The following is a 55,316-nucleotide window of genomic DNA, read 5'->3' as shown; positions in this document are numbered from 1 at the left end:
CTCGCGCAGGCGCAGCGGCGCCAGGTGGTCGATCGCGGCGCGGAAGCCCGTCGCCCAGAGGATGACGTCGGCGTCGACGCGGCGGCCGTCGTCCCATTCGACGCCGGTCGGTGTGATCCGGTCGAACATCGGCAGCCGGTCGAGCACCCCGTCGGCCCGCGCCTGCCGGATCGCGTCGTTCACGGGCAATCCCGTCACCGAGACCACGCTCCGCGGCGGCAGGCCCTGGCGTACGCGCTCCTCGACCATGGCGACGGCCGAGCGCCCCCAGTCCTCGTCGAAGGGACCCTCGCGGAACACCGGCTCGCTCCGGGTGACCCAGGTGGTAGCCGCCGCGTACGGGGCGATCTCCATGAGGTGCTGCGTACCGGAGGCGCCGCCGCCCACGACGATCACCCGCTGACCCTCGAACGCCTCGGGCCCGGGATAGATCGCCGTGTGCAACTGCCGCCCGCGGAAGGTGTCCTGGCCCGGGTAGCGCGGCCAGAACGGCCGGTCCCAGGTGCCCGTCGCGTTGATCAGCGCGCGCGTCGACCAGGTGCCCGCCGAGGTCTCGACGAGGAGCCGTCCCTCGTCCCCCTCGCGGACCTTGTGCACGTCGACGGGGCGCCGCACCCGCAGGTCGAAGCGGCGCTCGTACTCCTCGAAGTACTCCCCGATGACCTCCGACGACGGGCGCGCGGGGTCCGCGTCCGTGAGTTCCATGCCGGGGAGCGCGTGCATGCCGTGCACCTTGGCGTACGTCAGTGAGGGCCACCGGAACTGCCAGGCGCCGCCGGGCCGGGGCGCGTGGTCGAGGACCACGAAGTCCCGGTCCGGCTCCAAGCCGACCCGTCGCAGGTGGTAGGCGCTGGACAGGCCCGCCTGTCCGGCGCCGATGACGACCACGTCCACGTCCTGTACCGCCGTCGTGGCGGCTGCGTCTCGTACCCCGATGTCGTTCACGCTTCTACTAACTCCATCGGGGTCCGAGATCTTCCCGCCGCGAAAGGACCGTGACGGGCTTCTCAGCGCCCGCCCGCCACCAGCAGCGGAGCGCCGCCCGGAGCGGAGGCCGGACGGCCGTTCGCCGCGGGCACGCCGGTCAGCGGTGACGCCGGGATCCGCGGCAGCAGACCGCGCGCGGCCAGGTCGGGGATGACGCCCTCGCCGAACCAGTACGCCTCCTCCAGATGCGGATAGCCGGACAGCACGAAGTGCTCGACGCCGAGCGCGTGGTACTCCTCGATGCGGTCGGCGACGTCGGCGTGGCTGCCGACCAGGGCGGTGCCCGCGCCGCCGCGGACGAGGCCGACGCCGGCCCACAGGTTGGGCGAGATCTCCAGCTTGTCGCGGGAGCCGCCGTGCAGCGCGAGCATCCGCTGCTGGCCCACCGACTCGCTGCGCCCGAGCGCCTCCTGTGCGGCGGCGATGGTGTCCGGATCGAGGTCGTCGAGGAGCCGGTTCGCGGTCGCCCAGGCCTCGGCGGACGAGTCGCGGGAGATGGTGTGCAGACGGATACCGAAGCGGACCGTGCGCCCCTCCTTCTCGGCGAGCTCCCGTATCCAGTCGATCTTCTGCTTGACCTGCTCCGGCGGCTCGCCCCACGTCAGATAGACGTCCGTGTGCCGCGCAGCCACGGGCCCGGCCGCCGCCGAGGAACCGCCGAAGAAGATCTCGGGCAGCGGGTCAGGCGGCAGCGCGGTGAGTCCGCCCTCGACCTGGTAGTGCTCGCCGTCGAAGTCGTACGGCTTACCGCTCCACACGCCCCGTACGACCGAGAGGAACTCATCGGTGCGGGCGTAGCGGCGGTCGTGGTCCAAGTGGTCGCCGAAGCGGCGCTGTTCGGTCGAGTCGCCGCCGGTGACCACGTTGAGCAGCAGCCGCCCGCGCGTGATGCGCTGATATGTCGCCGCCATCTGCGCGGCGAGGACGGGGGAGATGACGCCGGGCCGGAATGCCACCAGGAACTTGAGCCGCTCCGTGTGCTGGGCGAGCGCGACCGTCGTCAGCCAGGCGTCCTCGCACCACGTGCCGGTCGGCGTGAGCACCGCCTCGAAGCCCAACTGCTCGGCGGCCTTGGCGATCTGGGCCAGGTACTCGATGTCGGGGGCGCGCACGCCGCTCACCGGAGTGACCCGGGAGCGCGTGATGCCGCCGTCGGTGTAGGCGTGCCGGTCGACGAGGGTGCGGCCGTCGCCGCCGGTCGGCAGGAACCAGTGGAGGTGGACGGTCATGGGTCAGGACTCCTTGCTGTCCGCGTTGCTGTCGGCCTTGCCGTACGAGCGCGGCTCGGTGGTGGAGGGCGGCAGGTCGTCGTTGAAGCGGGTGTCGACGAAGTCGCCGAAGTCGATGCGGCGCGGGATCAGCTTCAGGCCGGTGAAGGTGTCCGCGATCTCCTGCTCGGAAGCGACGGCGTTCTTGTCCACGGCCACCGGGATGCGGGTGCCGTTGGTGCGCTTGACCGCGTCGAGCGCCACCTCGTAGGGCAGGCCGGTGTCCTTCGCCCAGACCTTCGCCCAGGCCTCCGGGTGCTTGAAGACCCAGTCCTGCGCCCGGCGCAGCCGCTTGAGGTAGTCGTCGATCGCCTGGGACTTCTTCTTGTCGTCGAGCGCGCCGGGCGCCGCCACCTGGAAGCTGAGCCCGTTCACCAGTCCGTCGCCGTCGGTCAGTACGCGGCCCTTCTTCGCGCGCAGGACCTGCGAGGTGTACGGGTCCCAGACCGCCCACGCGTCGACCTTGCCGCCGGTGAACGCGGCCAGCGCGTCGGCCGGCTGCAGATACTTGACCTTGACGTCCTTGAAGTCGAGACCGGCCTCCTTGAGGGAGGCGATCAGCTGGAAGTGCGCCGACGAACCCTGGGCCACGGCGACGGACTTGCCCTTGAGGTCCTCGGTCTTCTTCAGGGGCGAGTCGTCCGGCACGAGGATGGTCTCGCCGTCCGCCGTGCCGTGGGTCGCGGCCACCACGGAGATCTTCGAGTTCGCGCCCGCCGCGAAGACCGGCGGAGTGTTGCCGACGGCGCCGATGTCGACGGCCTTGGCGTTGACGGCCTCCAGGAGCGGAGGCCCGGAGGTGAAGGTCGACCAGCGGATCTTGTAGTCGAGGTCGTCGAGCTCCCCGGCCGCGCGCAGCACGGCTTCCGAACCGCCCCTCTGGTCACCGACGTTGAGGGTGAGCGACCCCTTTCCGTCGGTGCCGCCGCCCGAGCCGCCGACCGACGTGCCGGCGGAGGAGGTACCGGAGCAGGCGGCGAGCAGCAGGGCCAGGGGGAGGAGCAGGGCGGCGGGGGCGAGGTGGGGACGTGGTCGTCGCATGGCGGTTCCGTTCGGTGCGGTTGGTTCGGGGGTGTCAGGCGGGTGACGGCGCCGGGGCTTCGGCTGCGGGCGGGGTGGCCGCGGTGGGCGCTTCCGCGGGCGCCTCGACGCCGAGCCGCTGGAGCAGCTCGGCGCGGAGCTCGGCGAAGCGCGGATCGGCGATTCCGCGCGGACGCTCCAGATCGATCTCCTTCTCGTACGCGATGACTCCGCCGTCCATGACGAGGACCCGGTCGGCGAGCAGCACCGCTTCCTCCACGTCGTGCGTGACGAGCAGCACGGCGCAGCCGCGCCGCTGCCACAGCTCGTCGACGAGCCGCTGCGCCTTGATGCGGGTGAGGGCGTCGAGCGCGCCGAACGGCTCGTCGAGCAGGAGCAGATCGGGCTCGCGCACCAACGCGCGGGCCAGCGAGGCGCGTTGGGCCTCGCCGCCGGAGAGCGTCTTGGGCCAGGCGGTGGAGCGGTGCTTCAGGCCCACCTCGGTCAGTGCCTGCTCGGCGACGTCGCGGTCGGGCTTGCCCGGCAGGCCGAGCAGGACGTTGCGCCACACCCGCTTCCACGGCATGAGCCGGGGCGCCTGGAACGCGACGGCCTTGCGGCGCGGCACGAGCACGGTGCCCTCGATGTCGCGGTCGAGCCCGGCGAGGACGCGCAGCAGCGTCGACTTGCCGCAGCCGCTGCGCCCCAGGAGCGCCACGAACTCGCCCTGCCGCACGTCGAGTCGGAGGTCGTCGATGACGGCGCGGCCGTCGAAGGAGCGGGTCAGCCCGTCCACGCGGACGGCGGGCGACGCGCCGAGGGTGGGGGTCACCGGCCGGTGAACGTCGGTCGCCATTGCAGCAGCAGCCTTTCGAGGGTGCGGACGATGAAGTCGGCGATCAGGCCGAGGAAGGCGTAGACGATCAGGCAGACCACGATCACGTCGGTGCGCAGGAAGTCACGGGCCTGGACCATGAGGAAGCCGATGCCGGCGTCGGCGTTGACCTGCTCGGCGAAGACGAGGGCGAGCCAGGCGATGCCCAGCGAGTAGCGCAGCCCGGTCATGGCGCCCGGCAGCGCGCCGGGCAGCACGACGTGCCGCACGAGCCCCCACCGCGAGAGGCCGAGCGACTCCCCGGCCTCGATCAGCTGGGCGTCGACGCCCCGGATTCCGGCGTACACGTTGAGGTAGAGGGGGAAGGAGACGCCGAGCGCGATGATGGCGATCTTGGGCGCCTCACCGATGCCGAACCAGATGATGAAGAGCGGGATGAGCCCGACGAACGGCACGGTGCGCAGCATCTGCACACCGGCGTCGACGAGGTCCTCGCCGATGCGGAAGAGCCCGGAGACGAGGGCGAGCGCCGTGCCGATCACAGTGCCGAAGAGCAGCCCGACGGCGACGCGCTGGAGCGAGACGCCCATGGCGGACGGCAGGGAACCGTCCCCGATCAGATCACCGGCGACCTGGGCGATCGTCCCGGGAGAGGCGAGCACATCGCTTGTCAACACGCCGGTGGCGCTGAGGAGTTGCCAGAGCGCGAGCAGGAGGAGGGGCCCGGAGGTGCGGCGCAGCCAGCGGGGGACGCGGGCGCGACGGCTGGACGAGGGGACGAGGGCTTCGAGTTCGGGCGCGGGCTCAGGATCTGATCTTGACATGCCGGTGATGTCGGTAGATGGATGAGGCGGGGCATGGCTGATGCTCATAGGCGCTCCACGACAGGAGAGAAAGAAGAAAAAGGGGGAGGGAGCCCGGCAGGCGGCGACGCGACTCAGGTGTGCCCAGGCCTACGGATCAGACGTCCGTACGCGAGGGCGCGTGAAGGTGACGAAGGGACGACCACTCGGCCGACACGAATGGGGCCGGGGAAAGGAACGGGCGAAGCGAGTGAAAGGGCGTCAGCAGCCGCGGCGACACGCGGAGGAGGCCACCCGCAGCAGGTCGATGTGACCGCGCGTGGTGAGCAGAGCTGAACGCAACATGCCGCCGAACGTAGCCAGATGGCGTACACACGGTCAATGGCGTCTCGGAAGGTGGACGCTCCGTATCGCCGATTGGAAGGGAGGGTGGGGGAGGATGGGCGTATGCCCGATGGATTCACCACCCAAGTCCTGCATGTCGCGACCGGCTCCACCGAAGCCGTCGTCGACCTCACCCACGACTGCGAGGCCTTCCTGCGCGAGGCGGCCGCCGGCCGCGACGGCCTCCTCAACGTCTTCGTGCCGCACGCCACGGCGGGCATCGCGGTCCTGGAGACGGGCGCGGGCAGCGACGACGACCTCCTCGCCGCGCTGCACACCCTGCTTCCCGCGGACGACCGCTGGCAGCACCGCCACGGCAGCCCCGGTCACGGCCGCGACCACGTCCTGCCTGCCCTGGTCCCGCCGCACGCGACACTGCCGGTGGTCGGCGGCAGCCTGGAGCTGGGGACGTGGCAGTCGGTCTGCCTGGTCGACACCAACAAGGACAATCCCCATCGGCAGGTTCGACTGTCGTTCCTCGGGTGAAGCGGCCGCCTCGGCCGCGACGGCAGGGCGTTGGAGAGGGCCCATTCCTCGCGCCGTCGAAGATGACGATCCGTCAAATAGGTCATCTGTCCCGGACTATTGACTGGTTGTCAGGGGCGCGCCATCCTCGACGGGACCTACGCGCGAGTAAGTTGGCGCGTGCCCATCCCGGACAGCGAAGGTAGCCCCGGATGACCCTCCTCCGCAGACGCGGACTCTTTGCCGCTGTCATCACCCTCCTGCTGGCTTTCACCGTCGGCTCCCCGCCGGCCGCGGGCGCTGACACCCCCTGGTGGGAGCCCACGGCGCGGCCCGCCGCCGATTCGCAGATCAACGTCACCGGCGAACCCTTCAACGGCACGGACAGTGAGGGCCGAGTCCGCGGCTTCGTCGACGGCCACAATCACCTGATGTCCAACGAGGGCTTCGGCGGCCGCATCATCTGCGGCAAGGCGTTCTCCACCGAGGGCGTCGCCGACGCCCTCAAGGACTGCCCCGAGCACTACCCCGACGGCTCGCTCGCCCTCTTCGAGAACGTCACCGGCGGTGCGGACGGCCACCACGACCCGGTGGGCTGGCCGACCTTCAAGGACTGGCCGGCCCACAACTCCCTGAGCCACCAGCAGAATTACTACGCATGGCTGGAGCGCGCCTGGCGCGGCGGTCAGCGGATCCTGGTCAACGACCTGGTGACCAACGGCCTGCTGTGCTCGATCTACGTCAGGGACCGCGGCTGCGACGAGATGGACGCCATCCGCCTCGAAGCCCGCAAGACCTACGAGATGCAGGACTACATCGACAAGATCTACGGCGGAAAGGGCAAGGGCTTCTTCCGTATCGTCACCGACTCCAGCCAGGCCCGCCAGGTCGCCGCGGAGGGCAAGCTCGCCGTGGTGCTCGGCGTCGAGACCTCGGAACCCTTCGGCTGCAAGCAGATCCTGGACGTCGCCCAGTGCGGCAAGGACGACATCGACCGCGGTCTGGACGAGCTGTACAAGCTGGGTGTGCGCAGCATGTTCCTGTGCCACAAGTTCGACAACGCGCTCTGCGGGGTGCGCATGGACTCGGGCACCATCGGAACGGCCGTGAACATCGGCCAGTTCCTCTCCACCGGCACCTTCTGGCGTACGGAGAAGTGCAGCGGTCCGCAGCACGACAACCCCTCCGGCAACGCGGCTGCCCCTGCCGAGGTGAGCAAACTGCTCCCCGCCGGCACCAAGGTCCCCACGTACGACAGCGACGCGCAGTGCAACACCCGTGGCCTTACCCGCCTCGGCGAGTACGCGGTCAAGGGGATGATGAAGCGCAACATGATGCTCGAGGTCGACCACATGAGCGTCAAGGCGGCCGACCGAGCCCTGGACATGCTGGAGTCGGCGGACTACCCCGGCGTGCTCTCCAGCCACAGCTGGATGGACGACGGCTGGCTGGAGCGGGTCTACCGTCTCGGCGGCTTCAAGTCCTCGTACATGTCCAGCGCCGACAGCTTCGCCAAGGAGTCCGCAGGGACCAAGCCGCTGCGCGAGAAGTACGGCGTCGGACTCGGTTACGGCACCGACATGAACGGCGTCGGCGGCTGGCCGGGACCGGAAGGACCCGATGCCCCCAACGCGGTCAAGTACCCCTTCCGCAGCGCCGACGGCGGCTCCGTCGTCGACCGGCAGCGCACCGGCGACCGCACCTGGGACTTCAACACCGACGGTGCGGCCCATGTCGGCATGGTGCCCGACTGGATCGAGCAGATGCGGCTCAGCGGCGGCAAGGACACGGTGCGGGACCTGCTCGGCGGTGCGGAGTCCTACCTGCGCACCTGGAAGGCGACCGAACGCCACAAGCCCGCACCCGATCTCGCCGCCGGCGCCCCGGCGGACGCCAGCTCGACGGAGTGGAACCCGTTCACCAGCTACGCCGCGGGGAAGGCGGTGGACGGCGACACCGGTACGCGATGGGCGAGCGGCTGGTCGGACGACCAGTGGCTGCGGCTCGATCTCGGCGGCTCCCGCACGGTCGGCAAGGTCTCCCTCGACTGGGAGAAGGCCTACGCACGGGGCTACCGGATCGAGGTCTCGCAGGACGGGACCACGTGGCGCAGCGTGTGGTCCACGGACGTCGGGAACGGAGGGCTGGACAACGCGGTGTTCAGCCCGGTGCAGGCTCGGTACGTCCGTGTCCACGGCGTGAAGCGCGCGACCAAGTACGGCTACTCGATCAACGAGGCGGCGGTGTACGGCCGCTGAGCTACTCCCGCACCAACGTCAGGATCTGGTCCGCGACGACGTCCAGCACGTCGCCCGCCTTCTCCTCGTCGCCAAGGACGAGGAAGTTGAGGGTGAGCCCGTCGGTCAGCGCGGCCAGATACCTGGCGGCCGCGGGTTCGGGCACGGCCAGCTCCACGCCCAGGACCGAGGGGAGCTGGCGGATCACCTTGGTGTGGGCCGCGACGTAGCGCTCGTACTGCCGCCGGGCGAGATGCTCGTAGCCGGGTTCGCGAAGGGCGTACTGGGTGAGCTCGTACGTCAGCATGTGCTCTCCGGGATTGGCCAGCACATGGTCCCAGTACGCCTGGAGCCCGGCACGGATCGTCTCGCGCAGGGTGGCTCTGCGGACGAGCGTGCTGAGGACGTCCGACTCGGAGTGCTCGGAGATGGTGTCCATCACCGCTTCGAGCAACTCCTGCTTGGAGTCGAAGCAGTAGTGGAAAACGCTCAGCGAGACACCCGCCTCGGCCACGACGGACCGTGTCGTGGTCTTCGCGACGCCGTCGCGGGCCATCACCCGGATCGCAGCCTCGACCAGCTGCCTGCGCCGCTGCGCCGACGGCATCCGCCCCATGGCTCCTCCTCCCCTGACCGGCGCAAGCATACGTCGCGGGGCCACGCCGCGGCGGGCCGCTGTGACGGCCCGTCACTGCGGTGATCGGCAGTCGGGGCACACCCCCCGGTACGTCACCTCGGCCGCCGAGACCGCGAAGCCGAAGCGCTCCGTCGGGGGGAGGGCCGAGAGGGGGTCGCCCGTCGGGTGCACGTCGCGGATCGTGCCGCAGGACGAGCAGACCAGGTGCTGGTGGGGGCGGTGGGCGTTCGGGTCGTAGCGTTTGGCCCGGCCGTCGGTGGCCACCTCGATGACCTCGCCCAGGGAGACGAGCTCGCCGAGCGTGTTGTAGACGGTCGCGCGGGAGATCTCCGGCAGCCGGGCCGTGGCCTGTGCGAGCACCTCGTCCGCGGTGAGGTGGACGTGGTCGCCGTCGAGCACCTCGGCGACCACCCGGCGCTGAGCCGTCATCCGCCAGCCGCGTCCGCGTAGTCGTTGCAGCAGGTCACTCATGCCCACCAGCCTCACTGTGCATCGTCCGACGAATGATTCCGTCCGGGCCTGTCTGTCGTATTGACTTGGATTTCGTCCATCGTAGGATCGGTTCCGGCCGACAGCCAAGGGACAGGGGCAGGACAACAGCAGGGAAACACACGTGAGTTAGGGAAACCTGCTGAATCTCCCTTTCACGCGTGCGTGCGGTCCTCCACCACGACCTGGTGCGCCGGTCGTACGGTGGGCCTTGCTCCGGCTGTTCCACCGTCCTCAGCTCCTGAGCACCGTGATCCGCCCCGTCCGGAAGGATTCCCATGACTGAGAACCACGACGCGATCGTCACCGACCCGAAGCCTGAGGAGACAGGCGGCTGCCCGGTCGCGCACGGACGCGCGCCCCACCCCACCCAGGGCGGCGGAAACCGGCAGTGGTGGCCGGAGCGGCTCAACCTGAAGATCCTCGCCAAGAACCCCGCCGTGGCCAACCCGCTCGGTGAGGAGTTCGACTACGCCGAGGCGTTCAACTCCCTCGACCTGCCGGCCGTGAAACGGGACATCGCCGAGGTCCTCACGACCTCGCAGGACTGGTGGCCCGCCGACTTCGGCAACTACGGCCCGCTGATGATCCGCATGGCCTGGCACTCCGCCGGCACATACCGCATCAGCGACGGCCGCGGCGGCGCCGGCGCCGGGCAGCAGCGCTTCGCGCCGCTCAACAGCTGGCCGGACAACGCGAGCCTGGACAAGGCCCGCCGTCTGCTGTGGCCGGTCAAGAAGAAGTACGGCAAGAACATCTCCTGGGCCGACCTGATGGTCCTCACCGGCAACGTCGCCCTGGAGACCATGGGCTTCAAGACGTTCGGCTTCGCCGGCGGCCGCGAGGACGTGTGGGAGCCCGAGGAGGACGTGTACTGGGGCCCCGAGACCGAGTGGCTCGGCGACGCGCGCTACACGGGCGACCGCGAGCTGGAGAACCCGCTCGGCGCCGTCCAGATGGGCCTGATCTACGTCAACCCCGAGGGCCCCAACGGCAACCCGGACCCGATCGCCGCGGCGCGCGACATCCGTGAGACGTTCCGCCGCATGGCGATGAACGACGAGGAGACCGTCGCGCTGATCGCCGGTGGCCACACCTTCGGCAAGACCCACGGCGCGGGGCCCGCGGACAACGTCGGCGACGACCCCGAGGCCGCCCCGATGGAACAGCTGGGCCTCGGCTGGAAGAGCACGTACAACACGGGTGTCGGCAAGGACGCCATCACGTCCGGCCTCGAGGTCACCTGGACCGAGACGCCGACCCGGTGGAGCAACCTCTTCTTCAAGAACCTCTTCGAGTACGACTACGAACTCGGCAAGAGCCCGGCCGGCGCCCACCAGTGGGTGGCGAAGGACGCCCCGGAGATCATCCCCGACGCCTTCGACTCGTCGAAGAAGCACCGCCCGACGATGCTGACCACGGACCTGTCGCTGCGCTTCGACCCGATCTACGAGCCGATCTCCCGGCGCTTCTACGAGAACCCGGAGGAGTTCGCGGACGCCTTCGCCCGCGCCTGGTACAAGCTGACGCACCGTGACATGGGCCCGGTCGTCCGCTACCTCGGCCCGGAGGTCCCCTCCGAGGAGCTGCTGTGGCAGGACCCGCTGCCGCAGCGCACGGGTGAGGTCATCGACGCCGCGGACATCGCCACCCTCAAGGAGCAGGTCCTCGGCTCCGACCTCACCGTCTCGCAGCTCGTCTCCGCCGCCTGGGCCTCGGCCTCCTCCTTCCGCGGCAGCGACAAGCGCGGCGGTGCCAACGGCGCCCGCATCCGCCTGGAGCCGCAGCGCAGCTGGGAGGTCAACAACCCGGACGAGCTCGCGCAGGTGCTGCGCACGCTCGAAGGCATCCAGGAGTCCTTCAACTCCGCGGGCGGCAAGCAGGTCTCGCTGGCCGACCTGATCGTGCTCGCCGGCAGCGCGGCCGTCGAGCAGGCGGCCAAGGACGGCGGCGTCCAGGTCGAGGTGCCCTTCTCGCCGGGCCGTGTGGACGCCACGCAGGAGCAGACGGACGTGGAGTCGTTCGCCGCGCTCGAGCCGACCGTCGACGGCTTCCGCAACTACGTCGGCAAGGGCAACCGCCTCCCGGCCGAGTACCTCCTGCTCGACAGGGCGAACCTGCTGACCCTGAGCGCGCCCGAGCTGACCGTCCTCGTCGGCGGCCTGCGCGTCCTGGGCGCCAACCACGCCCAGTCCAAGCAGGGCGTCCTCACCGACAGGCCGGGCACGCTGACCAACGACTTCTTCGTCAACCTGCTCGACCTGGGCACGACGTGGAAGTCGACCTCCGAGGCGCAGGACCAGTTCGAGGGCCGCGACGCCTCCGGTGCGGTCAAGTGGACCGGCACCCGCGCCGACCTGGTCTTCGGCTCGAACTCCGAACTGCGCGCCGTCGCCGAGGTGTACGCGAGCGACGACGCGAAGGAGAAGTTCGTGAAGGACTTCGTCGCGGCGTGGGCCAAGGTCATGGACCTGGACCGGTTCGACCTGGTCTGAGTGGTCCGACGGGTCTGAGTGTTCTGGTCGGTCTGTGCGACCTGACCTGACCTGCCCTGCCCGGCCCTGACGTGATGTGACGTCCAGGTCGGCCCGTTCGTTCGGGTCGGCCTGGACGTTCGTCGTTCCGCGGGGTTCACCTCGCGGTGGACGCCGAGCCGATGTCGACCACGCGCGCCCAGGCGTCCGGCGCGTCCGGCGCGTGGTCGGGGTCGTCCTCGTCCCATGAACGGCCCGCCCGCCGGCGCGGGAACAGGCCCACCACCGTGCGGCACGGCGGCCGTGTGTCCGGCCATGGCGTCTGGCCGTCGGTCAGGGCCACGACGACATCGGGTCGGGGCCGGGTGCGCAGCGCCTTGGCGAAGCCCGTCCGAAGATCCGTGCCGCCGCCGCCCACCACGCCGTCGAGCACGGCCTGGCGCAGGTCGCCGCGGTGGGGCAGGTCGGCGGATGCGGGGTCGGCCAGTAGCGCCTCGGGGTCGGGAAGGTCCATCCGGTCCAGGGCGGCGAGGAGTTCCAGGCCGGGACCGTCTCCCACGGTGCCCCGCACCAGCAGGGAGAGCACCTCGCGTGACGACCCGGCGGCGGACGCGAAGGCGGTCAGGCGCAGGGCCATCTCCCAACTGCGCGGAGAGGGCCAGGCACCGCCGCGGCGCGCTTCGTTCGAAGGCAGTTGGTGTACGAGTCTCGGCCGGGCGGCAAGGAGCCCGCACACGGCACGGCGGGCGAGGTCCACCGCTTCCGGCAGCTTCTCCGGGGCGAGTGGGGGCAGGGTCGCGCGGGGCCAGGTCCCGCCGAGGCCGCGTACGACGACGTCGTGGTCGTGGGTCCACTGGAGATGGACGAACCGGTTGGCCAGGGGCGGGCTCAGCTCCCAGCCGTCGGCGGCGGAGGAGCGGGGGTTGGCGGCGGCCACGATCCGGACGCCGGGCGGCAGCCGCAGGGCGCCGATCCGTCGTTCGAGTACGAGACGGAGCAGGGCCGCTTGAACGGCCGGGGGCGCGGTGGAGAGTTCGTCGAGGAACAGCAGTCCGCGCCCGGCCCGCACCAGGCGCACCGCCCAGTCCGGCGGGGCCATCGGGACGCCGTGCTCGGCGGGGTCCTCCCCGACGACGGGCAGTCCCGAGAAGTCGGACGGCTCGTGCACGCTCGCGATCACCGTGGTCAGCGGCAGGTCCAGGGCGGTGGCGAGCTGGTTCAGGGCCGCGGTCTTGCCGATCCCCGGCTCGCCCCACAGCAGGACGGGCAGGTCGGCGGCGACGGCCAGGGTCAGGGCCTCCAGCTGCGTGTCGGTGCGCGGCTCGGTGGCCGTGTCGCGCAGCAGCGTCAACAGGGCGTCGGCCACGTCGAGTTGATTCTGTCCGGTCGTGTCTGCGGGCAGGGTGGCGGACAGGCCGGCGTCGGGGGAGATGGCGTACGCAGGCAGGGGAGCGGCGTGCCGGTCAGGGCGACCAGCAGTTCCTCGCGGCGGATCTCGGCGGGATCGTGGTCCAAGGGGGTCAGCACCCCGTCGACCAGGCCGATGCGGTGCTGAGCTCCCCGGCACTGAACGAGTCGCGGTTGTCCTGCCCCACCAGTCGTCGTCGGCGGCCCCGCCGGTGCGCTGCCGGGCGCCAGTGCCGAGGCGGCCAGTGGATGCAGCTGGTCGACCTCGATGGCACCGGCGCGGAGCAGTTCCAGGTCGGGGAGTGCCCAGGTCGCCGCGGCGGGCAGGACCGGCAGGGTGGAGTCGCGGCCCCGGGGTGCCGCGGTGATGCGCGGTCGCGTGGGTTCATCCGCGACCGGCTCCAGGATCAGCCGGTGTCGGGCGCCGAGCCGCACGGCGACGGGGCCCGCGGGCCGGCCCGCGGCGCGCAGCAGCATGTCGGCTTCGGCCGCCCATCGGTCGACCGCGCAGCGCTGCCATTGCGGCACCGTTCTCAGCGCGTCCGGAGCATCGGTTGGTGAGTCGGAAGCCGCCAACGGATGCCCATGCGCAGGCAGTTGATCCGCCGCCCCGGACGAGCGGGACCTCAGCTCGTCGCTCCTGCGGGCGTCCCACACGTGGCGGTGCAGATCGAGGCGGAACCGCCGACTGGGCCGGGCGTGCGGATGGCGGCGGGCCTCCGCTTCGGCAGGGGAGCCGTCCCACAGCGCGAGGCTGATCCGCTGACCGGCATCCGCCCAGGCGGGCGGTGTCCGGACCGCGAGCTGTACGGCGTGTGCGGTGCCCTGCCCCGCGGCGTCCCGCCCCATGGCCTCGTACGGGGCCAGGGCGATGGTCAGTCCCGGGCGCAGCAGCCCGTCGGGAGCGACCCTGGGCAGGTGCCAGCGCGGCAGGTCGGGCGCCAAGTGGCGTAGATCGGCCCGGAGTCGGGCCATGAGGTCTTGGCCATGGGTACGGGCCACGGCGCGGAGGTGGAGATCGACGTCGACGTGGGCGGCGGCGCACGCCCCCGCCCAGTCGCCGACATGACGGCGGGCGGTCGCGGTCTCGATCATGGTGGGCGGCACGGCGAACTCGCGCACGCGCGGCCAGAAGGAGAGGCGGGAAGTCCCCGGCGCGGTCTGAGTGAGCATCAGCACTCACCTTGCGCGGACGGGACCTCCGTTCTGTCAATGGAGTGAGTCATCATCGCGACGAGCGTAATCTTGCTCGTCCTGAGCGGTCAGGCGCCTTTTCGGCGTGAGTGCGCCGGTCCCGGGCGGCGGCCGGCCGGGCGCGCGAGCCGTTAAGCGACCCTATGAGACCTCATAAGCCCAACTTATGAGGTCATAAATCCGACCCGCCTACTTACTTAGGCTTGCCTTAGCTTAGGCTTCCCTTGAGTCACTCCATCACCGCTCGAAGGGAACCTCACCATGCCTCGCCCTCTGCGGGTGGCCATTGTCGGAGCCGGCCCGGCCGGCATCTATGCCGCCGACGCGCTGCTGAAATCCGCAGTGGCGGACGAGCCCGGTGTGTCGATCGACCTCTTCGAGCGGATGCCGGCGCCGTTCGGCCTGATCCGCTACGGCGTCGCCCCCGACCACCCGCGCATCAAGGGCATCATCACCGCCCTGCACCAGGTGCTCGACAAGCCCCAGATCCGCCTCTTCGGCAACGTCGACTATCCGCGCGACATCAGCCTGGACGACCTCCGTACGTTCTACGACGCGGTGATCTTCTCCACCGGCGCGACGGCCGACCGGGCGCTCGACATACCCGGCATCGACCTCCAGGGCTCGCACGGCGCCGCGGACTTCGTGTCCTGGTACGACGGGCACCCCGACGTGCCGCGGACCTGGCCGCTGGAGGCGGAGAAGGTCGCCGTCCTCGGCGTCGGCAACGTCGCCCTCGACGTGGCCCGCATCCTCGCCAAGACCGCCGACGAGCTCCTTCCGACCGAGATCCCGGCGAACGTGTACGACGGCCTGAAGGCCAACAAGGCCCTCGAGGTCCACGTCTTCGGGCGCCGCGGCCCGGCCCAGGCCAAGTTCAGCCCCATGGAGCTGCGGGAGCTGGACCACTCGCCGAACATCGAGGTCATCGTCGACCCCGAGGACATTGACTACGACGACGGCTCGATCGCGACGCGGCGTGGCAACAAGCAGGCCGACATGGTCGCCAAGACCCTGGAGAACTGGGCCATCCGCGACGTCGGCGACCGGCCGCACAAGCTCTTCCTGCACTTCTTCGAGTCGCCGGTGGAGATCCTCGGCGAGGACGGCGAGGTCGTCGGCCTGCGCACCGAGCGCACCGCCCTCGACGGCACCGGCAACGTCAAGGGCACCGGGGAGTTCAAGGACTGGGACCTCGGGGCGGTCTACCGCGCCGTGGGCTACCTCTCCGACGAACTGCCCAAGCTGCCCTGGGACGTCGCCTCCGGCACGGTCCCCGACGAGGCGGGCCGGGTGATGCAGGAGAGCGGCGAGCACCTGCAGTCGACGTACGTCACCGGCTGGATCCGGCGCGGCCCCGTGGGCCTCATCGGCCACACCAAGGGCGACGCCAACGAGACGGTCGCCAGCCTCCTGGACGACCGCGAGAACGGCCGGCTGCACACTCCGCAGGCGCCCGCCCCGGAGGCCGTGGAGGCGTTCCTCGACGAGCGGAACATCCGTTTCACCACGTGGGACGGCTGGTACCGCCTGGACGCGGCCGAGAAGGCGCTGGGCGAGCCGCAGGGTCGTGAGCGCGTGAAGATCGTCGAGCGTGAGGACATGCTCAGGGCGAGCGGCGCCTGAGGCGCTTCGGCCGGTAGGTGAGTCCGGGGGCTGCCGCGCGGGTGTGAGCCGCGCGGCAGCCCCCGTTTCAGTGCGTCGGCGGCGTGGCGAGATGACGGGTGTCTCCCACGGTCACGACCTGGCGGTTGTGGAAGAAGTCGTCCTCGCGCAGCACGGTGATGCTGCCCGAGGGCGCCCGGAAGCTGACCGAGCCCACCGAGTCGTACGGCATCTTGATCCAGGCCGCCACGACGAACGTCAGCGCGAAGCCGTGCGTGACGACGATCTGGTGTCCTGCGGGGCGGGACAGGATCTCCTCCATCGCCGCGTACACGCGCCGCGCGCACGAGCCGCGGGTCTCGGCGCGCGGCACGCCCTCGTGGTGTCCCATGCGGTCGCCCTCCGCGGGCGGCGGCACGAACCGCCGGTCCAGCCACTCCTGGGGCCTGCCCTCCGCCTCGCCGTAGGACTTCTCCCGCAGCCTGCGGTCGAGGAGCGGAGTCACACCGAACAGCCCGGCGACCTCGTCGGCCGTCCCGCTCGCCCTCTGCAGGTCCGACGAGATCACCTCCACGTCCGCGCCGTCGGGGATCTCGGCGCGCAGGGCCCGCGCGATGGAGGCCGCCGCGCGTCTGCCCGTGGGGGTCAGGTGCGAGTCGTGCCAGCCGCCGACCACCTTCTCGACGTGGTGGGTCGCCTCGGGGTGGGCGACGACGAAAATGCTCCGCATCAGCGCATGCCTTTCTCGTGGTGCTGTTCTTCCGGTCCTCGGTGCTTCTCCTCCGGATGCCTCTTCGATGTCACATCGGAGCGGGCCGAACCGTCCCAGAGGTGTATCCGTACACGACCGCAAGGAGTGCACCATGGAAGCCCGTCTGAATCTTCTCGGCAGCCCGCTCGCGAACAAGTCCCTGAAGCACCTCGTCTCGGCGGGCAAGGCGCTGGGGGAGTCGACGGTGCCGGTCACGACCCAGGAGCTGGTGCGGCTCCGCGCCAGCCAGATCAACGGCTGCGGCTTCTGCACCGACATGCACACCAAGGACGCCGCGCACGCCGGCGAGACCACCCAGCGGCTCCACCTGGTCGCGGCCTGGCGCGAGGCCACCGTGTTCACCGACGCCGAGCGCGCCGCCCTGGAACTCGCGGAGCAGGGCACCCGCATCGCCGACGCGGCCGGCGGCGTCACGGACGAGGCGTGGGCCAATGCCGCCAAGCATTACAACGAGGAGGAGCTCGTCGCCCTGGTGTCGATCATCGCCGTCATCAACGCCTTCAACCGGCTGAACGTCATCGTGCAGCAGCCCGCGGGCGACTACCGGCCCGGCCAGTTGGGGTGACGCGGACTCCCACCGGGCGTCCTTGGCAAGGGAATTGAGGAGTCACGGCGCAAGTACATCAACCGGTTCCGGCCGAAGCCCGGCGCCGCCCCGTCGAACGGCGGGGCGGCGCCGGGCTGCTGTCCGCTTGCGGAAGGCTTCGGCCCAGGGAGCGGAATGCGCCGAATTCACGGCTCCGAACTGGCCTGATTGCCTGCGCACGAAGGCGTGTTGAGCCTCTGCCCACGTAACATGACCAGTCGATCCAGGGGCGCGTGCGGGGCGCGAGGAGCGGGAGTGGGGATCAGGGAGCGGGGGCGGTGCGGGGCAAGGATCCATGGAGATGGGCGTGGACACGGACATGCACTACCGCTTGCTGGGACCGGTCGAGGCGTGGCGCGAGGGCCGACGCCTCACACTCGGCGGACCCAAGCCCCGGGCGCTGCTCGCGGCGCTGCTCCTGGAACCGGGGCGGGTGGTGTCCGCGGAGGCGCTGATCGACGTGATCTGGGGTGACAGGCCGCCGGACACGGCGAGGTCCCTGATCCAGTCGTACGTCTCCGCGCTGCGCAGGGCGCTGTCCGCCGACGTCATCGAGACACAGCCGCCGGGCTATCTGATCCACGCGGACGCCGAGCTCGTCGACCGCGCCGCCTTCGAGCGGCTCACCGCGCGAGGGCGGCAGGCGGCGTCCGCCGGTGACCACGCGGCCGCGGCCCGGCTCCTGAGCGAGGCACTCGCACTGTGGCGCGGCCCCGCGCTCGGCGGTATCGGCGAGACACTGCGGGCCATGGCCGACCAGCTGGAGGAGGCGAGGCAGGCGGCCCTGGAGGAACGGATCGCCGCGGACCTCGCCCAGGTCGGCCGTGAGACGGAGCTGGTCGGCGAGCTCACCGCCCTGGTCGCCACGCACCCCACGCGCGAGCGGCTGCGCGGCCAACTGATGCTCGCCCTCTACCGGTTGGGTCGCCAGGCCGACGCCCTCTCGGTGTACGCGGAGGGGCGCGACGTACTCGCCGAGGAGCTGGGGATCGATCCCGGACCCGGGCTGCGGTCCATGCACGAGGCGATCCTGCGGGCGGACGCGTCGCTGCTGCCCGCCCCGCGCATCGAGGCGGCCGCCGACCCCGCCTCGGCCCGCGGGGGCGAACCCGGCGGTGCCTCCGCCGCCGAAGGGCTCCCCGAGGACGTCGCTCCCGCGGTCACGCTGCCGCCGCCCGCGCCCGCTCTCCTGCCGCCCGCCATCGGTGACTTCACGGGACGGGCCGCGCAGCTGAGCGAGGTGCGGGCCGCGCTCACAGGTCCCGGGCCACGCCAGGCCATGCCCGTCGTCGTGGTGTCCGGGCCCGGCGGCGTCGGCAAGTCCGTCCTCGGCGTCACCGCGGCGCACCGGGCCGCCGACGCCTACCCCGACGGACAGCTCTACGCCGAACTGCGGGGCGCCACCGACCCCGTGGCGCCCGGCGAGGTGCTCGGCCGCCTGCTGCGCGCCCTGGGCGCCAACCCTCCGGAAGGGGACGCCGAACGCAGGGACCTCTTCCGCAGCCTGGTCGCAGGCCGCCGCGTCCTGCTCGTCCTCGACGACGCGGGCAGCGAGGCCCAGGTGCGCCCGCTCCTGCCGGGCAGCGCCACCTGCGGGGTGCTGATCACCGCGCGCGCCCGCCTCGGCGCCCTGCCCTGCACCCACCGCACCGACCTCGACGTGCTCGACACGGAGCCGGGCACCGACCTGCTCGCCCGGGTCGCGGGCGCGCGGCGCGTGCGCGACGAACCCGACTCCGCCCGCCGCATCGTCGAGCTGTGCGGCGGCCTCCCGCTCGCCCTGCGCATCGCGGGCGCGCGCCTTGCGACCCGCAGCCACTGGACGGCCCGCATGCTCGCCGAGCGGCTCGCCGACGAGCACCACCGCCTCGACGAGCTCTCCGTCGGCGACCTGGAGGTGCGGGCGGGCCTCGGTCTGAGCTACCGCGCCCTGGACGAGTCGGCCCGCACCGCCCTGCGCCGCCTGGGCCTGCTGGCCGCGCCCGACGTCGCCTCCTGGGTCGTCGCCGCACTGCTCGACGTGCCGGAGGTCGCCGCGGAGCGCGTCGTGGAGCAGCTCATCGACGCCCAACTGCTGCACTGCACCGGCGTGGACCGCGCGGGGCAGCCCCGCTTCCGGCCGCACGACCTCGTCCGTGTGTACGCCGCCGAGCGCGCCGAGGCGGAGGACTCGCCCGCCGCGCGCTCGGCCGCCATCGGCAGGGCGCTGGGCGCCGGGCTCTGGCTCACCGGCCGCGTCGCCTCCACCACGCCGTCCGGCGCGGTCGAACTGCACCGCGGATTCCTCGACTCCTCGGGCCCGGTCGGCGCGGTGGGCAGCACCATGGGCGCTCTCGTGCGACCCGTCGGACCCGAGGCGACCCGGCGGGCGCTCGCCGACCCGGCCGCCTGGTTCGAGGCCGAGGCCGACGCGTTCGCCGCAGCCGTCGAACGAGCCGCCGCCTACGACCTGCACACCCTGGCCTGCGAGGCGGCGGCCGCCCTGTGCTCGTCCGCGTACGCCGTGGGCAACCGCTTCGAGGCGTGGTGGCGCAGTCATGACGCGGCGCTCGCCGCGGCCCGCCGTGCCGAGGACCGCTCCGGCGAGGCCCTGCTGCTCATCGGTCTCGGCCAACTCCGGTACGAACAGGACAGGTTCGCCGAGTCGCAGGACTACTTCCGGCAGGCCGCCGGGATCTGCGCCGACCTCGGCGACGCGCGCGGCCGGGCCGCCGCCCTCGCCGGGCTCGGCAGTTCCCTGCGGGAGGCGGGCAAGCTGCGCGCCGCGCTCGACGTCCTCGGCCGGGCCGTCGAGGGCTTCCGGAGCCTCGGCGACGACCCGGGCCTCGGGCTCTCCTGTCGCTTCGCGGGCACCGTGCACCTCGAACTGGGCGAGACGGAGGCGGCGTTCCCCCTCCTCGACGAGTCCCTGCGGGCCTACCGCAGACTCGGCAGCCGCCGCGGCGAGGCGCTCACCCTGCGCTCGCTGAGCCTGGTGCACCGCGCACTCGGCGCGTACGAGGAGGCCGAGGAGCTCGCGGGCCGGGCGGTGGTCCTCCTGACCGCCATCGGGGACCCGCTCATGCTGGCGTACGCCGTGCAGGCCCGCGCCAAGTGCCGCATGCGCCTGGGGCGTTCGGCCGAGGCGGAGGTCGAGCTGCGGGGCGTCCTCGACACCTGCCGCGCGCACCGCGACCGCTTCGGCGAGGCGCTCGCCCTGCGCACCCTCGGCGAGTGCGAGCTCGCCCGGGGCCGCGCGGACGCCGCCGTGCGGCGGCTCACCGCGGCGGCCGGCCTCTGGGCGGCCCTGGACCTGCCGCTGGCCCGCGCCCGCACCCTGCGGGACCTCGCCGCGGCTCGGGAGGCCGTGGGCGAGCGCGAAGAGGCGCTCGCGCTGCGCGCCGAGGCGCGGGACGTCTTCGGCGCGTACGAGGCACGGGAGCGGCACGAGCCGGGCGTCTGACCCGAGACGGGCCCACTGTAACCCCACAAAGGGCCCACTCCAACCCCACAACGGAGCCCACTCCAACCTCACTTGAGGCGGATTTGCAGAGAACTTGCAGCGGGGTGCGTCAGGCTCTGGGAGTCGGCGGCGCACTGAGGCCGACAGCAACGGGGGAACCAACGGGGGAAAGGCCACTGTTGCCGCACACGGCCCATACGACCGAGGCAGTCGGCCGTATGGGCCGTACGTCGCGTGGAGCCACTGCAAAGCCGGGGGACTCCGGGGGCGGGCAGCAGCCCGCCCCCGGAGCTGTGTCCGCGACTCCTCACACGAAGACGCCAGCCAAAAGGGGCCCCGACCATGCCGCCGATCATCCTCATGAACGATCCCAGGGTCGTCGACATACCGGTCCACGACTGCGGCGAGGCCCTTGTCGACCTGCGCAACCTGCCGTTCGTGGACGTCGACGACCGCCTCGCCGACCCGGCGGGCGCCTACGCACAACTGCGTGAGGGCGTGGCCTGGCGCCTGGCCCGCGCCGCCCGGCTGCTGCCCGAGGGGCTTCGCCTGCTGATCACCGAGGGGTATCGGCCGCTCGACCTGCAGATCAGGTACTTCCAGGAGTACGCGGCCGAACTCAAGAGGGCCAACCCCGACTGGTCGGACGACCACCTGCACCGTCAGACGAGCCGCTCCCTGTCGCCGCCGGAGGTCGGTCCGCACGTCGCGGGCGCCGCCGTCGACGTCACCCTGTGCACGACCGCGGGCGCCGAACTCGACCTAGGCACCCCGGTGAACGCCAGCCCCGAGGAGAGCGACGGGGCCTGCTACACCGACACCGACCGCATCTCCACCACGGCCCGCCGCAACCGCCGCACCCTCACTGCGGCCCTGGCCACGGCGGGCCTGGTCAACTACCCCACGGAGTGGTGGCACTGGTCCTACGGCGACCGCTACTGGGCCCTGGAGACCCGAGCCCCGATCGCCCACTACGGGCCGGTGGCCTTCGGGGTCTAGGCCGGGGCCCGGCGGCTAGGCCGAGGCGCGGCGGCTAGGCCGAGGCGCGGCCGAGCCCGTCGAGCAGTTCGGCGGCCAGCGGCGCGGCGGAGGACGGGTTCTGGCCGGTGATCAGGTTGCGGTCGACGACCACGTGCGGCGCCCACGGCTCGCCCACCTGGACGTCGACGCCTGCCTCGGTGAGCCGGTCCTGGAGCAGCCACTTCGCCTTGTCGGCGAAGCCCGCCTGGGCCTCCTCGGCGTTGGTGAACGCGGCCACCCGGTAGCCCTTGAACGTGTTGGTGCCGTCGGCGCCCACCGCGGCGAGCAGCGCGGCGGGGGCGTGGCACACCACGCCGAGCGGCCTGCCGGACTCCAGGGCGCGCGTCAGGAGCCTGCCGGAGGCGGCGTCGGCGGAGAGGTCCTCCATGGGGCCGTGGCCGCCGGGGTAGAAGACGGCGGCGTAGTCGTCGAGGTCCACCTCTGTCAGCTTGACGGGATGCTGGAGCTCGGTGAAAGCGGCGAGCGAGGCGGCGACCTGGGTCGCGCCGTCCTGGCCGCCGTTGAACTCCGGGGTGAGGGAGGCGGGGTCGACCGTGGGCACGACGCCGCCCGGGGTGGCGACGACGACCTCGTGGCCCGCGGCCTTGAACGTCTCGTACGGGGCGACGGCCTCCTCGGCCCAGAAGCCCGTGGGGTGCGGGGTGCCGTCGGCCAGCGTCCAGTGGTCGACGCCGGTCACAACGAAAAGGATCTTCGACATGGGTGCTCTCCGAGGGTGAGAATCTGACACATCGGGATCGCACGCAGCGGGCTCGAACCGCCAGTGCGGCGATGTGCTCGAAGGTAGTGGACGACGGTGACAGAGGGGGATCGTGGTGCGCGGCGAACGGGGCGGTTCGACGGTCCCCGTCGTGCTGTGTACGCTCCGGCACCTGCTGTCCCTCGACGCCGAGCACGGCGCGCGGGCCGCGGTGGCCGCCCTGCCCGAAGCGGTGCGCCGGGTGCCCGAACTGGCGGCCGAGCCCGCGAGTCCGGTTGCCCGCGACCGTGAACTGCTCGCGGCCCTGGCCGAGTTGTGCGAGGTCATCGGCTGGATCCTCTTCGACGCGGGGCTCCACCGCCGCGCGCACCGGGCGAACGCGCGCGCCCTGGCCCTGGCCGACCTCTGCGGCGACCGCTGGACGGCCCGGCTCGTCCTCCTGAACCACAGCATGCTCCAGGCCCACACCGGCTGCCCCCGGGCCGCCCTGGAGACGGCGTCACGCGTGCGGGGACCGCGCCCGCTCCCGGCCAGGGTCGACGCGCTCGTCCTGATCCGCCGCGCCCACGCGATCGCGATGCTGGACGGGGGCCGTGAGCCGGAGGACCTCATCTCCCGTGCCCACGGCCGCTTCCTGGACGGCATGTCGCCGGACGACCCCGCCTGGGCCTGGTGGATCGACGAGACGGAGCTGATCGGCCACCAGGGCTGGGTGCTCGCCCGGCTGCGCCGCTGGGACCGCGCGCTGCCGCTGCTGCACCGTGCGGCCACCACGCCCGGCGGCCCCTCCTACCGCGACCTGTTCTCCGCGGAGCTGCTCGCGGCCTTCGCCGGGGCCGGGGCCTGGCGCGACGCCGAGGACCTCATCGTGGACCTCGCGCCCCGCGTCCCCGGCATCGGATCGGCCCGTACGACGGAGTCGCTGGGCAGTACGGCGACGGCCCTGCTGCGTGCTCGCGCGGACGTCCCCGCCCCGCTGCGCGACGCGGCCGCCCACCTCCTGGACGTGCTCAGCGGCCGGGAGCGCCGGCCCGCAGTCCGTCCATGACGAGGTCCATGAGGCGCCCGGCCCGCGCCTGCCAGTCGCTGTGCGGATCGATCTGCCAGAGTCCGGCGATGGCGAGCAGGAAGTCGTCGGGGGTCACTCCGGGCCGGATGGTGCCCGCGTCCTCGTTGGCCTTCAGGAGTACTCCGACGGCTTCGGTGAGGGGGCCGTGCCCCACCCCGGCCAGGCTGCCGAGCGTGCTGGTGGCGCTGCGGATCGCGTCGGCAAGACCGGCCTTGGCCATCGCGTACCGGACGAGGCGGTCCATCCACTCCCGCAGGGCCTGGTCGGGCTCCCGGGTGCGCAGCAACTGGCAGGCGGCGCCGCAGACCTGCTGGACCTCGAAGCGGTAGACCTCGAGGACCAGCGCCTCGCGGTTGGGAAAGTTGCGGTAGAACGTGCCCTGGCCGACGCCCGCCTTCTTCGCGATCGCGCTGAGCGGCGCGTCGCTCGACTTCGTCAGCTCCTCCAGGGCGACTTGGAGGATGCGCTCGCGGTTGCGCTGTGCGTCCGAGCGCAGCGGTGAGCCCTTGTGCTGTCCCACTGACTCTCCCTCCGCCTCTCCCTCCGCGCATCGCGGCTCGATAGCTCCTTGCTAAGCGGACAGCTGTCCGCTAAGTTCTCAAGCTAACGGACAGATGTCCGTTTAACTGGGTTCACCATAGCGGCTGACCAGCCGCGGGGAACCGCCCGCGGCCGAAGCGGAGCCGCGGTCCCTCCTCGGAACAGCGCCATATCCTCCCGAACTCCCCGCCGGGACCGCCTCGTTCGACGCGATTCGCGAAAGAAGGCTGCTCATGGCTCCATCGACGTCCAGTGCCGTCACCCTGAACATCAACGGCGAGAAGCACACACTGTCCGTCGACCACCGCACCACCCTGCTCGACGCACTGCGCGAGCGGCTCGATCTGACCGGCACCAAGAAGGGCTGCGACCAGGGCCAGTGCGGTGCCTGCACGGTGCTGATCGACGGCCGCCGCGCCGTCTCCTGCCTGCAGCTCGCGGTCGCGGCCGAAGGGCGCGTGATCACCACCATCGAGGGCGTCGCGGACGGCGACCGGCTGCACCCCGTGCAGCAGGCGTTCCTCGACCTCGACGGCTTCCAGTGCGGCTACTGCACACCGGGGCAGATCTGTTCCGCCCTCGGCGTGCTCGAGGAACACGCGGCGGGCTGGCCGAGCGCCGCCACCACCGACGTACGGCCTGAGGCGGGCGTGCCCGAGCTCACCGCGGAGGAGATCCGCGAGCGGATGAGCGGCAACCTCTGCCGCTGCGGCGCGTACGTGTCGATCGTGCAGGCCGTCGAGAAGGCGGCCCGCGCCGAGGAGGGGGCGGCATGAGGGACTTCGACTACCGACGGGCGTACGACGTGCCCGGCGCGCTCGCCGTGCTCGGCGCCGACCCCGACGCCCGCTACCTCGGCGGCGGCACCAACCTCGTCGACCTGATGAAGACCGGCGTCGAGCGGCCCGCGCTCCTCGTCGACGTACGCGAACTGCCCCTGGACCGGATCGAAGCCACCGAGGACGGCGGACTGCGCATCGGCGCCACCGTCACCAACAGCGACCTCGCCGCCCACCCCGAAGTGCGCCGCCGCTACCCGGCGTTGGCGCAGGCCGTCCTCGCCGGCGCGTCCGGCCAGCTGCGCAACATGGCGACCGTCGGCGGAAACCTCCTCCAGCGCACCCGCTGCGGCTACTTCACCGACCTGAGCAAGCCGTGCAACAAGCGCGAACCCGGCAGCGGCTGCCCCGCCCTGGAGGGCGAGCACCACAACCACGCCATCCTCGGCGCCACCGAGCACTGCGTGGCCGTGCACCCCTCGGACATGGGCGTGGCCCTCGCCGCCTTCGACGCCGTCGTCCACTACGAATCGGCGGACGGGCCGGGGGAGTTGCCGCTCTCCGCGTTCTATCTGCCCGTGGGGGACACCCCGCACCTGGAGACGGCGCTGCCCTCCGGCGCGCTGATCACCGCCATCACCCTGCCGCCCGCCCCGGTCGCCGCCGTCTCCCGCTACCGCAAGGTGCGCGAGCGCGCCTCGTACGCGTTCGCGATCGGCTCGATCGCCGCCGCTCTCGATGTACGGGACGGTGTCGTACGTGAGGTGCGCATCGCCTTCGGCGCCGTCGCGTCACGGCCGTGGCGCGCGCACGCGGCCGAGCGGGCGCTGACGGGCGGCCCGGCGAGCGCCGAGGCCTTCGCCGCCGCGGCCGACGCCGAACTGGCGGCAGCCCGCGCCCTGCCCGACAACGGCTACAAGGTGACGCTCACGCGCAACCTCGTCGTGGCCGTGCTCACCGAACTCGCCGAGGAGGCCGCCCGATGACCACAACCGCCGCAACCGCCGCGGTGACGGGCGCCGTCGGTGCCGCGCACACGCGCGTCGAGGGCCGCGACAAGGTCACCGGCGCGGCACGGTACGCGGGCGAGCTGCCCTTCGCCGACCTCGCCCACGGCTGGCTCGTGCTGTCCACGATCGCCCGCGGCCGCGTCCGCTCGGTCGACACGGAGCCCGTCCTCGCGATGCCCGGCGTCCTGACGGTCCTTCACCACGGCAATGCCCCGCGCGTCGACGGCAGTTACGAGAGCATGCTGGGACGGCCGGACCCGATCATCGAGGTCTTCCAGCACGACCGCGTGCCCTTCGTGGGCTGGCCGGTGGCGCTGGTCGTCGCCGAGACGTCCGAGCAGGCCAGGGAGGCCGCCGAGGCACTGGCGGTCACCTACGAAAGGGAGCCGCACGACGTCGAGTTCTACGTCGAACGCCCCGGTACGTACACGCCGGACACCGAGGGCATGCGTATGGAGAAGGGCGACCTGGAAGCCGAACTCGCCGCGTCCGCCCATGTCGTGGACGCGCAGTACAGCACGCCCGAAGAGCACCACATCCCGATGGAGCCGCACGCGGCGACTGCCCGCTGGGAAGGCGGCCGCCTCGAAGTGGTCGACTCCAACCAGGGCAGCACCTGGATCGCGGACGACCTGTCGAAGCTGTTCTCCCTCGACCCGGCCTCGGTCCGGGTGGTGTCCGAGCACGTCGGCGGCGCCTTCGGGTCCAAGGGCCTGCGGGTCCACCAGGTCGCCGCCGTGATGGCGGCGACGGCTCTCGACCGGCCCGTCCGCGTCGTGCTGACCCGCCGTCAGATGTTCTCGCTCGTCGGCTACCGCAGCCCCACCACCCAGCGCGTCCGGCTCGGCGCCGAGCCGGACGGGCGGCTGCGGGCCTTCGACCACCAGGCGCAGAGCCTGTCGTCGACCGTCCATGAATTCGTGGAGGGCAGCGCCGGATACGCGCGCGCGATGTACGCCGCCGACGCGCACCACACCGTCAACCGTCTCGTACGCCTCGACGTGCCGACGCCGACCTGGGTGCGGGCACCGGGCGAGGCGCCGGGGTCGTTCGCCGTGGAGTCCGCCCTCGACGAACTCGCGGAGAAGTGCGGCGTCGACCCCGTCGCGCTGCGGGTCCGCAACGAACCCGAGGTGGGCCCCGTCTCCGGGCTGCCGTTCAGCAGCCGCAACCTCCTCGCGTGCTTCGAGGAGGGCGCCCGCAGGTTCGGCTGGGCGGACCGGGACCCGCGGCCCGGCGTGCGCCGCGAAGGGCGGTGGCTGCTCGGCACCGGCACGGCGTCGGCCACCTTCCCCGTGCTCGTCGGCGCCAGCACGGCGGCCGTCACGGCGGAGGCCGACGACACCTTCACCGTGCGCATCACCGCGGCGGACGTCGGCACCGGTGCGCGGACCGCGCTGACGCTGATCGCCGCGGACGCCCTCGACGTGCCCACGGACCGCGTCCATGTCCGCATCGCCGACAGCGACTTCGGGCCCGCGATGATCGCGGGCGGCTCCATGGGCACCCGGTCCTGGGGCTGGGCCATCACGCTGGCCGCGCGCGAGCTGCGGGAGAAGCTGGTTCCCGGCGGGCACATTCCGCCGGAGGGCATCACGGTGCGGTCCGACACGACTGCGGCCATCAGCGCGCTCACGCAGAAGGAACGGCACTCCTTCGGCGCGCAGTTCGCCGAGGTCGCCGTGGACGTCGCCACCGGCGAGGTGCGGGTGCGGCGCATGCTCGGCATCTTCGCCGCGGGGCGGATCATCAACCCGCTGACCGCGCGCAGCCAGCTCACCGGCGGCATGATCTGGGGTCTGTCCATGGCGCTGCACGAGGAGGCGATCAGGGACCGGACGTCGGGCTCGCTCGTGGGCCCCGACCTGGCGGGCTACCACGTCGCCGCGCACGCCGACGTGCCGCACATCGAGGTGGACTGGGTGGCCGATCCGGACGTGGACGACCCGGTCGGCATCAAGGGCATCGGGGAGATCGGCATCGTGGGCGCGGCGGCGGCCGTCGCCAACGCGGTCTGGCACGCGACGGGCGTCCGGCACCGGGCCCTGCCGATCCGGCCGGACCGGGTGCTGCGGGCCGACGTGCCCGGCGACGGCGTGGCCGGGGACGGATCCCGTGCTTGACATCGCCGACGACCTGAACCGATGGGTCCAGGAGGGCCGGGACTTCGCCGTCGCCACCGTCGTCTCCGTCGGCGGGAGCGCGCCGCGCGGTCCGGGCGCCGCGCTCGCCGTCGACGGCGAGGGCAATGCCATCGGCTCCGTCTCCGGTGGCTGCGTGGAAGGCGCGGTCTACGACCTGTGCGTCCAGGCACTCCAGGACGGCACGTCCGCGGTCGAGAGCTTCGGCTACAGCGACGAGGACGCCTTCGCGGTCGGCCTGACCTGCGGGGGCGTCATCGAGGTCCTTGTCACGCCGGTGGCCGTGGACGCTCCGGACAGGGCGGTGTTCGCCGCCGCCCTGTCGGCCGCGGTGCGTGGCGAGGCGGCCGCCCTGGCCCGCGTGTTCAAGGGCCCGGCCGAACTGCTCGGCAGGCCCCTCCTGGTGGGCCCGGACGGTCTCGACTCGGGCGGCCTCGGCGGGCACCCTGACCTCGATCGCACGGCGGTGGGGGAGAGCCGTGCCCTGCTGGCGGCGGGGCGCACCGCCGAGTTCGTCGTCTCGGAGAGCGGGTCGCGGTGCGGGAGCGCGGTGACGGTCCTTGTCGAGTCGAGCGTGCCGCCGCCCCGCATGATCGTGTTCGGGGCCGTGGACTTCGCGGCGGCGCTGGTCCGCGCGGGCAAGTTCCTCGGCTACCACGTCACGGTGTGCGACGCCCGCCCCGTCTTCGCCACCAGGGCCCGCTTCCCGGAGGCGGACGACATCGTGATCGAGTGGCCGCACCGCTATCTCCAGGGCACCGCCACGGACGCCCGCACCGTCCTGTGCGTGCTGACCCACGACGCCAAGTTCGACGTACCGCTGCTGGCGACGGCGCTGCGGCTGCCGGTCGCGTTCGTCGGCGCGATGGGCTCCCGCCGCACCCACGACGACCGCAACCGCAGGTTGCGCGACGTGGGCGTGACGGAAGCCGAACTGGCCCGCCTCCACTCCCCGATCGGCCTCGACCTGGGCGCGAGAACACCGGAGGAAACGGCCCTGTCGATCGCGGCGGAAATCATCGCGTCACGCCAGGGCGGCACGGGCTTGCCGCTGCGGGGATCGAGGACGCCGATCCATCATGACGCGTCGGGCGGGTCGGCGTCGGAGTGGGAGAGCGTGATGGCTTGAGGGGGCGGGAAGTGGTTTCCCGTAGCGAGGAGTCGGCCGGACTGCCGACGTCCGTAGGCATCCGGCGCGGGTTCGCCGCACGGCGTGATGGCGAGCTGGTTCACCGTGAGGCGCGGTTCGCGCGGGCTTGTTGAGCGCAGGCCCTCCGGTGCGGCGTCGGTGCGGTCGCGAGGCGGGACCCGTGGCCGGGAGGGCTGTGAACCACTGGGGGATGCGGCGCGGGGAGCTTGCGACGTGATCGCAGGCGCCCGGTTCACCACGGGCCACAGCCTTGCGGCGCCCGTCACCACAACCCCTCCGGGGGCTCGTCCGCATGAGCCAGTGTGATCGCCTGGTCCGTCGTGAGGTCCTTTCCCTCCGCCAGGAGGCGGGCGCACGGTGCGTCGCCCAGGGCCTTCCGCAGGCGTTGTTCGTGGAGGGAGCGGAAGCTCGTCGAGGCCGCGTCGCCCAGTTCCGGGAGGCCCGCGTCTGACCACAATCTGCCGCTCACCCCCAGGAGTTGTGCCGCTCGGTCGGGTCTGCCCAGGGCCGCCTCGACCGCGCTGAGGAGGTCCACGGCCGCGGCCGTGCCGAGGCGGTCGTGGACGCGCCACTTCGCGGACAGCGCGCTGCGGGCGTGGTAGGCCGCAGAGGTCGCGTTCCCCTGGCCGAGCCGGGCGAGCGCGAGGTAGTAGTCGCCCCACGCCCGCATCCACAGCTCCCCGCACTTGTCGCACTCGGCGCGCAGCTTCCCCGCGACGGTCGCCACCCGCTCGAACGCGCCCTGCGCCGCCAGGAGATAGGCCTGCACGGCCAGCGCGGTGAGCCGGAAGAACATGGCGCCCCCGCCGCCCGTGGGGGCCTGCCCCGAAGGGGCATGCAGTATCGCGGAGCGCGCGGACTCCCCGCGTACGGCCAGACTCGCGCCGTTCAGCGGCAGATGGAGGGCGGCGTCGGGCAGTCCGCGCGCCGCCGCGAGGCGGGTGTAGGCCGTGGCGACCTGCTCGGCCGCGTCCAGGTCGTCGGGGTCCAGGGTGATCAGCCGCTGGGCCCACAGCGCGAGCACCCGCTCGGGGCCCGTGCCGTCGTCATGCCGCAGGGCACGCTCGAGATAGGTGCGGCCCTCCTCCGCGTATCCGCAGGCGAACCAGAAGAACCAGAGCGTGCCGGCCAGTTCGAGGGCGCACGCGGGCTCCGGATCGGCGAGGCACTCCTCCAGGGCGAGCCGCAGATTGGCGTGCTCCGCGCACATCCGCTCCGCCCACGCCCGCTGTGCCGAGCCGAGCCACTCGGCCTCGCCGCGCCGGGCCAGCCACCGGTAGTAGTCGCGGTGGCGGCGCCGGACCGCCCCGCTCTCACCGAGCCCGTCGAGCCACTGCGCTCCGAACGCCCGCAGCGTGTCCAGCATCCGAAAGCGCATGCCCGCGCCGTCGGGCTCCTGGATCACGATGGACTTCTCGGTGAGCCAGGAGAGCAGTTCGAGGACGCGCTCGGTCTCCAACGGCCCGCCGTGGCAGACGAATTCGGCGGCCTCCAGGTCCCAGCCGCCCGCGAAAACGGACAGCCTGGCCCACAGCAGCCGCTCCAGCGGCGTGCACAGCTCATGGCTCCAGCCGATCGCGGTGCGCAGGGTCCGGTGCCGCGCGATCCGCGGCGCGGTACGTGCGGTGAGCAGGTCGAAGCGCGAGTCGAGGCCCTCCAGTAAACGGTCGAGGGGCATGCCGCGCAGCCGCACGGCCGCCAGCTCGAGGGCGAGCGGGATCCCGTCGAGCCGCGCGCAGATCGCGTCGATCTGCGGGCGGTTGGCGTCGGTGACCCGGAAGGAGGGCACCGCGGCCGTCGCCCGCACGGTGAACAGCGCGACGGCGCTCCCGTCCTCCCCGGCCCCCGGGCCGACCGGCAGCGGATCGAGGGCGAGGACGTGCTCGCCCGGCACGGCGAGCGGCTGTCTGCTGGTCGTCAGGACCCGCAACCGCGGTACGCGGGCGAGGAGTTCGGAGACCAGCTGGGCGCACGGCACCAGGATGTGCTCGCAGGTGTCCAGGACCAGCAGCACCGGCTCACCGCTCAACCGGTCGGCGAGGGCGTCCAGAAGGGGGCGCACGGTCTGTCCCGGGCGCCGCAGCGCGTCCATGACCGCGTGCGGCAGCAACGACGCGTCGGTCAGCGGGGAGAGCTCGACCAGCCAGGTGCCGCCGGGGAACCGGTGCAGCGCCTCATGGGCGGCGCGCAGCGCGAGGCGGGACTTGCCCACCCCGCCGGGCCCCGTCAGGGTCACAAGCCGCGAGGCGTCCAACAACCGCGCGATGCGTTCGAGTTCAGCACCCCGTCCGATGAAGGCGTTCGCCTCCGTGGGCAGATTTCCGCTCCGGCCGTTGTCCTTGCGCACTGAAGCCGCCATGCCCCCTCGACCTGCCGTGACGCAGATCACCATAGCCCGTTCCGGAGGGCGCCCCGGATGCGTACCGTGTAATCGTCCAGCCACATCGGGTAGCGGTGCGGCGGTCATCGTACGGAGGGGGTACGTGAGGATGGACACCGCTCCTGCCTTGCGAGCCGTGGGGCAGATGCGGCCTGGGGATCATCTCTTCCTCGGCTACGACACGGACGAGGAACGCGAGGCGGTGCTCGCCGCGTTCCTCCTGGACGGCCTGGCGAGCGGGCAGCGCGGACTGCTCCTGACCTCGGTCGACGCGCCACCGCCCACCCTGCTCCGGTTCCTGCGCGGGCAGGGCTGCGACGTGGCGGAAGCGCTCGCGACGGACAGGTTGCGGGTCAACTCCCGCCTCGGCACGGCGTGCGGGCTGTGGGACCTGGACGACCTGGTGCGCCGCGAGGCCGAAGGCGCGGTGGCCGACGGGTTCCTGGGGCTGCGGGTCGCCCTGGAGGTCCTGCCCGACCAGGGCGCGGAGCCGCCGAAGGGGCTCTGCGACGCCGAGCGGCTGCTGGATCCCGTCTTCCAGGCGCTGCCCGTGCTCGGCCTGTGCCAGTACGACCGCCGCGTCTTCGCCCGGCGCGAACTGGACGCCCTCGACGCCCTGCACCACGGCAGGGCGGTCGCCGACGACGTCTGGCAGGACGAACTGCTCCGCATCACCAGGACGTTCACGCCGCCCGGCCTCGCCCTGTGCGGCGAGGTGGACGACAGCAACGTCACCGCGGTGGCCCGTGCCCTGCGCGCCGAGGCCGAGCGTTCCGGCGACCGTCGTGATGCCCCGCACCGCACCCGGCTCGACCTGCGGGACCTGACCTTCATCGACGTCTGCGCGCTGCGGCTCCTGGTCTTCACGGGCCTCGGCCTGTACGCGCTGGGCGGCAGCCTGGTCCTGGACGGCGTCGCTCCGCACGTGCGGCGCGTCATGCGCGTCACCGGCTGGGACCGCATCCCCGGCCTCGACATGGGGAAGGGGCACGAGGAGTCATGACGCGCGCGGGCTTCGTCCATCAGGCGCTCTGTTACGCCTCGGACGAGGAATTCCTCTCCGGCACGCTCGGGTTCGTGCACGACGGACTCACCGCCGACGACGCGGTGCTCGCCGTCGTCGACCGGGACAACATCACGCTCCTTCGGGACGCCCTCGGCGACGCCGCGCGGGAGGTCGACTTCGTCGACGCCCGGGACTGGTACCACTTCCCCTCCCGCACACTGCGCCAGTACAACGACTACTGCACGGAGCACGAGGAGGGCGGCGCCCGCCGGGTCCGCGTCATCGGCGAGCCGGTGTGGGCGGGCCGCACGGCCTTCGAGACCCAGGAGTGGACGCGCTACGAATCGCTCGTCAATGTGGCGTTCGCCGGCTCGGGTCACTGGATCGTGTGTCCCTACGACGCCCGGGTCCTGCCCGACGACGTCCTCGCCGACGTCCGGCCCACCCACCCCGAGGTGGCCCTCGGCACCGGCGGCCCTGCCGTCAGCGGGGGGTACGCGGACCCGACGGACTTCTACGCCGAGTGCGACGAACGCACCCGCACGCTCCCGGACGTTTCGGTCCCGGTCGACCCGCCCCGCGAAGTGCCGTTCGCCCGGGGCGAGTCGGTGGCCGCCCGCCTCGCCGTCGCGGAGTTCGCCCGCCGCTGCAGGATCACCGACGACCGCGCCCGCGACATGGCAGCCGCCGTGCACGAAGCGGTGGTCAACGCCGTCCGCTTCGGCGGTGGCCACGGCGTGCTGCGGCTGTGGCACGACCCGGACTGGGTGGTCTGCGAGGTCGCCGACACCGGCGGCGGACGGCCCGCCGTCTCCGTACGGGACTCCGGGTACCTGGGGCACGTGCCGCCCGCCCCGCGGGCCGCGTCGGGCCACGGCCTGTGGGTCGTACGGCAGTTGTGCGACCTGGTCAGCGAGCGGCTCGGCGCGAAGGGCGCGGTCGTGCGGCTGCACTTCCGCCGCTGATCCGCGCCGCCGCGGCGGCGCCTGGCCCCCGGGAGGGGTGGGGCCAGACCCACTCCTTGCCTGGTCAGGAGCGAATCGGGACGCGTGGGGTGCACAGTTGTGACACCGGGCGGTCCCGCCCGGGTCGGTGCGCCGCGGGGTCCGTGGGTGCGCTGAACGGGTTGTGAGGGAGCGGCGAGGTCATGCGACAGGTGAGGGTGTGGGCGGCGAGTGCCTGCGTGGGGTTCGTGCGGTCGTGCGGCGTGGCGGTCGTCGCCCTGCTGGTGCCGGCGGTGTGGGCCGCCGCAGTGGCGCTGGGGATGTGGTGGGGCGCGGCGAACCCCTGGTCATGGGTGGCGCCGTTCGTGCTGGTCGGTGTCGGCACGCTCGCTCTGTCCCGCCCTGTCTGCCGGACCGTACGCCTCCTCGTCGCCCGGTGGGCCGGCACCGTCGTCCCGGACGGATACCGGCAGGCCGTGCCGGTCACGCAGCTGTCGACCGGGTTCTGGTGGAACGGCTTCGGCTATGAACGCACCCGCCGCGACGCCCTGATCGACCAGAAGTGGCGGTTGCGGTGGAAGGACCCCGCCAACTGGCGCGACCTGTGGTTCACGGCCGTCTTCCCCTTCACCGCGGGCGTGGTGGCGGCCCTCCCGGCGGCCGGGGCGGTCGTGGTGCTCATCGGGCTCAGCGGCTCGGGCACCGCGGGGTACGTGGTCGCGGCGCTCGGTCTCGTCGTGGCGGTGGCCTGCTCCCCGTACGCATGGCGGGTGTTGGAGCCGGTGGCCGTCCGCTTCCTGCGCCCCTCGGCCGCGATGGCCCTTGCCGACCGGGTGGACGAACTGACGGCCCAGCGCGCGGACACCACGGTCGCGCAGGCCGCGGAGATCCGCCGGATCGAGCGCGACCTGCACGACGGGGCGCAGGCCCGTCTGGTCGTCCTCGGGCTCTCCCTGGCGACCGCGGAGAAGCTGATGGAGACCGACCCGGAGCAGGCCAAGGCGCTGATGCGGGAGGCGCGGGTCGGCGCCGCCACCTCGCTGACCGAACTCCGCGAACTGGTCAAGGGGATCAACCCGCCCGTCCTGAACGACCGGGGGCTCGTCGATGCCGTGCGCGCGCTCGCCCTGGACAGTCCTCTCGACGTCACGGTCGACGCAGGCGAACCCGCACGCCTGGACCCGCCCATCGAGTCCGCCCTGTACTTCGGGATCGCCGAACTCCTGACCAACGCGGTCAAGCACGCCCGAGCGACCCGGGTGCGGATCTCCCTCGCCCGGGACGAGACCGGCATCGTCGTCGACGTCGAGGACGACGGCCGCGGAGGCGCCGACGCGCGGGCCGGCGGCGGCCTCGAAGGGCTGCGCCGCCGACTCGTGGTCTTCGACGGTGTCCTGGAGATCAGCAGCCCGGCAGGCGGTCCGACCAGGGCGAGGATGATGGTGGCATGCGAATCGTCGTAGCCGAAGACCTCTACCTCATGCGCGACGGGATCGTCCGCCTCATCGAGGCGTGCGGGCATGAGGTGGTGGCGACGGCGACCACCGGTCCGGAGACGCTCGACGCACTGCTGACGTGGCGGCCGGACGTGGCCGTCGTCGACGTCCGCATGCCGCCGACCCAGTCGGACGAGGGCCTGCGGGCGGTGCTCGCGGCGCGCGCCGAGGTGCCGGGCCTCCCGGTCCTGATCCTGTCCCAGTACGTCGAACAGCTCTACGCCCGCGAGCTGTTGTCCGACGGTTCCGGCGGCGTCGGCTATCTCCTCAAGGAGAGCGTGTTCGACGCGGACCAGTTCATCGACGCCCTGGAACGCGTCGCGGACGGCGGGACCGCCATGGACCCGGCGGTCATCTCCAAACTGCTCTCCAGCGGCCCCTCGAACCGACGGCTCGGCGGGCTCACCGAACGCGAACACTCCGTGCTCGCCCTCATGGCCGAGGGGCTGTCCAACCAGGCCATCGGACGACGGCTGTTCCTCAGCGAGAGCGCGATCAGCAAGTACACCACCTCGATGTTCGGCAAGCTCGGCATCACCGATGACGACGACAACAACCGCCGCGTGCTGGCCGTGCTCGCCTACCTCAACCACTCGTAGGAGAGGCGTCAACAACCTGGAGGAGGGCCGTCGCGGGCCTGGCAGACTCGTCGGGTTGAGCCGTACTCGCGACGGAGGGCGCCCCGGCATGAAGGAACCGAAGACGATCCACCGCACGGGCCCGATCCGCTATGCCACCGCCGAACGCTTCGCCCGGCCACGCCCCGTACCGGAGCCGGATTCCCGCCCCGCGAGCGGCGAGATCGCGCCGCAACTGCCTCACGGCTCGAAGCGATCATGGGCCCGCCCCGTGACGCCCGCCCCCAGGGCGAGGACTGCCTCAACTTGACCATCGCCGCACCGGCCAGGGGCACGGGGGCCAGGCCGGTGCTCGTGTGGTTCCACGGCGGAGGGTTCAGCAGCGGCGCGGGCCTCATGGACTGGTACGACGGCGGGGTGCTCGCCGCCGAGGGCGACGTGGTGGTCGTCGGTATCAACCACCGCCTGGGCGCGCTCGGTTACCTCTGCCTCGACGGGGTGAGCGAGGGCAACCTCGGTCTGTGCGACCAGCTGGAGGCCCTGCGCTGGGTGCACGGGCACATCGCCGAGTACGGCGGCGACCCGGGCGACGTCACGGTGATCGGCCAGTCCGCCGGCGGCATCTCCGTCCGCCTCTTGATGGAACTGCCCGCGGCACGTGGGCTCTTCCGCCGTGCCGTCCTGCAGAGCACCCCGCTCGGGTTCACCGCGCGCCCCCGTGAGGAGTCCCTCGCGATGGGCCGCACCTTCGCCGACGCGCTCGGCGATGATCCCCGCACGGCAGGGGTCCCCGAGATCCTGGCGGCGCAGCGCGAGACGGCCCTGGCCACTCTGCGCCGCACGGGCAGGCCGATGGAGCCCGCGTTCGTCCCGGCGGAGGACACCGGCCTCGTCCCGTCCCCGGGAGCCTTCTTCGACGAGAACGTCCGCGGTCTCGACGTCCTGTACGGCTGGAACGCGGACGACATGACTGCGTTCTGGAGGACTCGGCCGCCATCCGCCGCCGGCTCGCCGCAGGGTGTCCGGAGCGCCACAGGAGGGGACTTGCGGCCGCGCTGGAGAGTCTCGGTCTGCAGCTGTTTCGCGCCGGGCGCCAGAGCCGGTCGATGGTCGTCTGGGAAGAGGCAATCGAGCTGCGGCGGCAGCTCGCGGGGGAGGGCGGGGACGCCGAACGAGCCGCGCTCGCGAAGCTGTTGTGCACGATCGCCTGGATGAGCCTTGCGCAGCGCCGTGCCCTCGACATGGTCCTGTCGGTGATCCAGGAGGCCGTGCACCTTCTCCGGCCGCTCGGCCGGACGTCCGACAGGTACCGGGAGGAGCTTGCCCAGGCCGTCGACGTACAGGCCCGCACGCTCACCGCCATGGGACGCGGGAAGGAGGCCGGTGACGTGCTCCTGCGTCTTTCCCGGCGCTACATGGCCGAACGGGAAACCGGCGCGAGAACGGCCCACGGCACAGGTGACTGGTTGGTCAGACCTGTCTGACCTCGGTGGGCGTCTTGCCGTCCGGCTCGGGCTCGCGACGGACCGCCCGGTCCGGCCGCGATGCCGGGTCCGGCAGTTCCCTGGCTTCCAGCGGACGGCACCGCCCGAGCGTCGCCCCCATCAGCGGTGCCGGTCGACGACGCCCTCGACGATCCTCATCAGTCGGTCCCCTGCCCGGTCGATGCTTCCGTTCTGCGTGCTGACCTGAGCGCCTTCCAGTACGAAGGTGATCTCGGCCGCGGCCTGTTCGGGGTCCGGCAGACCGGCCGCCGCGCACATGGCGACCAGCCTGCGGGTCTGGCGGGCCTTGTGCTCCTCGATCACCTGCCGTGCCGGATGGGAGCGGTCGGGCAGTTCGGCCAGGGAGTTGATGAACGGGCAGCCCCGGTGCGAGATCGTCGGCAAGCCCTCGGCGATGAAGCGGGCCAGGCCCAGGATCTGCTCCCTGGGGCGGTCGGGGTGTTCGGCCTCGACCCGGTCGAAGGCGGCCCGGTAGTCGGCGGCGACGATGCGCAGCCACTCGGCGACCAGGGCGTCCTTGGTCTCAAAGTGCCGGTAGATCGCCATCTTGGTGGTCTCGGCCTTCTCGGCGATCGCCTGGACGCCGACCCGCAGGATCCCCTCGCTCTGGAAGAGCTCCTCCGCCGCGTCGAGGATGCGCTCGCGAGGCGGCAGTTTCGCCACCCTGCTCGGTCTGCTCGCGGTCGATGCCATGGCTGCTCCGTGACGTCAGGTCGGTGGTGGGGCTCTCGGCGCCTGCTACGGTACCAGTCCGTTCCATGCGATACCGATCGGTATCGTGAGGGACTTAACGGTCTTGTTCCTTCTGCCGGGAGTGACAGTGAGAGTTGCCGAGTACGTGACCTTCGACGCGGTGGGGCTCGCCGAGCTGGTGGCCCGGGGCGAGGTGACCCCCGCCGAGCTGGAGGCGGCCGCACACGAGGCGGCGCAGGCGGTGAATCCCCGGATCAACGCCGTCGTGGAGACCTGGCGGGCCGACGGCGAGCCCGTCCCCGGCAGCACACCGCTGGCCGGGGTCCCCTTCCTGATCAAGGACGTCGGCGTGGCCATGGCCGGGCGGCGCACGGAGCTGGGCAGCCGTCTGGCGGCGGGCAACGTCGCGGGCGCCGACTCCTCCCTGATGCGGCGCTTCCGCCGCGCGGGCCTCGTGACGTTCGGGCGCACCGCGACGCCGGAGCTGGCCTACAGCATCACGACGGAGCCCTTGGCGTACGGCCCGACCCGCAACCCCTGGGACCCGGAGCGCGGTGCGGGCGGATCCAGCGGGGGAGCGGGCGCGGCCGTCGCCGCCGGGATCGTCCCGCTCGCGCATGCCACCGACGCCGCGGGTTCGCTGCGCATACCCGCCGCCCACAACGGCCTGTTCGGGCTGAAGCCCACCCGCGGCCGGGTCTCGATGGGTCCCGACGTCGACGAGATCTTCAGCGGCCTCGCCGTGCAGGGCGGCGTCAGCCGCACCGTGCGCGACAGCGCGGCACTGCTGGACCGGATGCGCGGTGCGGAGCCGGGTGACCCGTACGTCGCGCCGGAGCCGTCCCGCCCCTACCTGGACGAAGTCACCCGTCGTCCAGGTGCGTTGAGGATCGGCGTCCTCGCCCAGGCGTGGGGCGGCCGCCGCACCACCGCGCCGGTGGCCGACGCCCTCGCCCGCACCGTGGGGCTGCTGGAATCCCTCGGTCACCGCGTGGAGGAGGCCGAGGTCGGCCTCGGGGTCGACTGGGAGGAGTTCGTCCTCGCGGGCGCCCGTCTGATGACGGTGAATCTCACGGCCTGGATCGACGGACTCGCCGCCGCCTTCGGCCGGCCCGTCGACTCCTCGACGCTCGAACCCGAGACCCTCGAAGGCCATCGCTACGGACAGCGGGTCAGCGGTGCCCAGTTCGTGACCGCGCTCGCCATGCGGAACCAAGTGGCCCGAAGCCTGGCGCGGTCCTTCGAGGCGTACGACGTGCTGCTCACCCCGGCCCTGCCCGAACTCCCCATGCCGCTGGGCGCCTACGGCGAGGGCGCGGGGGAGCTGGACGGCCTCGGCTGGATCGAGCGCCTCAACGACCGCTCGCCGTTCACCATGGCGTTCAACGCCGCGGGCACGCCCGCCATGTCCGTGCCGCTGGCGGCCGACGCCGGGACGGGGCTGCCGATCGGGATGCAGTTCGCCGCCGGGTACGGGGAGGAGGGCCTGCTCTTCCGCCTCGCCGGACAACTCGAAGAGGCGAGCCCGTGGTCGGGCCGGACTCCCGTGGTGTGGGCGGGGAACCACACAGGTCGCCCGTGTACCCGAGGACCTCAGGGGGACCCGAGGGGACGGCACCAGGAGTCCCGACGGCAGTGAGAGGCAGTGCGATGCGTGCGGTGACATGGCAGGGCAGGCGCGACGTACGGGTGGAGACCGTTCCCGACCCGAAGATCGAACAGCCGACGGACGCGGTCGTACGGATCACCTCCAGCGGCCTGTGCGGCTCCGACCTCCATCTGTACGAGGTGCTCACGTCGTTCATGACGCCCGGCGACATCCTCGGGCACGAGCCGATCGGCGTGGTGGAGGAGGTCGGCGCCGAGGTGCCGAACCTGCGCCCCGGCGACCGTGTGGTGGTGCCCTTCCAGATCGCCTGCGGCAACTGCTGGATGTGCGGCGCCGGTCTGCCCACGCAGTGCGAGACCACCCAGGTCACCGACGAGGGCATGGGCGCCGCGCTGTTCGGATACACCCGCCTGTACGGAGGGGTGCCCGGCGCCCAGGCCGAGTATCTCCGCGTGCCCCAGGCGCAGTACGGGCCGATCAAGGTGCCCGACGGTGCCCCGGACGACCGCTATCTCTACCTCTCGGACGTGCTGCCGACCGCCTGGCAGGCCGTCCGGTACGCCGACGTCCCGCCCGGCGGCTCCGTCGCGGTCCTCGGGCTCGGCCCCATCGGCGACATGGCCTGCCGGGTGGCCGGGCTGCAGGGCGCCGAGATCGTCCTGGGCGTGGACCTGGTGCCCGAGCGGCTGCGCCGGGCCCGTGACCGGGGCGTGGAGACGTACGACCTGCGTGACTTCGACGGGCGCGCGGACCTGGTCGAGGCCCTGAGGGACCGCACCGACGGCCGCGGCCCGGACGCGGTCATCGACGCGGTGGGCACCGAGGCGCACGGCAGCCCGGCGGGCAGCCTCGCCCAGCAGGCGGCCACGCTGCTGCCGCGCCCCTGGGCGGTACGCCTGGCCGAGAAGACGGGCGCGGACCGGCTCGCCGCCCTCTACACGGCCCTCGACCTGGTGCGCCGCGGCGGCACGGTGTCGCTCAGCGGGGTGTACGGCGGCATGGCGTCCCCGCTGCCGCTCCTGACGATGTTCGACAAGCAGATACAGCTGAGGATGGGTCAGGCGAACGTGCGGCGCTGGGTGAACCAGATCCTGCCGCTCCTCGACGACGAGGACGTGCTCGGCGTCGACGACTTCGCCACCCACCGGCTGCCCCTGGCCGAGGCCCCGCACGCGTACGAGATCTTCCAGCGGAAGGAGGACGGCGCGGTGAAGATCCTCTTGCGCCCGTGACGCGGGGCCGCCCGTGACGCGGGGCCGCCCGTGACACGGGGCGGGTGACGCGGGCTCGGGGCCGCGGATCGCCCACGCCGAGAGCCCCGCGCCGCACGGGCTCACGCCGCGCGTCAGGTGTCGGGCGCGTCGGATCGCGGCGCGCCCAAGGAAGCGCGCCGTGCGGCGAAGGACGTGTCCGGGCCCCGCCGCGGCACGTCGATCGGCCGTTCTCCACCGGCGCGCCCACGCCGTGTGGCCGAGGCTGGTCCCATGAGCCAGGGGAGCATCACCGGCAGGGGCGACGGCGTGGGCGGTCGACCCGCCGGGCGCGAAGGGCATCTCGTCGCCTGGTGGGCGGGGCTGCCGCCCGCCGCCGGTTCCGCCGTGATGGCCACCGGCATCATCTCCGTCGGCCTGCACCTCCTCGGCCACGAGACGCTCTCCCGGGCGGCGCTGGCGCTCGCCGGTGCCGCCTGGCTCGGGCTCGCCGCGGACTTCGCCGCCCGGCTGCTGTTCCGACGCTCCCGGTGGGAGGCGGAGGCGGACACCCCGCCCGCGCTCACCGCCGTCGCCGCGACCTGCGTGCTCGGCACCCGCATCGCGCTCCTGGGCCGGCAGCCGCTCGCGGTGGCCCTGCTGGTGATCGCGGCCGTGCTGTGGCTGGTCCTGCTGCCCGCCGTCGTACGTCACTGGGGGCGCCGCATGCCCGGTGCCGTCTTCCTCGTCTGCGTCGCCACCCAGGGCATCGCCGTGCTGTCCGGCACCCTGGCCGTCACCCTGGCCAAGGGGTGGCTCTCCGGCGTCGCGCTCGCGTTCTTCTGCCTGGGCCTTGTGCTGTACGCCCCGGCCTTCGCGCGGTTCGACCTCGGGAACGTCCGCACGGGCGCCGGGGACCAGTGGGTCGCGGGCGGTGCCATGGCGATCTCGGCGCTCGCCGGGGCGAAGCTCGTGGCCGCGCCGCTGTTCACCGGGGCCTGGCACGACGCCCTGCGCGCGGTGACGTTGATCCTGCTGGCGCTGGACCTCGCGTGGTACCTCGTCCTCTCCGTCGCCGAACTCCGCCGGCCCCGGCCGCGCTACGACGTCCGCCGCTGGGCGACCGTCTTTCCGATGGGGATGACGGCGGTCGCCACCCTCTCCGTGGCCACCGCCGCCGACCTCTCCTGGCTGGAGCCGCCCGGCAGGGTGCTGCTGTGGGTCGCGGTGGCGGTGTGGCTGTGCGTCTTCGTGGGGACGGTGCGGTCCGCGGTACGGCGCGAGCGGTGACGGCTGCCGCCGGACCCTGGTGCGACGCCTACTGCCGGAGACGGTTACTGCCAGACCCGGATGTAGTCGACGTACATCGTGGAGTTCCAGTCGAAGACCTCGTCGTGCACGGACCCGTCGGCCCAGTTGTCGAGCACCTCGTGCGACAGGATCGGGAACTCCTTGACCTGGCTGATGAGCTTGGGGTCGGTGACCGTGCGCACGACGGTGCCGTCGTAGAGGAACTGCAGTTGCGCGGGCGTCCACCTGAGGCCGAAGGTGTGGTACCAAGTGCCGTGCAGTCCGGGGGCGTTCGCGACTGTGGACGAGGACTGGTGGTCGGCGCCGTAACCGTCCCAGTGCAGGGTCGCCGAGTACTTGTCGGCCTGGTAGTTGGTCTCGGTGATGTCGATCTCGGCGCCGTCGCGCGCCGTCCCGTCGACCGCGCCGCCCGGCGTGAGCCCGGCATCCGCCTGCAGCCACACCGCGGCGAGATGCCCGTTGGTCTTCGCCGGGGTGTGCACGCGCGCCTCCAGCGTGCCGTGCGTGTAGGTGAACTTGCCCTGGCTGTCGATGCGTCCACCGGAGAACTGGTTGGACGCGAGCTGTCGTACGTCGATGGCGAGGGCGCCCTTGTTGTCGGTGCGCACGTTGGCCGACTTGTACCACCAGCGGTCGCCGGGCGCGGCACCGGAACGCTCCTGGTCGCGGGCGGTCCAGCGGGCCGTGCTGACCGTGGAACCGTCGAACTCGTCGCTGAACACCAGGGTTTGGGCACCAGTGGCACGGCCTTCGGTGCCGAGCGGCTGGGCTCCCCGTGGTGTCGCGGGGTCGACCGGCGACGCGGGTAGCGGGGCGGCGTCCCCGGCTGCCTGCGCCGGCACGGCGGCCGCGAGGGCGCAGGCGCCGAGCAGCAGCCCGGCGGCGGCCGCGCGGCGCCGGACGCGTGCGACGGCTCGGTCTTCTCGCATGGCGTCACCTCTCGGGAAACCCATCGGCAGCGATAGAAATCGCTTTCTCGACGGGTCATCGTGCGGTCGATGTGACGGGGCGTCAAGAGTTGTCACCGAAAAGGGTGTTGAGTGCGGAGGCAGCTGGTGGCAAGGACGTCGCAGCGACTCAGACGGGGAGCAGTCGGGCGATCAAGCCGCTGAGCTGGCGCGCGTTGCGGCACTCGTGCATCTCGACGAGGTCCGCGTACGCGTACGCGACGGAGTCGCCCGTCGACCACTGCGAGCGCTGCTCCGGGTTGAGCCAGTACACCTGGCGGGCCCGCTCGGCGATGTGCCGCAGCGCGGGCAGGTTCGGGTCGCTCATGTTCGTACGGGTGTCACCGAGGACGAAGACCGTGGAGCGCGGGCCGACCGCGTCGAGGTACCGCTCGGCGAACTCACCGAGGGACGTGCCGTAGTCGCTGCTGCCGTGCCAGCCGGTGACCGTGGCCTCGCCGAGGATCCGGCCGCCGAGGCCCGCCGGGTCGGCGGCGCCGTGCGAGAGAAGGTCCGTCACCTCGTCGACGCGGTTGACGAAGGCGAACACGCGCACCTTGCTGAACTGGTCGTGCAGCGCCTGCACCAGCAGCATCGTGAAGTTCGCGAAGCCCGCGACCGAACCGGAGACGTCGCAGAGCAGCACCAGTTCGGGGCGGGCGGGACGGCGCCGGCGCAGCACCGGACGCATCGGCACACCGCCGGTCGACAGCGAGCCGCGCAGGGTGCGGCGCAGGTCGATGCTGCCGTGCGCGGCACGCCTGCGGCGGGCGGCGAGCCGCGTCGCCAACTTGCGTGCCAACGGGTGGACCGCCCGGCGGAGTTCGTCCAGGTGGGCGCGGCCCGCCAGGAGGAAGTCGACGCGGTCGGCGGTGGTCGCCACGGCGCGGCGGGCGATCTCCTCCGTGCCGCGCCGCTCGGCGACCCGGCGGCGCGCTTCCGTGCGTACGCGCTCGCGGAACCCCTCGATGCGGCGCCGGATCTCGTCGGCCTCCAGGCGGTCGGTGAAGGCGGCCTCGCCGGTGTCCTGCCCGGTGGAGCCCGCGCGCAGCGCGGCGAGGACACGGGTGAGCAGCGTCTCCGGACGCAGCCGGCTCAGCGTCTGGTACGACGACCAGCCGTCGGAGCCCGCCGAGGAGGAGCCGTACCCGCCGAAGCCGTCCACGGCCTCGCCCGCCAACTGACCAAGAAGCGCCTGGTCGTTGGCGGCGAGCGCGGCGACCAGGCGCTCGCGCAGCGCGTTGCGCTCGGCGTCGCCGCCGTCTTTGCGAGCTTCGCCGCTCCCGCCGTCCGGAGCCCCGATGCCCAGGGGGAAGTACAGGTCGAAGACCGGGTCGAAGACGGCCCGCTGGCTCTCCTGGTGGAGCAGCGCCGCGGCAAGGCCCTCCCGCACCCGCTCCCGGTCGGCCAGGCCGAGCGCCTCCAGGGCGGCCGCGGCGTCGACGGTCTCGCCCGGACCGATGCGCAGCCCGTGCGAGCGAAGTGCCGCGACCAGCGAGGCGAGTCGGCCGGCGAGCCCCTCGGCTCCCTCGGCAGGGGACGCGGGCCCGCCCTCGGGGAGCGCCGTCACACGGCGTCCAGGTCGAGCTTGGCGGCGGCCTTGAGCACGTCGTCCTGGTGTTTGAGGACGACGCCGAGGCTGTCACGTACGACGGTCTCGTCCAGGGTGTCGGCGCCGAGCGCAAGGAGTGTGCGCGCCCAGTCGATGGTCTCGGCGACCGACGGTACCTTGCGCAGGTCCATCGCCCGCAGCGCGCCGACCACCCGCACCAGCGAAGCGGTGAGCGCCTCGTCCAGGCCCGGCACCTTCATCCGGACGATGCGGCGCTCCAACTCCTCCTCGGGGAAGCCGATGTGGAGGAACAGACAGCGGCGGCGCAGCGCCTCGGACAGCTCACGGCTCGCGTTGGAGGTCAGGACGACGAAGGGGCGGCGCTCGGCGCTGATCGTGCCCAGCTCCGGAACGGTGACCTGGAAGTCGCTGAGGACCTCCAGGAGCAGGCCCTCGACCTCGACGTCGGCCTTGTCCGTCTCGTCGATCAGCAGGACCTTCGGGTCGCCGCCGCGGATCGCGGTGAGCAGCGGCCGCGAGAGCAGGAACTCCTCGCTGAAGATGTCGGTGCGCGTCTCGTCCCACGACTCGTCGCGGCCCGCGGTGATGCGCAGGAGCTGCTTGGCGTGGTTCCACTCGTACAGCGCGCGGGACTCGTCGACGCCCTCGTAGCACTGCAGGCGCACGAGGCGTGCGTCCGCGACCTGGGCGACGGCCTTCGCCAGCTCCGTCTTGCCCACGCCCGCAGGGCCCTCCACCAGCAGGGGCTTGCCGAGCCGGTCGGCCAGGAAGACGGTGGTGGCGACGGCGGGCGAGGCCAGATAACCCGTCTCGGCCAGACGGGCCGCAACGTCGTCGACGGACGTGAAGTACCCGGTCGTCATGGGGAGTTCTCCTGGTTCCTCGGCTCGACCGGTGCCTCGCCGGGGCCCGGTCCTCGTACCTGATCAGCTCCGGGGGGCCGACCACAACGGTCGGGCGCCGTTTGCGTCGAACGTCACGTCCCCGGAGTGCGGTTCCTGACTGCTGGGTCTCATGCTGAGACCCTTCGCACGCTTCGTATGCTGGCGTCATGAGGCGGACTTCCTTTGCGAACTGGCCGTGCTCCATCGCTCGCACGATGGACCTGCTCGGCGACTGGTGGACGCCCCTCGTCCTGCGCGAGGCGTTCTACGGCATCAAGCGGTTCGACGCGTTCCAGCAGGAACTCGGCATCGCCCGCAACACCCTCACCGACCGGCTGCGCCGCCTCGTCGACGAGGGGCTCCTGGAGAAGCGGCCCTACCAGAGCGACCCGGTGCGCCACGACTACGTCCTCACGGAGAAGGGCCGTGACTTCTTCGGCGTCCTCGCGGCCATGAACAGCTGGGGCGACCGCTGGCTGAGCGGCGATGAGGGCGCTCCCGTGGTCCTCCACCACGATCGCTGCGGGCAGGAAAGCCGGGCAGAGGTCGTGTGCGCCGCGTGCAAGGAGCCGATGACGGCCGCGAACACGACCCCTCGTCTCGGCCCCGGCTACCCGCCGCGTCTCGCCGAACGCCCGGACGTGCAGGCGCGGTTCAGCCGCTGAGACCGCCGGACCGCCGACGCGCGTCGCGTCGTGTCCCGACTCTTGACGAGTGAGTTCACCTACGCAACTCTCAAGCTCAGAGGCGATGTGAGCGCAGAGGAGACGTGAGCTCAGCAGCGGCTTGAGCTCAGAGGCGACGTGAAGGGCGGTCGACGATGGAGTGGACAGGCGCACGCTATGCGGACGGGCCGACGGTCGAGGTGTCGGGGCGGATCGCCGCGTCCCCGGAGCGGGTGTGGGAGCTGGTCTCCGACATCGGCCTGATGCCCGCGCTGAGCGGGGAGTTGCAGTCGGTCGCGTGGGTCGAGGGGGCGAGCGGGCCCGCGCTCGGCGCCCGGTTCACCGGCCGCAGCAGACACACGTCGCTGGGGGAGTGGGAGACCACGTCGTACGTCGTCGAGTGCGAGGCGCCGCGCGTCTTCGCCTGGGCGGTGTCCGACCCCGAACGGCCCGGCGCGCTCTGGCGGTTCGGCCTCGCCGAGAGGGACGACGGCGGCACCGACCTCACGCAGTGGATGCGGCTGGGCCCCGGCCGCTCCGGGCTCTCCCTGGCGATCGACAGGATGCCGGACAAGGAGCAGAAGATCGTCTTCGTACGCCTGCGGGAGTTCGAGCGGAGCATGACCGCCACCATCGACGCGATCAAGCAGCTGGCCGAGGGCACGGCGACCGTGGAAGGGGTGCGCGCGTGATGCGTACGTCGACGACGATCGAGGCGTCCGGGGCGAACTGGCGGGAGACCGTCGACTTCGTCACCGAGGCCGAGAAGCTGGGCATGGACATCTGCTGGGTGGCGGAGGCCTGGGGTGCCGAAGCGCCGTCCCCGATCGGCTATTTGGCGGCCCGCACCGAGCGGATGCTGCTCGGCTCCGGGATCATCCAGCTCGCCACCCGCACTCCGGTCGCCATCGCCCGTGCCGCCCTCACGCTCGCGCAGATCTCCGAGGGGCGTTTCCTGCTGGGCCTCGGGCCTTCGGGGCCGCAGGTGATCGAGGGGCTGCACGGCGTGCCCTTCGCGCGACCGCTCTCCCGGATGCGGGAGACGGTGGAGATCGTCCGGCGGGCGGCGGCGGGCGAGAAGATCGCCTACGAGGGGCGGGAGTTCACGATCCCGCTGCCCGGCGGCGAGTCCAGACCGATGCGCCTGTCCCTGCGCCCCGAACACGAACTGCCGATCCACCTCGCCACCCTCTCCCCGAAGATGCTGCGCCTGACGGGCGAGCTCGCCGATGGCTGGCTCGGCACCAGCTTCGTGCCGGAAGGTGCCGAGGAGGCCTACTTCGATCACCTGGACGCGGGCCTCGCCGCGGCCGGGCGCACCCGCGCCGACCTGGACATCTGTCAGGGCGCGGAGGTGGCGTTCGCGGACGACGAGGACGCCCTGCGCGCGATGGTCGCGGGCCGCAAGAAGGAACTCGCCTTCAGTCTCGGCGGGATGGGATCCGCCACGACCAACTTCTACAACGACGCCTACAGCAGGCAGGGCTGGGCCGAGGTCGCGGCCGCGGTCCGCGAGCGCTGGCAGTCGGGCGACCGCGACGGCGCGGCCGGGCTCGTCACCGACGACATGGTCCTCGGGACCACGCTGATCGGCACCGAGGAGATGGTGCGCGAACGGCTCCGCGTCTGGCGCGCGGCGGGCGTCGACACCGTCCGCCTCTATCCGGCGGGCGACACGTTGGAGGCGCGGCTCACCACGCTGGGGCGCGCGATCGATCTCGTGCGGGAGGTGGACCCGGCGTGATGTGGCGTGACGTGGCGTGAGCCGGCTCACGCCGAGCGACAGAGGTAAAAGGGTTACGCTTCTTTCATAGTTCTCGCATCGAGAGCTCGTGCGCGAGTTCTCGTACTCAAGAGCAGAGGAATCTGTCATGGAGACTGTGAAGCCGGTGCGGACCCTTTCGGAGAAGCGGACCCTTTTGGAGGAGCGGACCCTTTCTGCGGGGTCGTCGCGTGCCGCAAGCGTGTTGGGGCGGTCCTTCGCCCTCGGCGACCTGACGCTGCGCAACCGCATCGCGATGGCCGCGGTGACCCGGCGTTTCTCGCCGGGCGGCGTACCCGGCGAGGACGTCGCCGCTTACTACGCCCGGCGCGCGGCAGGCGGCGCCGGACTGATCATCACCGAGGGTACGTACGTGGCGCGGGACGCGGCCCCCGCGTACGACCGCGTGCCGCACTTCCACGGCGAACAGGCGCTGGCGGGCTGGGCGCGGGTGGTCGAGCGCGTCCATGGGGCGGGCGCCCGGATCATGCCCCAGCTGTGGCACACGGGTGTGGTGCGGAGCGAGTCCGTGCCGCCGCTCGGTGTTCCCGCCGAAGGCCCGTCGGGGATCGACCTCGACGGGCGCCCCCACGGCAGGGCGATGACCCTCGACGACATCGACGCGGTCGTGCGGTCCTTCGCCGAGGCCGCGGCCGCCGCCGAGCGCATCGGCTTCGACGGCGTCGAACTGCACGGTGCCCACGGCTACTTGATCGACAACTTTCTCTGGGGCGACACCAACGCGCGCACCGACGGCTACGGCGGCGATCACGCGTCGCGCGCCCGGTTCGCCGCGGAGATCGTCGCCGCCGTGCGCGCCGCGGTCTCGCCCGGATTCCCGATCCTGCTGCGCTTCTCCCAGTGGAAGACCGACCGTTACGACGCCCGGATCGCCGAGAGCCCGCAGGAGTTGGAGGCGCTGCTCGCCCCGCTGGCCGCCGCGGGCGTGGACGCCTTCGACGCCTCCACGCGGCGCTACTGGCTGCCGGAGTTCGACGGCAGCGACCTGAACCTCGCGGGCTGGGCGAAGAAGCTCACCGGCAAGCCCTCGGTCTCGGTGGGCTCGGTCGGCCTCGACCAGCAGTTCGTGGGCGCTCCGAATCGTACGCAGCGTTCCGCCGGCGCCGACATCACCCCGCTCCTCGACCGCATGGAGCGTGACGAGTTCGACCTCATCGCCGTCGCCCGCGCGCTGCTCTCCGACCCCGAGTGGTCGAACAAGGCGCTCACCGGCCGCCTCGACGAGGCGGTGCCCTACGACGCCTCGCTCCTGAACGCCCTGGTCTGAGCGGGGGCGGTGCCGAACGGAGTGAAAGAAGCGGCGTGAAAGAGTGGGGGCGTCCCGCACGAACCCCGGAGAGTGATCCACGATGACCTGGTCCGCGACAGAGCGGTATCGCCTGGAGCCCGCTCCCGGCGGCCTCGGACTCGTCCAGGACCTGCTCAACACCGTCGCCGCGGGCGCACCCCGACGCCCGGACCTCCTCGCCGCACCGGCGGACGCCCAGGCCTGGGCCGACGAGGCGCTCGCCGAGTGGGCGGGCACGACCGGGCGGGTCGCGCCGCGGCTGGTCCTGGACGCCGAAGGACTGCCCGAGCTCCGGGCGTTCCGTGACGGCCTGGTGGAGGCCGCCGCGCGGAGCACACGGGGCGAGGACGACGACCCCTCGCCGGTCCCGGAGCGCACGGCCGACGCCGCGCTGCGGCTCGACGAGGACGGCGTCGTACGTCTCGAACCGCGCGGCGACGGCTGGCGCCGCGTCGTCGCACTGGTCCTCGCGGAGATCTACGAAGGTCAGCAGGCGGACACCGGGCGGCGTCTGAAGGCCTGCCGCAATCCGGAGTGCCGCGTCGCCTTCTACGACCGCTCGCGCAACAACAGCGGCGTCTGGCACGACGTCAAGAAGTGCGGGAACGCGGCGAATCTCCGGGCCTACCGCGCCCGGCAGCGGGAGCGGTAGGCCCTCACGGGGGTGACGATCAGGGCTCTCGGCGCGACCGGGTCGTGCGAACCGGGTCGTGCGTACCGGGCTGTGTGAACCGGGCCGTGCGACCGGGCGGCACGATCGGGCTCTGAGGGCTCTCAGGGCTTGCGGTTCTCTGAGGTCTCAGGGGTCCCCGGGTTCTCTGAGGGCTCGAACGCCGTCAGGATGAACACCGGGATCTCCCTGGCCGTCTTCTTCTGGTACTCGGCGTAGTCGGGCCAGGCCGCCACCGCCCGCTCCCACCAGGCCTTCCGCTCCTCGCCGGAGGCGATGCGCGCGCGGTAGTCCCTCTTCACCGTGCCGTCCTGCAGTTCGACGTGCGGGTGGGCGACGAGGTTGTGGAACCAGGACGGGTGGGCGGGGTCACCGCCCTTCGACGCGACCACCGCGTACTCCCCGTCGTGCTCGACGCGCATCAGGGGGTTCTTGCGGAGCTTGCCGCTCTTGGCGCCGACCGACGTGAGCAGGATGACGGGCTTGCCCTGGATCGACGTCCCTTCGGTGCCGCCGGAGCTCTCGTACAACTCGGCCTGCTTGCTTGCCCAGTCCCATGTCCCGGGCTCGTATTCACCAGTCAGAGGCATGCCACGTGAACGGCGTGCGGGAGGGGATTGTTCCTTCCGCCCTGCGATTCTTCCCGCCCTTCACCCGTCGGGCCGATGACCGATGGCCACGCGCGCGTAGGAGTACAACGCGGCGATCACCTCGCTCCGTGACCTGCGGCCCGAGAGCACGTCCATCTGGTAACCGTCCTCCAGGGCCAGGAAGTTGGCGGCCACCAGGCGCGCCGGGTCGCTCAGGGTGAAGTGGCCCTGCGCGCGACCGAGGATGAGGATGCCCTGGTAGACGGAGATCTGTCGCTCCGCCAAGGCGCTGTCCAGGGCGGCCGCCTTGGGGTCGCGCAGCGTGCGCGGCCAGTACTCGAAGAGCAGTCGGGGCAGCCGGTCCTGGGGTCCCGTCGCCACGCCGTGGGCGATGCAGTCGCGCAGCTGGTCCCGTGCGTCGTCGTGCCGCGCGGCGGCCTGTTCGCGGCCCTGGCAGAACCGGTCGATGCCCTGCTGGAACGTCTCGTACATCAGGGCGTCGAGGTCTTCGTAGTAGTAGAGGACCGCTGCCGGCGTGACGCCCGCCTCCTCGGCCACGTCCCTCAGGCGCAGACCCTCCAGGCCGCGGTTGAGCAGGGCCCGCTCGGCGGCCTCGCTCAGCTGTGCCCGCCGTGCTTCCTGGTCCTTGCGCCGCGCCACCGCGTCCCCTCGCCGTTCGATGTCGTCCTGGCCCGACCTGCTCGGGCCGCCCCATTCTTTGAACCAGAACAAGAAGATACCTGCCCAGCTCTTGACCGGGCCAGCACGCTTTTCTTAAATCTCTGTTCAATGAATCAGATACGGCAATCAGGCGCAGCTGTCAGCTGCGGCACTTTCCTCGTGGGAGGCCCTCATGACCGCCGAAGCCACCGGGGCGCCACCGGACAAGGGCCTCAAGGGCGACTCCGTCGGCCTGCTCGCCACCGTCGCCCTCGGACTCGCCTCCGTCGCCCCCGCCTACAGCATCGCCGTCACCCTCGGCCTGGTGACCCTCGTCGTCGGTGACCTCGCGCCGGCGGCCCTGCTGCTCGGCTTCGTGCCGATCCTGCTCACCGCGTTCGCGTTCCGGGCGCTCAACCGCGAGATGCCGGACTGCGGCACGACCTTCGTGTGGAACACCCGGGTCTACGGCCCGGCCGCGGGCTGGCTCGCGGGCGGCTGGATCCCGCTCGTCGCCACCGTGTTCGCCATGACGGCGCTCGCGCGGGTCGGCGCGGGCGCCCTCCTCGGCTTCGTCGGCCTGGACGCGGCGGCGGACAGCAGTCTCGCGGTCACGGCCACCGCCGTGCTGCTCCTCGCCCTCGCCACCCTGGTCGCCTACCGGGGCGTGCGGCTCGCGGCCCACGTGCAGTACGCGATGCTCGGGCTCCAACTCCTCGCCCTGCTCGCGTTCGGCGTCGCGGCCCTCACCCGCGAGGGCGCCGCGGTGCCCTCGGCGCAGTGGCTGAACCCGCTGGGCTTCGCCGACTTCGGGTCCTTCGCGGAAGCCGTCCTGCTGTGCCTGTACATCTACTGGGGCTGGGACGCGCTGATCACCTTCAACGAAGAGACCGCCGACAGCGGGCGCACCCCCGGCAGGGCGGCGCTGATCTCCACCGTGGTGCTGCTCGTGACGTACCTGTTCACGGCGTTCGCCGCCCTCTCCTTCGCGGGTACGGGCGGTGCGGGCCTGGGCCTTGGCAACCCCGCGGTCGCGAGTGACATCCTCACCGGCCTCGGACCCGCCGTGCTCGGCGACCCCCTCGCCCGGTTCGTCCGGCTGGCGATCGGGCTCTCGGCCGTCGGGGCGCTGCTGACCTGCACCGCGGCGGCCCCGCGCACCGCCCTGTCGATGGCGACCCACGGAGCGCTGCCCCGCCCCTTCGCCCGGATGCACCCGCGCCACCGCACACCCGCCTTCGGCGCGGTGTTCTTCGGCGCCGCGGCGTCCACCGTCCTGGTCCTGCTCACCGCCGTCTCCACGGACTTCCTCGGCGACGCCATCCTGTGCATCGGCCTGCTCATCGCCCTCTACTACGGCACCACCGGCCTCGCCTGCGCCTGGTACTTCCGGCGCCAACTGCGCCGGTCCCCGCGGGACCTGCTCGTCAAGGGCGTCATGCCCTGCCTAGGCGGACTGATGATGCTCGCGGCCTTCGCCCGCAGCGCCGTCGACATGTTCGCCCCCGCGTACGGAAACACCTCGCTCGGCGGCGTGGGAGGGGTCTTCCTCCTCGGCGTCGGCTCGATCCTCCTGGGCGCGGTCGTCATGGCCGCGCTCCGCAGTCGCCACATCGGCTTCTTCCGGCACGGCCGCACGGCCGTCGCCCGCCTCACCGTCACGGAGAACTGAACCCCATGCGCACCCTGGCCATCGCCGCCGTCCAGACCACGCCCGTCCCGCACGACCTCCAGGCCAGTTTCGAGCGCTTCGCCCGCCGGGTGCGCGCGGTGCGGGAGACGTTCCCGCACGTCCAGCTCGTCGTCGTACCCGAACTGATGCTCAGCGCAGAGGCGCCGCTCCTCGCGGACCACGCAGGGTGGATGGACCGGGCGGCCGTCACGATCCCCGGGCCCCTCACCGACCGCCTGTGCGCGCTCGCCCGCGAGACCGGGCTGTGGCTGGTCCCCGGCAGCGTGTACGAGAAGGCGGACGACGGACGCGTGTACAACACCGCCCTCGCGATCTCCCCGTCCGGCGAGATCGCCGCCCGCTACCGCAAGGTCTTCCCGTGGCAGCCCTACGAACAGGCCGAGCCCGGTGACGAGTTCGTGGTCCTCGACCTGCCCGGCATCGGCCGCGCGGGCCTCGCCATCTGCTACGACGGGTCCTTCCCCGAGACGGCACGGCAACTGGCCTGGCTGGGCGCCGAGGTGATCATCCAGCCCACGCTCACCACCACCCGCGACCGAGAGATGGAACTCGTCTGCGCCCGCGCCAACGCCTGGACCAACCAGGTGTACGTCGTCAACGTCAACGCCGCCGACCCGGCCGGGGTCGGATCCAGCGCGATCGTCGACCCGGAGGGCATCGTGCGCCAGCAGGCGGGCGGCGGCGAGGAGGTCCTGGTCGACGTCCTCGACCTCGATACGGTCACCCGTGTCCGCACCTACGGCTCGGCGGGACTCAACCGCCCCTGGGCCCAACTCGCCCGGTACGGCGACCGCGTCACGCTGCCCATGTACGGGGGTACGTTCCGACAGGCGCCCTGGAGCGGTGAGTAGCACCGGCAGGCGGCGCGGGCCCGGAAGGCTTCCTCACGGCGTGTCGACCTGATGGGCCACCGCCCACGTCCAGTACTCGGCGACGCTCTGCCGCCGCCCCTCGGCGCCCCGCGCCCGGGGAAGAGCCTCGTCCTTCGTGCCCCGCACCGGATCCCCGAGGTCCCGGGCCGGTGAGGCACCCGCGCCGGACAGCACCGCGTGCGCACCGGCCGCCTCCCGCGCCCAGGGGTAGGTGGCGAAGACGTACGACGCACCGGGGGCGGGCTGCGACTCGCCGCCGGTGCGGGTGAGCGTGACCGTGCCGTGCAGCGCGCCCTTGAAGACCCGGCCCACGCGCACCTCGTACACCTCGCAGGGGAGGTCGGCGATCGTCCTGCGGCCGGTGTGCCGCAGCACGGTGCCGTGGAAGACGTCACGGGCCGATCCTGCGAGCTGGCGGGGGTCGGAGGGGTCGTACGTGGTGGAGGCCTCGCCGGCGTCCGGTGCGGGGCGCCCGGTGGAGTACACGCCCCAGGCCGTGCCGGCCAGGACGGCCGCCGCGGCGGCGCCCACGGCGAAGGGTCGGAGGATTCCCATGGTGTCGCCTCAGCCCCACAGCCGGTGGTAGTTCCTGCGGTCCCGAGCGCTCGGCCTGCCGTCGTTCATGTCCTCGACCTTCGGTGCCATCAACGTTGCGTACCAGGAAGGGTGTTTGTGGCAGAAGCCCAGGGCGTGACCGAGCTCGTGGGCCGCGATGGCCCGGCGGAACCGGGTCGTGCCGTAGTACTTGCCCCGGGCGAGCAGCGCGTCGTTCATCAGGAGCACGTCCGTACCTTCCCGTCCGTCCCAGTAGCCCAGGGTCTTGTGCCAGGCCCCGTCGGTCCGGTCGACGTCCGACCATTCCAGATCCGCGATGCGCGTGGCGTCGTCGGCGGGGAACGTCACCCGGTCGAGTCCCCGCGCCGACCACACCCGGTGGGCATGGCGGCGCGCGTCGTCGTACTTCGACTCGTCCTCCCACGCGATCTCGCCCGAGTCGACGGACGAGCGGCCCCGGGAGTCCTTGCCGGGCCCCAGGCACGAGGCGGGTCCCGAGATCCGCGCGTGCGCCGTGGGTGCGGCCACGACTCCGAGCGCGAGGACCGTGGCCACGCCCAGTGCGAGGGCGGGGCGGTACGACAACGGCTGCATGGGCGGCTCCTCGGCGGGGTTGACGGGGGAGAGGGGAGCGGCGCCGGTCGCCGCCGGGTCATCCGTATCCACTCGTGTGCGCCCCGCACGCCGCCGGGGCGCCGCTCTCACTCGGTCGGGCGGGCCGGGCCGAGCGCGCCGTGGCACCCGGGTATGAAGGGAAATGTCGGACCCGGCCGTCGGTCGTCCACCTGCCATGCGTTAGAAAGGCATCAAGGATTCATCCAGGTGGCAGCGGTCCACCACGACATCGGGGGCGGTCATGGCGGGGCACGGCATACCCGTGGAGTATCTCGACGGATATGCGGGCATCCTGGCCGCCGCCGCGTCGACGGGGCGCCGGCTGACTCGCGACGAGCTGGACTCGCGGCGCGCGCTGGGGGAGCGGGCGGCCGAGGCGGGCCACGGGCTGCGGGCCCTGGTGGGCGCGCACCTGGCGGCGACCCGAGCGCACTGGCCCACCGTGCGGTCCGTGTCGGCGGACGGTGTGCTTGCCGCGGCGGAGCAGGCGGTGGACGCCTTCGCCGAGGGGTATGAACGCGCCCAGCGCCTCGCCGTACGCCAAGAGGAAGCGGCCCGGCGGGAGTTCATCGACGATCTGCTGTACGGCCGCAGCGACCTGGGCCTGCTCGCCCAGCGGGCGGAACGCTTCGGGCTGCGCCTCTCCCACGCACACGCGGTCTCCGTCGCCCAGGGCCCCAGCGGATACGAGGACGGCGACGCCGTGCCGCGCGAGGTCGAGCGGGCGATGGTCGGGCGGTTCGGCGACCGGAGCATCCTGTTGACGACCAAGGA

Annotated in this window: 50 protein-coding genes and 1 pseudogene (1 of these 51 running past the window's edge); 29 read left to right on the top strand and 22 right to left on the bottom strand. The window is 72.3% G+C overall.

Annotated features, from left to right (window positions below; all coding sequences use genetic code 11):
- From AB0B50_RS28490 to AB0B50_RS28465, 6 genes are all read right to left on the bottom strand, one after another.
- Window positions 1-945: the 5' portion of an NAD(P)-binding domain-containing protein gene (locus AB0B50_RS28490; RefSeq protein ID WP_362337953.1), read on the bottom strand. 165 nt of this gene lie to the left of the window's left edge; the window shows 945 of its 1,110 coding nt (coding positions 1-945); its start codon is at window positions 943-945; its stop codon lies beyond the left edge, outside the window.
- Window positions 946-1,007: 62 nt separating this feature from the next.
- Window positions 1,008-2,216: an LLM class flavin-dependent oxidoreductase gene (locus AB0B50_RS28485; RefSeq protein WP_362337950.1), complete on the bottom strand. Its 1,209-nt coding sequence runs from the start codon at window positions 2,214-2,216 to the stop codon at window positions 1,008-1,010.
- Window positions 2,217-2,219: 3 nt separating this feature from the next.
- The gene (locus tag AB0B50_RS28480) at window positions 2,220-3,296 is read right to left on the bottom strand and encodes an ABC transporter substrate-binding protein (RefSeq protein ID WP_362337947.1); all 1,077 of its coding nucleotides are present in this window, start codon (window positions 3,294-3,296) and stop codon (window positions 2,220-2,222) included.
- 34 nt (window positions 3,297-3,330) lie between these two features.
- Entirely contained in the window at window positions 3,331-4,131 is an 801-nt protein-coding gene (locus AB0B50_RS28475) for an ABC transporter ATP-binding protein (RefSeq protein WP_362337944.1), read from the bottom strand.
- Entirely contained in the window at window positions 4,104-4,982 is an 879-nt protein-coding gene (locus tag AB0B50_RS28470) for an ABC transporter permease (RefSeq protein WP_362337941.1), read from the bottom strand. The genes AB0B50_RS28475 and AB0B50_RS28470 overlap by 28 nt, the downstream gene beginning before the upstream one ends.
- Before the next feature lie 192 nt (window positions 4,983-5,174).
- A complete protein-coding gene (locus tag AB0B50_RS28465; RefSeq protein ID WP_355809829.1) occupies window positions 5,175-5,258 on the bottom strand; it encodes a putative leader peptide in 84 nt (27 codons plus the stop codon).
- Window positions 5,259-5,360: 102 nt separating this feature from the next.
- Between AB0B50_RS28465 and AB0B50_RS28460 the strand changes: the two genes are divergently transcribed.
- Entirely contained in the window at window positions 5,361-5,783 is a 423-nt protein-coding gene (locus tag AB0B50_RS28460) for a secondary thiamine-phosphate synthase enzyme YjbQ (protein ID WP_362337938.1), read from the top strand.
- A 191-nt stretch (window positions 5,784-5,974) separates the two neighbouring features.
- On the top strand, window positions 5,975-8,020 hold the full coding sequence (locus AB0B50_RS28455; RefSeq protein ID WP_362337935.1) for a discoidin domain-containing protein: 2,046 nt from the start codon (window positions 5,975-5,977) through the stop codon (window positions 8,018-8,020).
- A gap of 1 nt (window position 8,021) precedes the next feature.
- Here the strand turns inward: AB0B50_RS28455 and AB0B50_RS28450 are convergent, their stop codons facing one another.
- Window positions 8,022-8,615 carry a TetR family transcriptional regulator gene (locus AB0B50_RS28450; RefSeq protein WP_362337932.1) on the bottom strand — a complete coding sequence of 198 codons (594 nt, stop codon included), beginning with the start codon at window positions 8,613-8,615 and terminating at the stop codon, window positions 8,022-8,024.
- A 72-nt stretch (window positions 8,616-8,687) separates the two neighbouring features.
- Window positions 8,688-9,107 (bottom strand): Fur family transcriptional regulator, encoded by a 420-nt coding sequence (locus AB0B50_RS28445; RefSeq protein ID WP_362337929.1) that lies wholly within the window; start codon window positions 9,105-9,107, stop codon window positions 8,688-8,690.
- Between the two features lie 296 nt (window positions 9,108-9,403).
- Between AB0B50_RS28445 and katG the strand changes: the two genes are divergently transcribed.
- A complete protein-coding gene (katG, locus tag AB0B50_RS28440) occupies window positions 9,404-11,620 on the top strand; it encodes a catalase/peroxidase HPI (protein WP_362337926.1) in 2,217 nt (738 codons plus the stop codon).
- Window positions 11,621-11,756: 136 nt separating this feature from the next.
- On the opposite strand, the gene AB0B50_RS28435 is transcribed toward katG, so the two are convergent.
- Both AB0B50_RS28435 and AB0B50_RS28430 read right to left on the bottom strand, forming a co-directional pair.
- Window positions 11,757-13,031 carry a MoxR family ATPase gene (locus AB0B50_RS28435; RefSeq protein ID WP_362338574.1) on the bottom strand — a complete coding sequence of 425 codons (1,275 nt, stop codon included), beginning with the start codon at window positions 13,029-13,031 and terminating at the stop codon, window positions 11,757-11,759.
- Entirely contained in the window at window positions 12,947-14,179 is a 1,233-nt protein-coding gene (locus tag AB0B50_RS28430) for a hypothetical protein (RefSeq protein WP_362337923.1), read from the bottom strand. The genes AB0B50_RS28435 and AB0B50_RS28430 overlap by 85 nt, the downstream gene beginning before the upstream one ends.
- A 282-nt stretch (window positions 14,180-14,461) precedes the next feature.
- Between AB0B50_RS28430 and AB0B50_RS28425 the strand changes: the two genes are divergently transcribed.
- Window positions 14,462-15,826: an FAD-dependent oxidoreductase gene (locus AB0B50_RS28425; protein WP_362337920.1), complete on the top strand. Its 1,365-nt coding sequence runs from the start codon at window positions 14,462-14,464 to the stop codon at window positions 15,824-15,826.
- 67 nt (window positions 15,827-15,893) lie between these two features.
- Here the strand turns inward: AB0B50_RS28425 and AB0B50_RS28420 are convergent, their stop codons facing one another.
- Window positions 15,894-16,535 (bottom strand): histidine phosphatase family protein, encoded by a 642-nt coding sequence (locus AB0B50_RS28420; RefSeq protein ID WP_362337917.1) that lies wholly within the window; start codon window positions 16,533-16,535, stop codon window positions 15,894-15,896.
- A 133-nt stretch (window positions 16,536-16,668) separates the two neighbouring features.
- On the opposite strand from AB0B50_RS28420, the gene AB0B50_RS28415 reads away from it, so the two are divergent.
- From AB0B50_RS28415 to AB0B50_RS28405, 3 genes are all read left to right on the top strand, one after another.
- On the top strand, window positions 16,669-17,142 hold the full coding sequence (locus AB0B50_RS28415; RefSeq protein ID WP_362337914.1) for a carboxymuconolactone decarboxylase family protein: 474 nt from the start codon (window positions 16,669-16,671) through the stop codon (window positions 17,140-17,142).
- A gap of 322 nt (window positions 17,143-17,464) precedes the next feature.
- Entirely contained in the window at window positions 17,465-20,605 is a 3,141-nt protein-coding gene (locus AB0B50_RS28410) for a BTAD domain-containing putative transcriptional regulator (RefSeq protein WP_362337911.1), read from the top strand.
- Between the two features lie 342 nt (window positions 20,606-20,947).
- Window positions 20,948-21,604, top strand: a complete 657-nt coding sequence (locus AB0B50_RS28405) for a M15 family metallopeptidase (protein WP_362337908.1) — start codon at window positions 20,948-20,950, stop codon at window positions 21,602-21,604.
- A gap of 34 nt (window positions 21,605-21,638) precedes the next feature.
- Here the strand turns inward: AB0B50_RS28405 and AB0B50_RS28400 are convergent, their stop codons facing one another.
- Complete coding sequence (locus AB0B50_RS28400; protein WP_362337905.1) at window positions 21,639-22,346, bottom strand: type 1 glutamine amidotransferase domain-containing protein; 708 nt, start codon at window positions 22,344-22,346, stop codon at window positions 21,639-21,641.
- 151 nt (window positions 22,347-22,497) lie between these two features.
- Between AB0B50_RS28400 and AB0B50_RS28395 the strand changes: the two genes are divergently transcribed.
- Window positions 22,498-23,394: a DNA-binding protein gene (locus AB0B50_RS28395; protein WP_362337902.1), complete on the top strand. Its 897-nt coding sequence runs from the start codon at window positions 22,498-22,500 to the stop codon at window positions 23,392-23,394.
- On the opposite strand, the gene AB0B50_RS28390 is transcribed toward AB0B50_RS28395, so the two are convergent.
- The gene (locus AB0B50_RS28390; protein WP_362337900.1) at window positions 23,357-23,935 is read right to left on the bottom strand and encodes a TetR/AcrR family transcriptional regulator; all 579 of its coding nucleotides are present in this window, start codon (window positions 23,933-23,935) and stop codon (window positions 23,357-23,359) included. The genes AB0B50_RS28395 and AB0B50_RS28390 overlap by 38 nt on opposite strands.
- Window positions 23,936-24,188: 253 nt before the next feature.
- On the opposite strand from AB0B50_RS28390, the gene AB0B50_RS28385 reads away from it, so the two are divergent.
- Genes AB0B50_RS28385 through AB0B50_RS28370 form a run of 4 tightly spaced genes read left to right on the top strand, consistent with a single transcriptional unit; the run spans window position 24,189 to window position 29,014 of the window.
- Complete coding sequence (locus AB0B50_RS28385; RefSeq protein ID WP_362337897.1) at window positions 24,189-24,731, top strand: 2Fe-2S iron-sulfur cluster-binding protein; 543 nt, start codon at window positions 24,189-24,191, stop codon at window positions 24,729-24,731.
- Window positions 24,728-25,720: a xanthine dehydrogenase family protein subunit M gene (locus AB0B50_RS28380; RefSeq protein ID WP_362337894.1), complete on the top strand. Its 993-nt coding sequence runs from the start codon at window positions 24,728-24,730 to the stop codon at window positions 25,718-25,720. Before AB0B50_RS28385 ends, AB0B50_RS28380 begins: the two co-directional genes overlap by 4 nt.
- Window positions 25,717-27,867 (top strand): xanthine dehydrogenase family protein molybdopterin-binding subunit, encoded by a 2,151-nt coding sequence (locus tag AB0B50_RS28375; protein WP_362337891.1) that lies wholly within the window; start codon window positions 25,717-25,719, stop codon window positions 27,865-27,867. The genes AB0B50_RS28380 and AB0B50_RS28375 overlap by 4 nt, the downstream gene beginning before the upstream one ends.
- A complete protein-coding gene (locus AB0B50_RS28370) occupies window positions 27,860-29,014 on the top strand; it encodes an XdhC/CoxI family protein (RefSeq protein WP_362337888.1) in 1,155 nt (384 codons plus the stop codon). The genes AB0B50_RS28375 and AB0B50_RS28370 overlap by 8 nt, the downstream gene beginning before the upstream one ends.
- A 283-nt stretch (window positions 29,015-29,297) precedes the next feature.
- Here the strand turns inward: AB0B50_RS28370 and AB0B50_RS28365 are convergent, their stop codons facing one another.
- Entirely contained in the window at window positions 29,298-31,394 is a 2,097-nt protein-coding gene (locus tag AB0B50_RS28365; RefSeq protein ID WP_362337886.1) for a hypothetical protein, read from the bottom strand.
- 130 nt (window positions 31,395-31,524) lie between these two features.
- Here AB0B50_RS28365 and AB0B50_RS28360 point away from each other — a divergent pair, with 130 nt between their 5' ends.
- From AB0B50_RS28360 to AB0B50_RS28335, 6 genes are all read left to right on the top strand, one after another.
- Complete coding sequence (locus AB0B50_RS28360; protein WP_362337883.1) at window positions 31,525-32,418, top strand: MEDS domain-containing protein; 894 nt, start codon at window positions 31,525-31,527, stop codon at window positions 32,416-32,418.
- A complete protein-coding gene (locus tag AB0B50_RS28355) occupies window positions 32,415-33,386 on the top strand; it encodes an anti-sigma factor RsbA family regulatory protein (protein WP_362337880.1) in 972 nt (323 codons plus the stop codon). The genes AB0B50_RS28360 and AB0B50_RS28355 overlap by 4 nt, the downstream gene beginning before the upstream one ends.
- 182 nt (window positions 33,387-33,568) lie before the next feature.
- Complete coding sequence (locus AB0B50_RS28350; RefSeq protein WP_362337877.1) at window positions 33,569-34,828, top strand: histidine kinase; 1,260 nt, start codon at window positions 33,569-33,571, stop codon at window positions 34,826-34,828.
- Complete coding sequence (locus AB0B50_RS28345; RefSeq protein WP_362337874.1) at window positions 34,813-35,460, top strand: response regulator transcription factor; 648 nt, start codon at window positions 34,813-34,815, stop codon at window positions 35,458-35,460. The genes AB0B50_RS28350 and AB0B50_RS28345 overlap by 16 nt, the downstream gene beginning before the upstream one ends.
- A gap of 237 nt (window positions 35,461-35,697) precedes the next feature.
- The gene (locus AB0B50_RS28340; protein ID WP_362337871.1) at window positions 35,698-36,654 is read left to right on the top strand and encodes a carboxylesterase family protein; all 957 of its coding nucleotides are present in this window, start codon (window positions 35,698-35,700) and stop codon (window positions 36,652-36,654) included.
- Window positions 36,651-36,923, top strand: a complete 273-nt coding sequence (locus tag AB0B50_RS28335) for a hypothetical protein (RefSeq protein WP_362337868.1) — start codon at window positions 36,651-36,653, stop codon at window positions 36,921-36,923. The genes AB0B50_RS28340 and AB0B50_RS28335 overlap by 4 nt, the downstream gene beginning before the upstream one ends.
- A gap of 120 nt (window positions 36,924-37,043) precedes the next feature.
- Here the strand turns inward: AB0B50_RS28335 and AB0B50_RS28330 are convergent, their stop codons facing one another.
- Complete coding sequence (locus AB0B50_RS28330; protein WP_362337865.1) at window positions 37,044-37,637, bottom strand: helix-turn-helix domain-containing protein; 594 nt, start codon at window positions 37,635-37,637, stop codon at window positions 37,044-37,046.
- A 127-nt stretch (window positions 37,638-37,764) separates the two neighbouring features.
- On the opposite strand from AB0B50_RS28330, the gene AB0B50_RS28325 reads away from it, so the two are divergent.
- The 3 genes from AB0B50_RS28325 (at window position 37,765) to AB0B50_RS28315 (ending at window position 41,726) form a co-directional block, all read left to right on the top strand.
- Window positions 37,765-39,276, top strand: a complete 1,512-nt coding sequence (locus AB0B50_RS28325) for an amidase (protein WP_362337862.1) — start codon at window positions 37,765-37,767, stop codon at window positions 39,274-39,276.
- An 11-nt stretch (window positions 39,277-39,287) separates the two neighbouring features.
- Window positions 39,288-40,478 carry a zinc-dependent alcohol dehydrogenase gene (locus AB0B50_RS28320; protein WP_362337859.1) on the top strand — a complete coding sequence of 397 codons (1,191 nt, stop codon included), beginning with the start codon at window positions 39,288-39,290 and terminating at the stop codon, window positions 40,476-40,478.
- A 252-nt stretch (window positions 40,479-40,730) separates the two neighbouring features.
- Window positions 40,731-41,726, top strand: coding sequence for a tellurite resistance/C4-dicarboxylate transporter family protein (locus AB0B50_RS28315; RefSeq protein ID WP_362337856.1), 996 nt, complete (start codon window positions 40,731-40,733; stop codon window positions 41,724-41,726).
- Window positions 41,727-41,770: 44 nt separating this feature from the next.
- On the opposite strand, the gene AB0B50_RS28310 is transcribed toward AB0B50_RS28315, so the two are convergent.
- The 3 genes from AB0B50_RS28310 to AB0B50_RS28300 all read right to left on the bottom strand — a co-directional run bounded on the left by AB0B50_RS28310 (window position 41,771) and on the right by AB0B50_RS28300 (window position 45,130).
- Window positions 41,771-42,676, bottom strand: coding sequence for a glycoside hydrolase family 16 protein (locus AB0B50_RS28310; RefSeq protein WP_362337853.1), 906 nt, complete (start codon window positions 42,674-42,676; stop codon window positions 41,771-41,773).
- A gap of 148 nt (window positions 42,677-42,824) precedes the next feature.
- The gene (locus AB0B50_RS28305; RefSeq protein WP_362337850.1) at window positions 42,825-44,264 is read right to left on the bottom strand and encodes a VWA domain-containing protein; all 1,440 of its coding nucleotides are present in this window, start codon (window positions 44,262-44,264) and stop codon (window positions 42,825-42,827) included.
- Window positions 44,261-45,130: a MoxR family ATPase gene (locus AB0B50_RS28300; protein ID WP_362337847.1), complete on the bottom strand. Its 870-nt coding sequence runs from the start codon at window positions 45,128-45,130 to the stop codon at window positions 44,261-44,263. Before AB0B50_RS28300 ends, AB0B50_RS28305 begins: the two co-directional genes overlap by 4 nt.
- A gap of 188 nt (window positions 45,131-45,318) precedes the next feature.
- On the opposite strand from AB0B50_RS28300, the gene AB0B50_RS28295 reads away from it, so the two are divergent.
- The 5 genes from AB0B50_RS28295 (at window position 45,319) to AB0B50_RS28275 (ending at window position 49,539) form a co-directional block, all read left to right on the top strand.
- Window positions 45,319-45,816 (top strand): helix-turn-helix domain-containing protein, encoded by a 498-nt coding sequence (locus AB0B50_RS28295; RefSeq protein ID WP_362337844.1) that lies wholly within the window; start codon window positions 45,319-45,321, stop codon window positions 45,814-45,816.
- Between the two features lie 155 nt (window positions 45,817-45,971).
- The gene (locus AB0B50_RS28290) at window positions 45,972-46,508 is read left to right on the top strand and encodes an SRPBCC family protein (RefSeq protein WP_362337841.1); all 537 of its coding nucleotides are present in this window, start codon (window positions 45,972-45,974) and stop codon (window positions 46,506-46,508) included.
- A complete protein-coding gene (locus AB0B50_RS28285; RefSeq protein WP_362337839.1) occupies window positions 46,508-47,560 on the top strand; it encodes an LLM class flavin-dependent oxidoreductase in 1,053 nt (350 codons plus the stop codon). The genes AB0B50_RS28290 and AB0B50_RS28285 overlap by 1 nt, the downstream gene beginning before the upstream one ends.
- 127 nt (window positions 47,561-47,687) lie before the next feature.
- Window positions 47,688-48,866, top strand: coding sequence for a 12-oxophytodienoate reductase (locus AB0B50_RS28280; protein WP_362337836.1), 1,179 nt, complete (start codon window positions 47,688-47,690; stop codon window positions 48,864-48,866).
- An 82-nt stretch (window positions 48,867-48,948) separates the two neighbouring features.
- Entirely contained in the window at window positions 48,949-49,539 is a 591-nt protein-coding gene (locus tag AB0B50_RS28275) for a CGNR zinc finger domain-containing protein (RefSeq protein ID WP_362337833.1), read from the top strand.
- Window positions 49,540-49,661: 122 nt separating this feature from the next.
- Here the strand turns inward: AB0B50_RS28275 and AB0B50_RS28270 are convergent, their stop codons facing one another.
- Window positions 49,662-50,147 (bottom strand): nitroreductase family deazaflavin-dependent oxidoreductase, encoded by a 486-nt coding sequence (locus AB0B50_RS28270; protein WP_362337830.1) that lies wholly within the window; start codon window positions 50,145-50,147, stop codon window positions 49,662-49,664.
- 60 nt (window positions 50,148-50,207) lie between these two features.
- Window positions 50,208-50,879 (bottom strand): TetR family transcriptional regulator, encoded by a 672-nt coding sequence (locus AB0B50_RS28265; protein WP_362337827.1) that lies wholly within the window; start codon window positions 50,877-50,879, stop codon window positions 50,208-50,210.
- A 121-nt stretch (window positions 50,880-51,000) separates the two neighbouring features.
- Here AB0B50_RS28265 and AB0B50_RS28260 point away from each other — a divergent pair, with 121 nt between their 5' ends.
- Together AB0B50_RS28260 and AB0B50_RS28255 are read left to right on the top strand one after the other, a co-directional pair.
- Window positions 51,001-52,479, top strand: coding sequence for an APC family permease (locus tag AB0B50_RS28260; RefSeq protein ID WP_362337824.1), 1,479 nt, complete (start codon window positions 51,001-51,003; stop codon window positions 52,477-52,479).
- A 5-nt stretch (window positions 52,480-52,484) separates the two neighbouring features.
- A complete protein-coding gene (locus tag AB0B50_RS28255; RefSeq protein WP_362337821.1) occupies window positions 52,485-53,351 on the top strand; it encodes a carbon-nitrogen hydrolase family protein in 867 nt (288 codons plus the stop codon).
- Between the two features lie 33 nt (window positions 53,352-53,384).
- Here the strand turns inward: AB0B50_RS28255 and AB0B50_RS28250 are convergent, their stop codons facing one another.
- Window positions 53,385-53,927, bottom strand: a complete 543-nt coding sequence (locus tag AB0B50_RS28250; RefSeq protein WP_362337818.1) for a hypothetical protein — start codon at window positions 53,925-53,927, stop codon at window positions 53,385-53,387.
- A gap of 9 nt (window positions 53,928-53,936) precedes the next feature.
- On the bottom strand, window positions 53,937-54,521 hold the full coding sequence (locus tag AB0B50_RS28245) for a hypothetical protein (protein WP_362337815.1): 585 nt from the start codon (window positions 54,519-54,521) through the stop codon (window positions 53,937-53,939).
- A 262-nt stretch (window positions 54,522-54,783) separates the two neighbouring features.
- On the opposite strand from AB0B50_RS28245, the pseudogene AB0B50_RS28240 reads away from it, so the two are divergent.
- A pseudogene (locus AB0B50_RS28240) lies at window positions 54,784-55,316 on the top strand (PucR family transcriptional regulator); the annotation flags it as partial.

This window comes from Streptomyces sp. NPDC041068 (assembly GCF_040647455.1).
In the GTDB taxonomy this organism is placed as follows: Bacteria; Actinomycetota; Actinomycetes; order Streptomycetales; family Streptomycetaceae; genus Streptomyces.
This window is presented reverse-complemented; position numbering and strand designations above follow the sequence as displayed.

Bases quoted from the DNA above. Each gene is read 5' to 3' on its own strand.
- AB0B50_RS28485 (WP_362337950.1), bottom strand. From the start codon at position 2,216: ATGACCGTCCACCTCCACTGGTTCCTGCCGACCGGCGGCGACGGCCGC.
- AB0B50_RS28480 (WP_362337947.1), bottom strand. From the start codon at position 3,296: ATGCGACGACCACGTCCCCACCTCGCCCCCGCCGCCCTGCTCCTCCCC.
- AB0B50_RS28475 (WP_362337944.1), bottom strand. From the start codon at position 4,131: ATGGCGACCGACGTTCACCGGCCGGTGACCCCCACCCTCGGCGCGTCG.
- AB0B50_RS28470 (WP_362337941.1), bottom strand. From the start codon at position 4,982: ATGAGCATCAGCCATGCCCCGCCTCATCCATCTACCGACATCACCGGC.
- AB0B50_RS28465 (WP_355809829.1), bottom strand. From the start codon at position 5,258: ATGTTGCGTTCAGCTCTGCTCACCACGCGCGGTCACATCGACCTGCTG.
- AB0B50_RS28460 (WP_362337938.1), top strand. From the start codon at position 5,361: ATGCCCGATGGATTCACCACCCAAGTCCTGCATGTCGCGACCGGCTCC.
- AB0B50_RS28455 (WP_362337935.1), top strand. From the start codon at position 5,975: ATGACCCTCCTCCGCAGACGCGGACTCTTTGCCGCTGTCATCACCCTC.
- AB0B50_RS28450 (WP_362337932.1), bottom strand. From the start codon at position 8,615: ATGGGGCGGATGCCGTCGGCGCAGCGGCGCAGGCAGCTGGTCGAGGCT.
- AB0B50_RS28445 (WP_362337929.1), bottom strand. From the start codon at position 9,107: ATGAGTGACCTGCTGCAACGACTACGCGGACGCGGCTGGCGGATGACG.
- katG (WP_362337926.1), top strand. From the start codon at position 9,404: ATGACTGAGAACCACGACGCGATCGTCACCGACCCGAAGCCTGAGGAG.
- AB0B50_RS28430 (WP_362337923.1), bottom strand. From the start codon at position 14,179: ATGCTCACTCAGACCGCGCCGGGGACTTCCCGCCTCTCCTTCTGGCCG.
- AB0B50_RS28425 (WP_362337920.1), top strand. From the start codon at position 14,462: ATGCCTCGCCCTCTGCGGGTGGCCATTGTCGGAGCCGGCCCGGCCGGC.
- AB0B50_RS28420 (WP_362337917.1), bottom strand. From the start codon at position 16,535: ATGCGGAGCATTTTCGTCGTCGCCCACCCCGAGGCGACCCACCACGTC.
- AB0B50_RS28415 (WP_362337914.1), top strand. From the start codon at position 16,669: ATGGAAGCCCGTCTGAATCTTCTCGGCAGCCCGCTCGCGAACAAGTCC.
- AB0B50_RS28410 (WP_362337911.1), top strand. From the start codon at position 17,465: ATGGGCGTGGACACGGACATGCACTACCGCTTGCTGGGACCGGTCGAG.
- AB0B50_RS28405 (WP_362337908.1), top strand. From the start codon at position 20,948: ATGCCGCCGATCATCCTCATGAACGATCCCAGGGTCGTCGACATACCG.
- AB0B50_RS28400 (WP_362337905.1), bottom strand. From the start codon at position 22,346: ATGTCGAAGATCCTTTTCGTTGTGACCGGCGTCGACCACTGGACGCTG.
- AB0B50_RS28385 (WP_362337897.1), top strand. From the start codon at position 24,189: ATGGCTCCATCGACGTCCAGTGCCGTCACCCTGAACATCAACGGCGAG.
- AB0B50_RS28380 (WP_362337894.1), top strand. From the start codon at position 24,728: ATGAGGGACTTCGACTACCGACGGGCGTACGACGTGCCCGGCGCGCTC.
- AB0B50_RS28375 (WP_362337891.1), top strand. From the start codon at position 25,717: ATGACCACAACCGCCGCAACCGCCGCGGTGACGGGCGCCGTCGGTGCC.
- AB0B50_RS28365 (WP_362337886.1), bottom strand. From the start codon at position 31,394: ATGGCGGCTTCAGTGCGCAAGGACAACGGCCGGAGCGGAAATCTGCCC.
- AB0B50_RS28360 (WP_362337883.1), top strand. From the start codon at position 31,525: ATGGACACCGCTCCTGCCTTGCGAGCCGTGGGGCAGATGCGGCCTGGG.
- AB0B50_RS28355 (WP_362337880.1), top strand. From the start codon at position 32,415: ATGACGCGCGCGGGCTTCGTCCATCAGGCGCTCTGTTACGCCTCGGAC.
- AB0B50_RS28350 (WP_362337877.1), top strand. From the start codon at position 33,569: ATGCGACAGGTGAGGGTGTGGGCGGCGAGTGCCTGCGTGGGGTTCGTG.
- AB0B50_RS28345 (WP_362337874.1), top strand. From the start codon at position 34,813: ATGCGAATCGTCGTAGCCGAAGACCTCTACCTCATGCGCGACGGGATC.
- AB0B50_RS28340 (WP_362337871.1), top strand. From the start codon at position 35,698: ATGGGCCCGCCCCGTGACGCCCGCCCCCAGGGCGAGGACTGCCTCAAC.
- AB0B50_RS28335 (WP_362337868.1), top strand. From the start codon at position 36,651: ATGAGCCTTGCGCAGCGCCGTGCCCTCGACATGGTCCTGTCGGTGATC.
- AB0B50_RS28330 (WP_362337865.1), bottom strand. From the start codon at position 37,637: ATGGCATCGACCGCGAGCAGACCGAGCAGGGTGGCGAAACTGCCGCCT.
- AB0B50_RS28320 (WP_362337859.1), top strand. From the start codon at position 39,288: ATGCGTGCGGTGACATGGCAGGGCAGGCGCGACGTACGGGTGGAGACC.
- AB0B50_RS28315 (WP_362337856.1), top strand. From the start codon at position 40,731: ATGAGCCAGGGGAGCATCACCGGCAGGGGCGACGGCGTGGGCGGTCGA.
- AB0B50_RS28310 (WP_362337853.1), bottom strand. From the start codon at position 42,676: ATGCGAGAAGACCGAGCCGTCGCACGCGTCCGGCGCCGCGCGGCCGCC.
- AB0B50_RS28300 (WP_362337847.1), bottom strand. From the start codon at position 45,130: ATGACGACCGGGTACTTCACGTCCGTCGACGACGTTGCGGCCCGTCTG.
- AB0B50_RS28295 (WP_362337844.1), top strand. From the start codon at position 45,319: ATGAGGCGGACTTCCTTTGCGAACTGGCCGTGCTCCATCGCTCGCACG.
- AB0B50_RS28290 (WP_362337841.1), top strand. From the start codon at position 45,972: ATGGAGTGGACAGGCGCACGCTATGCGGACGGGCCGACGGTCGAGGTG.
- AB0B50_RS28285 (WP_362337839.1), top strand. From the start codon at position 46,508: ATGCGTACGTCGACGACGATCGAGGCGTCCGGGGCGAACTGGCGGGAG.
- AB0B50_RS28280 (WP_362337836.1), top strand. From the start codon at position 47,688: ATGGAGACTGTGAAGCCGGTGCGGACCCTTTCGGAGAAGCGGACCCTT.
- AB0B50_RS28275 (WP_362337833.1), top strand. From the start codon at position 48,949: ATGACCTGGTCCGCGACAGAGCGGTATCGCCTGGAGCCCGCTCCCGGC.
- AB0B50_RS28270 (WP_362337830.1), bottom strand. From the start codon at position 50,147: ATGCCTCTGACTGGTGAATACGAGCCCGGGACATGGGACTGGGCAAGC.
- AB0B50_RS28260 (WP_362337824.1), top strand. From the start codon at position 51,001: ATGACCGCCGAAGCCACCGGGGCGCCACCGGACAAGGGCCTCAAGGGC.
- AB0B50_RS28255 (WP_362337821.1), top strand. From the start codon at position 52,485: ATGCGCACCCTGGCCATCGCCGCCGTCCAGACCACGCCCGTCCCGCAC.
- AB0B50_RS28250 (WP_362337818.1), bottom strand. From the start codon at position 53,927: ATGGGAATCCTCCGACCCTTCGCCGTGGGCGCCGCCGCGGCGGCCGTC.
- AB0B50_RS28245 (WP_362337815.1), bottom strand. From the start codon at position 54,521: ATGCAGCCGTTGTCGTACCGCCCCGCCCTCGCACTGGGCGTGGCCACG.